40 protein-coding genes (2 of these 40 running past the window's edge) are annotated in these 57,671 nt (G+C 37.6%); 19 read left to right on the top strand and 21 right to left on the bottom strand.

Annotated features, from left to right (window positions below):
- The 6 genes from nuoL to ACSBFT_RS16405 form a co-directional block, all read left to right on the top strand.
- Positions 1–1,059: the 3' portion of an NADH-quinone oxidoreductase subunit L gene (gene nuoL, locus ACSBFT_RS16430; RefSeq protein ID WP_489601516.1), read on the top strand. The gene continues 894 nt to the left of window position 1, outside the view; only the last 1,059 of its 1,953 coding nucleotides appear in the window; its start codon lies off the left edge, out of view; the stop codon is at positions 1,057–1,059.
- On the top strand, positions 1,060–2,511 hold the full coding sequence (locus ACSBFT_RS16425) for a complex I subunit 4 family protein (protein WP_489601514.1): 1,452 nt from the start codon (positions 1,060–1,062) through the stop codon (positions 2,509–2,511). It abuts the gene before it with no gap.
- A 14-nt stretch (positions 2,512–2,525) separates the two neighbouring features.
- Complete coding sequence (locus tag ACSBFT_RS16420) at positions 2,526–3,905, top strand: NADH-quinone oxidoreductase subunit N (RefSeq protein ID WP_489601512.1); 1,380 nt, start codon at positions 2,526–2,528, stop codon at positions 3,903–3,905.
- Between the two features lie 12 nt (positions 3,906–3,917).
- A complete protein-coding gene (locus ACSBFT_RS16415; RefSeq protein WP_463047219.1) occupies positions 3,918–4,415 on the top strand; it encodes a GtrA family protein in 498 nt (165 codons plus the stop codon).
- Between the two features lie 134 nt (positions 4,416–4,549).
- Entirely contained in the window at positions 4,550–4,768 is a 219-nt protein-coding gene (locus ACSBFT_RS16410; RefSeq protein WP_463047218.1) for a hypothetical protein, read from the top strand.
- A gap of 92 nt (positions 4,769–4,860) precedes the next feature.
- Complete coding sequence (locus ACSBFT_RS16405) at positions 4,861–6,135, top strand: M16 family metallopeptidase (RefSeq protein ID WP_489601510.1); 1,275 nt, start codon at positions 4,861–4,863, stop codon at positions 6,133–6,135.
- Here the strand turns inward: ACSBFT_RS16405 and ACSBFT_RS16400 are convergent.
- Positions 6,132–6,791, bottom strand: a complete 660-nt coding sequence (locus tag ACSBFT_RS16400) for an AlbA family DNA-binding domain-containing protein (protein WP_489601508.1) — start codon at positions 6,789–6,791, stop codon at positions 6,132–6,134. The genes ACSBFT_RS16405 and ACSBFT_RS16400 overlap by 4 nt on opposite strands.
- A gap of 115 nt (positions 6,792–6,906) precedes the next feature.
- Here ACSBFT_RS16400 and ACSBFT_RS16395 point away from each other — a divergent pair, with 115 nt between their 5' ends.
- The 3 genes from ACSBFT_RS16395 (at position 6,907) to ACSBFT_RS16385 (ending at position 10,848) form a co-directional block, all read left to right on the top strand.
- The gene (locus ACSBFT_RS16395) at positions 6,907–7,911 is read left to right on the top strand and encodes an SMP-30/gluconolactonase/LRE family protein (protein ID WP_489601507.1); all 1,005 of its coding nucleotides are present in this window, start codon (positions 6,907–6,909) and stop codon (positions 7,909–7,911) included.
- Positions 7,912–8,084: 173 nt separating this feature from the next.
- Entirely contained in the window at positions 8,085–10,208 is a 2,124-nt protein-coding gene (locus tag ACSBFT_RS16390; RefSeq protein ID WP_489601506.1) for a peptidylprolyl isomerase, read from the top strand.
- A 67-nt stretch (positions 10,209–10,275) separates the two neighbouring features.
- A complete protein-coding gene (locus tag ACSBFT_RS16385) occupies positions 10,276–10,848 on the top strand; it encodes a precorrin-2 dehydrogenase/sirohydrochlorin ferrochelatase family protein (RefSeq protein WP_463047213.1) in 573 nt (190 codons plus the stop codon).
- On the opposite strand, the gene rnc is transcribed toward ACSBFT_RS16385, so the two are convergent.
- The 3 genes from rnc to ACSBFT_RS16370 form a co-directional block, all read right to left on the bottom strand.
- Complete coding sequence (rnc, locus tag ACSBFT_RS16380) at positions 10,845–11,585, bottom strand: ribonuclease III (RefSeq protein WP_489601504.1); 741 nt, start codon at positions 11,583–11,585, stop codon at positions 10,845–10,847. The two genes, ACSBFT_RS16385 and rnc, sit on opposite strands and share 4 nt — an antisense overlap.
- A 49-nt stretch (positions 11,586–11,634) precedes the next feature.
- Positions 11,635–12,888, bottom strand: a complete 1,254-nt coding sequence (gene fabF / locus ACSBFT_RS16375; RefSeq protein ID WP_463044994.1) for a beta-ketoacyl-ACP synthase II — start codon at positions 12,886–12,888, stop codon at positions 11,635–11,637.
- A gap of 82 nt (positions 12,889–12,970) precedes the next feature.
- Positions 12,971–13,207 carry an acyl carrier protein gene (locus ACSBFT_RS16370; RefSeq protein ID WP_463044995.1) on the bottom strand — a complete coding sequence of 79 codons (237 nt, stop codon included), beginning with the start codon at positions 13,205–13,207 and terminating at the stop codon, positions 12,971–12,973.
- A 137-nt stretch (positions 13,208–13,344) separates the two neighbouring features.
- On the opposite strand from ACSBFT_RS16370, the gene kdsA reads away from it, so the two are divergent.
- Positions 13,345–14,157 carry a 3-deoxy-8-phosphooctulonate synthase gene (kdsA, locus tag ACSBFT_RS16365; RefSeq protein ID WP_489601503.1) on the top strand — a complete coding sequence of 271 codons (813 nt, stop codon included), beginning with the start codon at positions 13,345–13,347 and terminating at the stop codon, positions 14,155–14,157.
- 81 nt (positions 14,158–14,238) lie between these two features.
- Here the strand turns inward: kdsA and ACSBFT_RS16360 are convergent, their stop codons facing one another.
- Positions 14,239–14,727, bottom strand: a complete 489-nt coding sequence (locus ACSBFT_RS16360) for a hypothetical protein (protein WP_489601502.1) — start codon at positions 14,725–14,727, stop codon at positions 14,239–14,241.
- Positions 14,728–15,179: 452 nt separating this feature from the next.
- Between ACSBFT_RS16360 and ACSBFT_RS16355 the strand changes: the two genes are divergently transcribed.
- From ACSBFT_RS16355 to ACSBFT_RS16340, 4 genes are all read left to right on the top strand, one after another.
- Positions 15,180–17,603 (top strand): FtsK/SpoIIIE family DNA translocase, encoded by a 2,424-nt coding sequence (locus ACSBFT_RS16355; RefSeq protein ID WP_489601500.1) that lies wholly within the window; start codon positions 15,180–15,182, stop codon positions 17,601–17,603.
- 112 nt (positions 17,604–17,715) lie between these two features.
- Positions 17,716–18,360, top strand: a complete 645-nt coding sequence (gene lolA1 / locus ACSBFT_RS16350) for an outer membrane lipoprotein periplasmic chaperone LolA1 (RefSeq protein WP_489601499.1) — start codon at positions 17,716–17,718, stop codon at positions 18,358–18,360.
- Between the two features lie 106 nt (positions 18,361–18,466).
- Positions 18,467–19,141 carry a thiamine diphosphokinase gene (locus tag ACSBFT_RS16345; protein ID WP_489601497.1) on the top strand — a complete coding sequence of 225 codons (675 nt, stop codon included), beginning with the start codon at positions 18,467–18,469 and terminating at the stop codon, positions 19,139–19,141.
- 415 nt (positions 19,142–19,556) lie between these two features.
- Positions 19,557–22,034 carry a ribonucleoside-diphosphate reductase subunit alpha gene (locus tag ACSBFT_RS16340; protein WP_463045001.1) on the top strand — a complete coding sequence of 826 codons (2,478 nt, stop codon included), beginning with the start codon at positions 19,557–19,559 and terminating at the stop codon, positions 22,032–22,034.
- A gap of 141 nt (positions 22,035–22,175) precedes the next feature.
- On the opposite strand, the gene ACSBFT_RS16335 is transcribed toward ACSBFT_RS16340, so the two are convergent.
- Positions 22,176–23,162 (bottom strand): ribonucleotide-diphosphate reductase subunit beta, encoded by a 987-nt coding sequence (locus tag ACSBFT_RS16335; protein WP_463045002.1) that lies wholly within the window; start codon positions 23,160–23,162, stop codon positions 22,176–22,178.
- Between the two features lie 237 nt (positions 23,163–23,399).
- On the opposite strand from ACSBFT_RS16335, the gene ACSBFT_RS16330 reads away from it, so the two are divergent.
- Positions 23,400–24,212 (top strand): M48 family metalloprotease, encoded by an 813-nt coding sequence (locus tag ACSBFT_RS16330; RefSeq protein WP_489601495.1) that lies wholly within the window; start codon positions 23,400–23,402, stop codon positions 24,210–24,212.
- Here the strand turns inward: ACSBFT_RS16330 and ACSBFT_RS16325 are convergent.
- The 8 genes from ACSBFT_RS16325 to ACSBFT_RS16290 all read right to left on the bottom strand — a co-directional run bounded on the left by ACSBFT_RS16325 (position 24,209) and on the right by ACSBFT_RS16290 (position 37,539).
- Entirely contained in the window at positions 24,209–25,534 is a 1,326-nt protein-coding gene (locus ACSBFT_RS16325; protein ID WP_463045004.1) for an MATE family efflux transporter, read from the bottom strand. The two genes, ACSBFT_RS16330 and ACSBFT_RS16325, sit on opposite strands and share 4 nt — an antisense overlap.
- 47 nt (positions 25,535–25,581) lie before the next feature.
- The gene (locus ACSBFT_RS16320) at positions 25,582–26,844 is read right to left on the bottom strand and encodes a metallophosphoesterase (protein WP_489601494.1); all 1,263 of its coding nucleotides are present in this window, start codon (positions 26,842–26,844) and stop codon (positions 25,582–25,584) included.
- 179 nt (positions 26,845–27,023) lie between these two features.
- Complete coding sequence (locus ACSBFT_RS16315) at positions 27,024–27,740, bottom strand: BT_2262 family domain-containing protein (RefSeq protein WP_489601492.1); 717 nt, start codon at positions 27,738–27,740, stop codon at positions 27,024–27,026.
- 11 nt (positions 27,741–27,751) lie between these two features.
- Entirely contained in the window at positions 27,752–29,200 is a 1,449-nt protein-coding gene (locus ACSBFT_RS16310) for a SusD/RagB family nutrient-binding outer membrane lipoprotein (protein WP_489601490.1), read from the bottom strand.
- A 14-nt stretch (positions 29,201–29,214) separates the two neighbouring features.
- Positions 29,215–32,430 carry a SusC/RagA family TonB-linked outer membrane protein gene (locus ACSBFT_RS16305; protein ID WP_463045008.1) on the bottom strand — a complete coding sequence of 1,072 codons (3,216 nt, stop codon included), beginning with the start codon at positions 32,428–32,430 and terminating at the stop codon, positions 29,215–29,217.
- Positions 32,431–32,594: 164 nt separating this feature from the next.
- Positions 32,595–33,392, bottom strand: coding sequence for an SDR family oxidoreductase (locus ACSBFT_RS16300; RefSeq protein ID WP_489601489.1), 798 nt, complete (start codon positions 33,390–33,392; stop codon positions 32,595–32,597).
- A 45-nt stretch (positions 33,393–33,437) separates the two neighbouring features.
- Positions 33,438–36,752: a preprotein translocase subunit SecA gene (gene secA, locus ACSBFT_RS16295; RefSeq protein ID WP_463045010.1), complete on the bottom strand. Its 3,315-nt coding sequence runs from the start codon at positions 36,750–36,752 to the stop codon at positions 33,438–33,440.
- 211 nt (positions 36,753–36,963) lie between these two features.
- The gene (locus ACSBFT_RS16290; RefSeq protein WP_489601487.1) at positions 36,964–37,539 is read right to left on the bottom strand and encodes a DUF4230 domain-containing protein; all 576 of its coding nucleotides are present in this window, start codon (positions 37,537–37,539) and stop codon (positions 36,964–36,966) included.
- A gap of 133 nt (positions 37,540–37,672) precedes the next feature.
- Here ACSBFT_RS16290 and ACSBFT_RS16285 point away from each other — a divergent pair, with 133 nt between their 5' ends.
- Both ACSBFT_RS16285 and ACSBFT_RS16280 read left to right on the top strand, forming a co-directional pair.
- Positions 37,673–38,515, top strand: a complete 843-nt coding sequence (locus tag ACSBFT_RS16285; RefSeq protein WP_463048246.1) for a cupin-like domain-containing protein — start codon at positions 37,673–37,675, stop codon at positions 38,513–38,515.
- A 411-nt stretch (positions 38,516–38,926) separates the two neighbouring features.
- On the top strand, positions 38,927–42,070 hold the full coding sequence (locus tag ACSBFT_RS16280) for a PAS domain S-box protein (protein WP_489601485.1): 3,144 nt from the start codon (positions 38,927–38,929) through the stop codon (positions 42,068–42,070).
- Here ACSBFT_RS16280 and ACSBFT_RS16275 read toward each other — a convergent pair.
- A complete protein-coding gene (locus ACSBFT_RS16275; RefSeq protein ID WP_489601483.1) occupies positions 42,059–44,053 on the bottom strand; it encodes a metallophosphoesterase in 1,995 nt (664 codons plus the stop codon). The genes ACSBFT_RS16280 and ACSBFT_RS16275 overlap by 12 nt on opposite strands.
- 10 nt (positions 44,054–44,063) lie before the next feature.
- The gene (locus ACSBFT_RS16270; protein ID WP_489601481.1) at positions 44,064–44,819 is read right to left on the bottom strand and encodes an NIPSNAP family protein; all 756 of its coding nucleotides are present in this window, start codon (positions 44,817–44,819) and stop codon (positions 44,064–44,066) included.
- A 164-nt stretch (positions 44,820–44,983) separates the two neighbouring features.
- Between ACSBFT_RS16270 and ACSBFT_RS16265 the strand changes: the two genes are divergently transcribed.
- Together ACSBFT_RS16265 and ACSBFT_RS16260 are read left to right on the top strand one after the other, a co-directional pair.
- The gene (locus ACSBFT_RS16265; protein WP_489601480.1) at positions 44,984–45,859 is read left to right on the top strand and encodes a sugar phosphate isomerase/epimerase family protein; all 876 of its coding nucleotides are present in this window, start codon (positions 44,984–44,986) and stop codon (positions 45,857–45,859) included.
- A 53-nt stretch (positions 45,860–45,912) separates the two neighbouring features.
- Entirely contained in the window at positions 45,913–47,136 is a 1,224-nt protein-coding gene (locus ACSBFT_RS16260) for an OmpA family protein (RefSeq protein WP_489601478.1), read from the top strand.
- A 61-nt stretch (positions 47,137–47,197) separates the two neighbouring features.
- Here ACSBFT_RS16260 and ACSBFT_RS16255 read toward each other — a convergent pair whose 3' ends face one another.
- The 5 genes from ACSBFT_RS16255 to ACSBFT_RS16235 form a co-directional block, all read right to left on the bottom strand.
- Positions 47,198–48,088 carry a hydroxypyruvate isomerase family protein gene (locus ACSBFT_RS16255; RefSeq protein WP_463048252.1) on the bottom strand — a complete coding sequence of 297 codons (891 nt, stop codon included), beginning with the start codon at positions 48,086–48,088 and terminating at the stop codon, positions 47,198–47,200.
- Between the two features lie 208 nt (positions 48,089–48,296).
- Positions 48,297–50,222 carry a hypothetical protein gene (locus ACSBFT_RS16250; RefSeq protein WP_489601476.1) on the bottom strand — a complete coding sequence of 642 codons (1,926 nt, stop codon included), beginning with the start codon at positions 50,220–50,222 and terminating at the stop codon, positions 48,297–48,299.
- Between the two features lie 19 nt (positions 50,223–50,241).
- Positions 50,242–52,053, bottom strand: a complete 1,812-nt coding sequence (locus ACSBFT_RS16245) for a 3-keto-alpha-glucoside-1,2-lyase-like domain-containing protein (protein ID WP_489601475.1) — start codon at positions 52,051–52,053, stop codon at positions 50,242–50,244.
- A 328-nt stretch (positions 52,054–52,381) separates the two neighbouring features.
- Positions 52,382–55,369: a PVC-type heme-binding CxxCH protein gene (locus ACSBFT_RS16240; RefSeq protein ID WP_489601473.1), complete on the bottom strand. Its 2,988-nt coding sequence runs from the start codon at positions 55,367–55,369 to the stop codon at positions 52,382–52,384.
- 14 nt (positions 55,370–55,383) lie between these two features.
- Positions 55,384–57,671 carry the 3' portion of a hypothetical protein gene (locus ACSBFT_RS16235; RefSeq protein ID WP_489601472.1) on the bottom strand. 58 nt of this gene lie beyond the right edge of the window, so only the last 2,288 of its 2,346 coding nucleotides appear in the window; its start codon lies off the right edge, out of view; its stop codon occupies positions 55,384–55,386.

Raw genomic sequence — 57,671 nt, 5'->3', positions numbered from 1 at the left:
CAAAACGACATTAAGAAAGTTTTGGCTTACTCTACCGTGAGTCAGTTGGGTTATATGTTTATTGGTTTAGGGGTAATGGCTTTTACCTCTGGTTTTTTCCATGTCATTACTCATGCCTTCTTTAAAGCATTGCTTTTTTTAGGAGCAGGTAGTGTGATTCACGCGATGGGCGATGAGCAGGACATCCGCAAAATGGGTGGTCTTTGGTCAAAAACTAAAATCACTGCCATTACCTTTTTGATAGGTACAATCGCTATATCTGGTATTCCTCCGTTTGCTGGTTTCTTTTCTAAAGATGAAATCTTGGCTCATGTGTTTGAGCATAATAAGGGTATGTGGGCTCTGGCCATGGTGGGTTCTTTCATGACGTCATTTTATATGTTCAGGCTGTTCTTCTTAACCTTTACAGGAACGTTTAGAGGGACCAAGGAACAAGAAGACCATTTACATGAATCGCCAAGCTCAATGACGTTGCCATTAATTGTACTGGCGGCATTATCTATTGTAGGAGGTTTTATTGGCTTTCCAGAGATATTCCATCTGCCTCATTTCTTAGCAAATTTCCTAAGTCCTATCTATGATAATTCGAGAGAAGCTTTGGAAGGCTTTGGTGTTGTTCATTTATCTCATTCTACGGAGTGGCTATTGATGGGTTTCTCGGTATTATTAGCTTTGTCAGCCTTAGGTTTGGCATATGTCATTTATGTGAAAAGAGGTTTTGTTCCTAAAGAAGATGGGGAAATTACGGGTATTCAGAAATTCATTTATAACAAATTTTATTTAGACGAAAACTACGATAAGGTATTTGTTAACCCTACGGAAAAGGCTTCTACGTTCTTTGGGAATGTTATTGACCCGAAAGGAATTGATGGTTTGATAAACCTTATAACGAAAGGAATCAGCTCTTTGAGCAAATTTGGAACCAAGATTCAAACAGGAACCACAGGGTTCTATTTATTAATAATGGGTTTTTCAATTGGTTTTATTCTTGTCCTTAATCTTGGGCAAGAAGTAGTGTCACACTTCATGGAAATTTTTAAAGCGATAACGAGCAAATAGATGTTGATATTAGCACTCATATTGATTCCCGTACTTGGAGCACTTTTGGTATTTGCTTTAGGAGGAGAAAATCAATCAAGAAGTAAACAACTGGCATTGGCAATAGCCGTTATAGAACTTTTAGTTTTTGGCGTTGCTTTTAATGAATTTCATAACCAAGGGGTACTGGGTTTCCAAAAAGAGTGGTTGCCAGATTTTGGCATTTCCTTTAAGTTCACCACAGATGGAATTAGTATCCTTCTTATGGGACTATCATCTCTTCTTCTTCCTTTAATTGTTCTTAGTACTTTTAAAGTGGACTATGAAAAGCCTAACCTACTTTATGCCTTAATTTTAATAACCCAAGCAAGCTTAATAGGCGTTTTTAGTGCTGGAGATTTATTCTTGTTTTACTTCTTCTTTGAAGCAGCACTTATCCCGGTATATTTTTTAGGTCTTATTTGGGGAGGTTCTGGTGCTTCTAAAGCCACTTTTAAGATGCTGGCTTATACTATTTTTGGTAGTTTATTTATGTTGGTAGGACTCATTTACCTTTATGTAAAAGGTCAAACCGCTGATATGGCTGCTCTGAGTGCAACCATTACTTTTATTCCTGCGGGCGTACAACATATTTTATTTTGGTTCTTTTTACTAGCTTTTGCTATAAAAATGCCACTCTTTCCCATGCATACATGGCAAGCCGATGCTTATTCTGAGTCTTCTACACCTGCTACCATGTTACTTTCGGGATTGTTGTCGAAAATGGGCGTATACGGTTTAATTAGAATAGCACTACCATTAAGTCCAGTAGGCTCTAAGGAATTTGCTTATTATGTGATGCTTTTTGGGGTGATAGGTTTAATTTATGGTTCTATTGTCGCCATAAAGCAGGATAACCTTAAAAGATTGGTCGCTTATTCTTCTTTTGCTCACATTGGGCTTATAGCTGCAGCTATTTTCAGTGGTACATTGGAAGGCACTCAGGGTGCTGTTTTCCAAATGATGGCACACGGTATTAATGCGGTAGGGTTGTTTTTTGTGATTAAGATAATTTATGAAAGAACAGGCGGCAGAACACTTTCTGCTTTAGGAGGTCTTTCGCAAGATGCTCCGCTACTGAGTGTTTGTTTTATGATTCTTCTATTAGGTAGTGTGGCTTTACCACTTACCAATGGTTTTGTGGGAGAGTTTTTAATGCTCAAAGGTGTTTTTGACACGAATAAATTACTGGGCATTTTAGCCGGTATAAGTATAATTCTCGGTGCTGTATATCTCTTAAGACTTTTTCAAAAAACGATGTTTGGCGAAAAGCAAAACGACGCTACTGTGATAGCAGACATTTCAGGTTCTGAAGCAGTAGTTTTAGTTGTTATGTCGGGTTTGGTAATTCTGATGGGTATTTTCCCAAATGTAATTCTCAAAATATCTGAACCTGCGTCTCAGCAACTTTTAGATTTTATGGCTCAATTTTAAAGATTTACCAGAACATGTATCCAATTATTGCACTTTCTGTTTCAGGCCTCTTGACTTTGTTCTTGGGATTCTTAGATAACAAAAAGCTCGTTTTTCCGCTGTCCATTTTGTTTTTACTAGTTGCATTGGGTGTGTCTTTTGTAGACTGGAATGCTCCTGGCTTATATTTTAGCGGAATGATGGAAGTCAATAATGAGAGTATCGTTTTTGGCTCAATCATTTTAGTGTCTGCCATTCTTATTTTATGCCTATCGGAGGGATTCGATGATTTTGAATTTTCCCAACCAGCAGAATATTATGCTTTGGTACAGTTGTCTTTAATAGGAGCATTGATGATGGTTTCTTTTGAAAACTTGCTTATGCTGTTTTTAGGGATTGAAATTCTATCTATTGGTCTTTATATTTTAACCGGAGCAGATAAAAGAAACTTGAGAGGAAATGAGGCGGCCATTAAGTATTTCTTGATGGGAGCTTTTGCTACGGGTATTTTACTTTTTGGAATAGCGATGTTTTATGGTGCCGTTGGTAGTTTTGACATACATACTGCTTTTTCAAGCGGCACCCAAATGCCGTTTTTATATATCGGTTGTACACTGATTTTAATTGGACTTACATTTAAAGTTTCAGCAGCTCCTTTTCACTTTTGGTCTCCAGACGTTTATGAAGGAGCACCTACCATATTTACGGCGTACATGGCTACTGTCGTGAAAACAGCTGGATTCGTGGCTATTTATAGAGTATTGTCCTCTGTATTTGGTGAGATTTCGGAATTTTGGGTGCCAATGCTTCTCATAATGGTTGTCATTTCATTAGTGCTAGGGAATATTTTTGCAGTCACTCAAGATAGCTTTAAGCGTCTTATGGCTTACTCTAGTATTTCGCATGCAGGTTTCATGTTATTGGCTTTAGTTGGAGGATCTGAGGATGCTATAGGAACTATCATGTTTTATTCTGTAGCCTATTCATTGGCCACTATCACTGCTTTTGGTGTTTTAATGAAAGTTTCAAAATACCGTATAGAGAAAGGAAGACCTTACGAAAACATTGACTTATTCTCTGGATTAGCGAAGGAGAACGGGTTTTTAGCAACAGTTTTAACTATTGCGATGCTTTCGCTGGCGGGAATACCACTTACTGCTGGTTTTTGGGGTAAGTTTTTCGTGTTTAGGGATGCCGCCTCATTTAATGGCGGTATTCTGGTTATTATCTTAGCGGTAGTAATGTCTGCAGTAGCGGTTTACTATTATTTTAAACCTATTGTTTTGAGCTTTAAAAGGGAAGTTGGGGTAGAGCAGGTAACTTTGACTCCGTTGGTAAAGCTAATTTTTGTTATAACTACCATTGGAACGCTGCTTTTGGGAATATTTCCGAACATTTTACGTTTCTTATTCTAAAGAATCATTTTTTTGATAAAGCTACTTAAGAATATAGATTTAAAGAAACATAAAAGTTTCTTCAACTTTTTTTTGACAGGTGTTTTCGGTGCAACCGTTAATTTCCTTTCACAAATTCCGCTTAAAGTTTGGTTTTTAGACTTGGGACTCAATCACGACGCCGCATTAGTGTGGAGTGTGTTTTGGGCTTATATGATATCTACGGCAGCTACTTTTATTCCAGCTAAGGTATTTGCATTTTCTGCTAAAGAATCTGGAAATTCCAAAAGGGAGTGGGTTAAGTTTTTCATTATTGCTTCTTTGGCATTAGTAGTGCAAGAGATTGTTACTTTTGGAAGCTTTAAGTTGGTTATTGGCCCTTATTATGAAGATTTTAGTTTGCTATGGAGAGAGAAAGCGTCTCACTTGGTAGGGATGGCCTTTAGTTTCATGGCTAACTTTTTTGGTCATAAGTTTTTCACTTTTAGAACTACAGGAATCTATGAGTTACTAAAACCTGAAAGAAATTAAACTTTTCCAAGTTTTAATTGAAGTGATTTTTGATTTTAAGTTTATTTTAAAGATTTTCTTAAAGAAAATGATTGATAACTTAAAATATTCTTAAATTTGTACTTCATTTAATTACTTTAAAAAATCAAATACCGATGAAAAAATTAATCGCTGTAATGTTGTTCGCTGGAATGGTTTCTTTCACTTCTTGTTCTTCTTCTTCTGAGTCTGCTTCAGATTCTATGGAAGCTGCTACTGAAGCTGTTGATGAGGCTGCTGATGCTACTATGGATGCTGCTGAGGCAACTGTTGATTCTGTAGGTGCTGCTATGGATGCTGCTGCTGACGCTGTTGAAGAGACTGTAGCTCACTAATTTTAGCTATATATTATTTTAAAAGCCTGTCCATTTAAAATGGACAGGCTTTTTCTTGTTTAAGAGTTTATATTTGCAAAAAAGAATTTGAAATGTTGAACAGAACTGACATCCCCGCCTTTAATCCTATTCAAGCAAGTAAATTGCCAAAAGTGGATGCAAAGGTTTTCCAAAACCAAATCCCTTTGTACAGCATGGGATTCGCTAGCCAGGATGTTATAAAGCTAGAATTGGTTTTTAACGCCGGCTCAGGATTTGAAAAGAAAAATGGTGTTTCATCATTATTCACAAAAATGATTTTGGGGGGTACCACTACTAAATCAAGCTCTGATATCATGGAGGGATTTGACCAGTATGGCGGTTTTATAGACGTAAGTTCTAGGGTAGAGCACTTACATATTACTTTGCACGGCCTTAGAAAATTTCTTGACAAGTACCTTTTACTTCTTAAAGATGTCCTTGAGAATGCTGTTTTTCCGGAGGATGAGCTAGAATTGCAAAGGAAAATAGCCTTGCAAAGTTTGAAGTTGAACATGGAAAAGTCTTCTTTTTTGGCTAGTAGAAGTGTGAAGAGGCTTATTTTTGGAGAAAATAGCCTATATGGAAGAATTCAAGAGAAAGAGGCTATCGAATCTGTAAGTAAGGATGACATTTTGTCTTTTTATGAGGATTGGGTAAAAGGAAAGGCGTTTACCATTTTTGCTTCAGGAAATATAAAGAAAGAGGAGATAGACTTATTGGAACATAACTTTGGGAAAGAGAATTATACCGTAATCGACGAGTTAAAAGTGGCTATAGAGGACTTTGTACCCAGAAATGAAATAATTCGATTGGAAGATAAAATGCAATCAACCATTAGATTAGGAAAACCTATTTTTAAGAGAACGCACCCAGATTATTTCCCATTAGCGGTGACCAATACACTTTTCGGTGGATATTTTGGCAGTAGACTTATGAAGAACATCAGGGAAGATAAAGGTTTTACTTACGGAATATCTTCTTCTGTGCACCCAATGAAAGAATTTGGCTATATGCTTATAGGTGCCGACGTAGTGAAAGAAAATACGATTGAGACGCTTACCGAAATAGAGAAGGAAATGAATGTTCTAAGGAACGAAAAGGTTGGCGAAGGCGAGTTAGAAACAGTTAAGAATTACATGTGTGGTAGTTTTTCGGGTTCCATTACTACGGCATTCGAACTTATGGATAAGCATAAAAGTATGATCTTGGCAGATCTGCCTTCAGACTATTATGACAGTTTCATTGATCATATAAGGTCTGTAGATACCAATCAGGTTTTAGAGATGGCCCAAAAATATTTGGAATATAGCTCTATGAGTGAAATAGTGGTCGGAGAAAGGATCTAGAAACTGATAAAGTAATAATCTTCCTCTTCGCGGGCCTCATATTTTAAAACATTGGTAAGGACCATGAGCACGAGTGTTCGAGACGCTTGTTTTAGGGGAACTTGAGATATTTCAGAGAACTTTTTGAGCGTTATGTGTTTATGTTCTTCTAGATAGGACATAAGAATACGTTCTTTGTCACCGTAATTAAAACGCAAGTCTCTGTTTTTTTTCTGTCCTTTTAGTATTTCCCTAACTTCTCTGCTGGCTTGAATGGTATGGTCTAAATGACGTACATACACCTTCTCGGAGGCTTTATGTGGCTTATGCTCGCTTTCTGGAATATGAAAAATTAAAACTTCCCTTTCATTTCCAATGCGAATCCTTTCAATGCTGTATTTTAAAGTGGGAGTAATAGACCTTTCAATTTCTCTTACCAATACATATTCTTCTTCGTCTGCAAACTTTACGCCTGCCACGTCTCCATAGTCGTCTATGCCAATAAGCAGCAAACCGCCACCTGTATTGGCGAAGGCCACCATTTCCCTTACTATTTTATCTGGAAACTTGGCTTTATACTTAAATTCTAGATATTGACCTTCTCCAGACTTCGTTAGTCTTTTTAAGTCTGTCAGACTTCTTCCTTTTATTCTTTCGCTGTTGTATTCAAGTTTCATGATGAAGACTAATTTTAGAAATCGCTAAAATTACATCGTGTGTTAATTAAAACAAAATGTAGGATGTTAGCCATGGTTTTCTATTTTTGAGTAAGAAACCTGTTCTTAAAATCCTATGGAAATAATTAAAACCTTAGCAATAGTTATGATAAGCTCTATTCAAATTAACGCTCAACAAAAAAGCATCAGCAAATTAGTGGCGGAAGATGCTAAATTTTATGATTTGGTGTCAGAAAATGCCACAGTAGAAATATTGGCAGAAGGCTTTAATTGGTCGGAAGGACCTGTATGGGTAAAAGATGGCAACTTTTTGCTGTTTTCTGATGTGCCTGAAAACGTAATTTATAAGTTCTCTAAAACAAATGGTCTGACTACTTTTCTTAAACCTTCTGGTTATACGGGTATTTTACCTTATAGTTTAGAGCCTGGAAGCAATGGGCTTATCATTAATAAGGATGGTGAGCTGGTAGCGTGTGAGCATGGTGATAGGAGAGTCTCTAGAATGCCTTTAGGTGGCGGTGGTGGAAAATATCCCGTTGCAGACAATTGGAACGGCAAACGCTTTAATAGTCCCAATGATCTGGTACAAGCGAGTAATGGTACCTATTATTTTACAGATCCGCCTTATGGATTGCCAGACAGAGAAAATGCCACAACGAGAGAAATTGATCTCTTTGGCGTTTACATGGTAGGGGAGTCGGGAAAAGCTGCGTTGGTTATAGACCATCTGTCAAGACCCAATGGTGTTGCTTTATCTCCAGATGAAAAAACACTTTACGTGGCACAATCAGATCCTGATGCGGCGTATATTTTGTCCTATCCTATTCTTGATGACGGCACGCTAGGAAAGGAGCATTTGCTTTTTGATGCTACTCCAATGGTGAAAAAAGGTTATAAAGGATTACCTGATGGTCTTAAAACCGATAAGGAAGGAAATATATTTAGTACGGGGCCTGGTGGGATATTGGTGTTAAACTCAAAAGGGAAATTATTAGGTAGAATAGAAATAGATGAGGCTACTTCCAACTGTGCTTGGGGCGAAGATGGCTCTGTACTATATCTAACGTGTGATATGTATCTATGTAAAATTCAAACTAAGACCATCGGAAAAGGCTTTTGATCGGCTTTGAGGCAACAATTTGGTGTTAATATTGAAAAAGTATTAAAAATATCTGTTCGCAAGGGCATATGAAAATTAGATTTCTTTGATAATCGTTTGGAATCTAACTATTTTTGCGGCTCGTTTTTTAGCACAGCTATGCGAACGAACAAAATTTTATATAAAAATTTAGAATGGCATTAATCAGTAGAATTAGAGAAAACTCAGTCCTTACTATTGGGATTTTGACTTTAGCATTGTTCGCTTTCATCATTGGCGATTATTTTTCTAGCAATTCTTTTGGCGGCGGTGGCCAAGAGAACGTAGGTGAAATAAATGGGGTTGACGTAGATTATCAACAGTTTGTGAAGCTTGTAGATGCACAGCGTCAGCAGCAGGAACTTTCTACAGGCAGAGCCGCTAGCGAAGCTGATTTAAGAAATATTAGAGAACAAGTTTGGGAGCAGTTGGTTCAAGAAAACGCTTTCCAACCAGAATATGAAAAACTGGGCATAGATGTTACTATGGATGAGTTAAAAGAAATGATTCAAGGAACTAAAAACTTGCATCCTTTCATTCGTCAGCAATTTACAGACCCAAACACTGGCGTCTTTAATGAGGCTCAGCACAGAGAGTTTATTAATGCAGCGGCAAACAAAACTTTGCCAGCGGAACAACAATACATTTGGGATTCTTTCAAGTCTAACTTGATTCAAATCCGTAAGAGTGAGAAATATCAAAACTTGGTAAGAGCGGGTGATTATATCACTACTGCAGAAGCTAAGAAAGAGTATACTTCTCAGAATAATTTGATTTCTGCGGATTATTTATTTGTGCCATTTTACAGTGTTAATGATACCACAGTAAAAGTGTCTGACAGTGAAATTGAGAAATACTATGGTTCTCACAAAAAAGAGTACGCTGGTTTTGACAGCCGCTCTTTTGATTATGTAGTTTATCAGGTTTTACCTTCTTCAGAAGATTCATCAGCTTTGCTTTTAGAAATTAATGGCTTAGCAAAAGGTTTGGCTGCAGCTCAAAACCCAGCGGCATTTGCTTCTGCAAATTCTGATGTACGTACACCTGCATTATGGAGTGCCAACGAGGTTTCTCCAGAACTTAAAGAGGCTATTTCAAATACCATAGTAGGTGGTTTGATTGGTCCTATTAAAGAGGGTCAAAACTATAGCATTTATAAATATGAAGGAACGGAATTAGATACCGTGAGTACACTTCGTGCTTCTCATATCTTAATCCGTGCTGAAGGTACTGATGATGCAGCTAAGGCCGCAGCAAAAACTAAAGCTCAGGATTTATTGACTCAAATAAAAGGTGGGGCTAGTTTTGAAACCATGGCTCGTATTAACGGAACAGATGGTACTGCCCAGCAAGGTGGAGATTTAGGTTTCTTTAGCAATAATGGCTCTATGGTTCCTGCTTTTGAGAAAGCAGTGTTCGGTCATAATGGTGCTGGATTATTACCAAACTTGGTTGAAACTGATTTTGGATATCATATTGTTAAGGTAACAGAGCCTAAATCGAATGTGAAATATAAACTGTCTGCTATTACAAAGATTCTTGAGGCTTCTGAAGTTTCATTGAACGATAGTTATCAAATGGCGGAAAGCTTAAGGGCTGATATCAGTTCTGCAAAAGAGATGAAAGAAAAGGCAGCAGAAGACCCTAATTTGGTTCTTTTGACAGCTCAGAGAGTTTTACCTGGAGCTACAGGATTCAATACCGTTCAAGATGCTAGAGAAGTAGTGCTTTGGGCTTATGGTAATGATGTTTCAGTAGGAGATGTAGCGGATAGAGTTTTTGTGGTAGGTGATAGTTATATCATCGCGGCTTTGACAGATGCTACAGACAAGGATAGCCCTAAGGCAATGGATTTCAAAGCTCAGATAGAATCTAAGGTGAAGAATCAATTGAAAGGAGAAAAGATTTTAGCCAAATTGGGTGATGTCTCTGGTGATTTTGAATCTGCTGCTAATAAATATGGTGCAGGTGCTTTAGTGGAAAGTGTTACAGACATCAATATCACAACGGGTATGTTGAACAGTGCTGGTATTGATGGTATTGCTATTGGTAAGGCTTTCGGTTTAAAATTAAACCAAGCTAGTAAGCCTTTCATGGGTCAAAATGGTGTTTTTGTAATGAAGAAAACTGCGGAGACCATTGCTCCAGAAATAGCAGATTATAACAGATACAAAGAAGACATTAAGCAGAAAGTAGGTGCTTATGCCTCTGCTTCGGCTGCAGATCAAGCGGTAAGAGAAGCTGCTGAAATTACAGATAGAAGAGCAAGAATGTTTTAAGACATTTTCTTTAGATAAGGAGAAAAGGGATACCAATGGTGTCCCTTTTTTTATGAACTTTATATTTATGAATAATTTATTTCCGATTTTCTTAAAATTAGAGCAGATGAACCTGCTTATTGTTGGTGGCGGTTATGTGGGCATTGAAAAATTAGAGGCAGTTCTAAAAAATTCGCCGGAAACAAAAATCACCATTGTTGCCCCGGAAATTTCCGACGAGATAAAAGTTTTGGCGGCATCTCATCACATTGAAATGTTTCTTGAACCGTATAAAGAAGAACACCTCAAAGGTAAAAATCTGGTGATAGTAGGCACTGGAATAATGGCCGTAAGCGAACAAGTGCAGAAAGACTGTAGGAATTATAACATTCTTGTGAATGTGGCCGACAAGCCTGCTTTATGTGACTTTTACTTGGGTTCCGTGGTGAAAAAGGGAGATTTAAAGGTGGCTATTTCTACCAATGGTAAATCACCGACCTTTGCGAAGAGGTTTAGAGAAATATTAGAGCAAGTATTGCCAGATTCTCTTCAAGAAACGCTGGACAACTTACAGTTGCTCAGAGATAGATTAAAGGGTGATTTTGAGTATAAAGTGGAGAAGTTGAACGAGATCACGAATGTGATGAAGAAAAACGATTAGGACTCAATTTTGAGATGCTCGCATGCTTTTCTTGCGGCGTCTTGTTCGGCTTTTTTCTTGTTCCAGCCGCGTCCTTCACTGATAACCTCTTCATCCACTTTTATTTGTGCTACAAATTCCTTGCTGTGGTGCTTTCCGTTTTCTTTGATAATCTCAAATTCCACGTTTTTACCCAAAGATTGAGACCAAGTTAAAAGGATACTTTTATAATTGGCATTGTTCTTTATAACCTCGTCGAGGTCAAAGTAATTGGCTAAAAGCGTCTTGACGATGAAGCTTTTGGTGAAGCGAAATCCTTTATCCAGATAAATAGCTCCAATAAGGGCCTCCATAGCGTCTCCATACATAGATGTACGCGTATGTGTAACTCTGTTGCCGTCAAAGGTAATGAGGTCGTCTAAGCCTATTTTACGGGCCACTTGATTTAAAGATTCTCTATTAACTATTCTGGACCTTATTTCGGTTAAGAAACCTTCGTCTTTAAATGGATATTTTTTGAAGAGATATTCCGCTATAATCATCCCAAGGACAGAATCTCCCAAAAACTCCAATCTTTCATTGGATTCTTTGAAGCCCTGAATGGAGGAGTTTTTCGATGCTGATGTATGCCTAAAGGCCAATTGGTACAGAGAATCGTTTTTTGGTTTTTCACCAATAATACGTTCAACAGCCTTTCTGAACTCTTTGACTTTAACGTCCGTCTTAAAATAATCTAATATTGTCTCTGTTACTGCCATTAAGTTGAAAAGCCCTATTGGTTATCTATAGAGCTGATTGCGTCGCAATTTAACCATTATATTTTTTAAATATAAGCGTTGCGTTATGTCCACCAAAACCAAAGCAGTTTGATAGTACGGTGTCAATTTTTCTCGCTTTAGCTACGTTTGGCGTTAAGTCTATACGAGAATCAATTTTTTCGTCTACGTTGTTCAGGTTAATGGTAGGAGGTACCATTTGATGTTTGATAGCTAAAATAGCTGCCACCGATTCTACCGCACCTGCACCACCCAATAAATGACCAGTCATAGACTTCGTTGAACTTATGCTCACTTTATAAGCATGGTCTTTAAATAAGTTTTCAATGGCCGTAATTTCTTGTGGATCACCTAGACCTGTAGATGTACCATGGGTATTGATATAATCAATGTCTTCCGGAACCATGTTGGCGTCATTCAGAGCGTCTTCCATAGAAAGAAATGCTCCTAAGCCTTCTGGATGCGGTGCTGTAATGTGATAAGCGTCTGACGACATTCCACCACCTACTAGTTCACAGTAAATATTTGCACCTCTGGCTTTAGCATGCTCATATTCTTCTAATATTATGCTGGCAGCACCTTCACCTAATACAAAACCATCTCGGTCTGCATCGTAAGGTCTGGATGCTGTCTTGTAATCGTCGTTTCTTGTAGATAGTGCTCTTAAGGCGTTAAATCCACCTATTCCCGCTCTTGTTACAGCAGCTTCAGAACCACCCGTTACACAGGCTATCATTCTTCCAAGTCTGATATAATTAAAAGCGTCAATGATGGCGTTATTGGTAGATGCACAGGCCGAAACGGTAACGAAGTTTGGCCCTCTGAATCCAAATTTCATGGAGATCTGCCCTGAAGCAGAATCAGCAATCATCTTTGGAATGAAGAAAGGATTAAACTTCGGTTCCATATTATTTTCAGCAAGATTCAAAACTTCCTCTTCAAAAGTCTTTAATCCTCCAATACCAGAACCCCAGATTACACCTATTTTATTTTTGTTGACTTTGTCTAAGTCAAAATTTGCATCTTTTACAGCTTGTTCTGCAGCTACTACCCCAAATTGGGTAAACAAGTCCATTTTACGAGCCTCTTGTCTAGGGATGAAGTCGGTGACTTCAAAACCCTTTAATTCACAGGCAAAAGTTGTTTTGTAGTTGGTGGCGTCAAATCTTGTGATGGGATTAGCCCCGCTAACACCATTTTTCAATCCTTCCCAGAAGGATTCTACGTCATTTCCGATAGGCGTTAAAGCCCCTAAACCTGTTACTACTACTCGTTTAAATTCCATATGGGTCTTGTTATAAATGGAAAAGTTCAATATCCAATTTAGGATAAACTGGATATTGAACCTCTAAAATGTATAAAGAAAATTACTTAGTGTTATCTTCTAAATAAGAAATAGCCTGACCTACTGTTTGGATATTTTCTGCTTGATCGTCTGGAATAGATACGTTGAATTCTTTCTCAAACTCCATGATTAGCTCAACTGTATCCAGTGAATCTGCTCCTAAATCGTTTGTGAAAGAGGCTTCGGTCGTCACTTCTGACTCTTCAACACCCAGCTTTTCAACAATAATTTTCGTTACTTTCGATGCGATATCTGACATTATGAAAATGTTTTTGGTTTAAATCACTGCAAAGAAAATTTATTTTTCTGAAACCAACAAAATACCTATTGGTTTTTTGATTCCCTTAACAATGATGACATTTGTAATCTTCAACTAAAATAGGGTATAAAAACAAGATGAAAAGCTTTTTTGCAAAAAAATATAACTCAGACAATTTCTTTTTATTGGCAGGGCCATGTGCCATTGAAGGTAGAGACTTGGCTCTTTCGATAGCAGAAAAGATTGTTAAAATTACAGACAAATTGGACATACCTCTCATATTTAAAGGGAGTTATAGAAAGGCAAATAGAACTAAAGCGGATTCCTTTACTGGAATCGGGGATGAGAAGGCTTTGAAAGTTTTAGAAGAAATTGGTAAAACTTTTAATGTTCCTACGGTCACAGATATTCATGAAACGCATGAGGCAGAATTAGCTGCGGCTTATGTAGATGTTTTACAAATTCCTGCATTTTTATGTAGACAAACTGAACTTTTGGCCGCCGCGGCCAAGACTGGGAAGGCTGTAAACATAAAAAAAGGTCAATTTATGTCTGGTGGATCCATGGGTTTTGCGGTAGAAAAAGTTTTACAAGAAAATCCTGATGCCAATGTGATGCTTACCGAACGAGGAAATTCTTTTGGTTACTCAGACTTGGTGGTCGACTATAGAAATATTGTCGATATGAAAAAGTTTGATGTTCCCGTAATAATGGATTGTACGCATTCGCTCCAAAGACCAAATCAAACATCTGGTGTTACAGGAGGAAATCCAGAATTGATAGGCACCATTGCCAAGGCTGCCATTGCAGTAGGAGCAGACGGACTCTTTATAGAAACCCACCCAGACCCAGCTAACGCAAAGTCAGATGGGGCAAACATGTTGCACCTTGATAATTTAGAAGCTTTGTTGGACCAACTGGTTAGGATTAGGCAGGTGGTGAAGGGTTAGGGTAGTTTGGCTCTTGACAAAATGATTTTTTTATTGAAAATAATTGTTTTCCAATGAGGGTTTTTCTTATCAATACTACCATCAAAGGGAAAACCTATAAGTAAGAGGGAATAACCAAACGAGATTGCCATTGCTTTCTTGAGCCCCAAGCCGCATTGATAAAACAGACTTTTTACTTAATGCTAAGCCTAATTCAATTTGGGCGGAATAACCAAAACTGGTTTTGTGCAGTTTCTCAGTATAATCAATCATATAAATTGAAATTGGGTAGGGGCTTAAATTGGGTATTGGGAAGTCAACTCTATACGTTTCGGGTGAAAGACTTGTTTCTTGAACCAAAGTCCCTCCAAATAGTACGGCCACCTTTATTTTCTTGTTAACCAAGTACAGTTTAGGTAAAACTTCTAACTGCAAAGAATTTAAACCAATGTGGAAAGGGGCTTTAGCATAAACCCCAGAACTAAAATCAGTTTCATATTCATTGTCATACTCTTTGCTTGTGGATATACTTCTAAGCGAAAACTCTATTGCGATATGCTTTTTTAGACTTTTTTCAAAACCAAAGCCCAAGTTATATCCTTTGGCTCCTCCACTTGTGTTGACTGCATATCCTGTTTGGATGTTAAATGCATTTTGGGCAAAAATTGGTTGAATGAAAAGGAGTAAGTAGGGTTGTTTTTTTTAGCATGGGGTAGTTGTTTGAAATAAGTATGTGACGGATTTTGGAAGATTAACCTTCACCGTCTGGAGTAATCGATTCGATACTAACTAGTATTAGTTGTTTCATTTTTTCGGATTTATAATATTCAAAGGTAGAAGTTTAAGTATTACATTTTAAGCCGAGTATGAAATATATTGAAGCCGATTTATCATTAATTGCTTTTACAATACGAATTTCGACTTGTTACCCCTTAATCATCTTTTGTGAGCAAAAAGCTCAATGGCTTTCTCTTGATTCTTTATACTTCATCCGAGCATTTTTTATTAGCTTTGTTTATTAATTGCTTTTCTAAAAAAATATAATGGCTAAAACGTTCCGAAAGAAAAAATCGGCCCCAAGTAATAGGGAAAGAAAACCGGTTACTAATGAGAGTAACTCCATAGGGCTTACTTCTGCTCAGATAGAATTAATCTTCGGAGTGTTATTTCTGGTTATCACTCTTTTAATGCTTATTTCCTTTGTATCTTATCTATTCACAGGTGAGGCAGATCAAGATCTTGTCCAAAAGAATTTTAGAGCTGCTATAGAAAATAGTAATAAGAAGGCAGAGAACTCGCTCGGCGTTGTTGGAGCTTTTGTCTCGCACTATTTTATTTTTAAGTGGTTCGGGCTTGCGGCATTTGGTTTAATACCCATCGTATTCTTATCTGCTTTTAGGCTAATATTTCAACAAGATTTATTTAACGTTAACATTAATAGATTTGCCAAAGGCAGTGTCTTTTATGTTTTATTCTGTTCTATTTTTCTGGGGTATTTTGTTTTCCAGTTTGGTTTAGAAGGTGGAAAAGTTAGTGGGGGCATAGGATATCAGTTAAATGAATCTCTTAATCATGTTTTAGGCTGGGGGAGCATTCTTTTAATCATTCTAGTTTTGTTTTTATGGTTGGTTTTCTTCCATGGTCTTACACAAATAGATGACTACTTCTATAAAAGTGAGCCTAGGGAAGAGAAGAATGAAAATGAAGGTGTAAAACCTTCAGTACAGCCTCAGGTAGAAGTACCCACTGAGGTGATAAGTCCCGTTGAATCTGTAACCATAGCTGAAAAACCTTTTGATGGCGGAATAGCGTTTAGTGTTGAAAACTTTCAAAAAGAGGAGGAGCCAGAAGTAAAAAAGAAGGATGAAGACCTGGCTCTTGAAGTTGCCGTGGCAGACACGAGTTTTTTACTGGAAGACGACGATAGTAATAAGGATTTGGAAGCATTTGGGCCATATGACCCTAAGCTAGATTTGTCTTCTTATATGTATCCACCTATTAATCTACTGGCAGACCACAGTGGCATGAATGGCGGAAAGGTTTCTCAAGAAGAGCTGGAAGCCAATAAGATCAACATTGTGGAGACCATGAAGAATTTCTCCATCGGAATATCTTCTATAAAAGCCACCATTGGTCCTACGGTAACGCTTTATGAAATTGTTCCCGAAGCGGGTGTAAGAATTTCTAAGATTAAGAACCTTGAAGATGACATTGCCTTAAACTTAGCTGCTTTAGGAATTAGAATTATAGCCCCTATGCCAGGGAAAGGTACTATTGGTATAGAAGTGCCAAACAAGAACCGAGAGATGGTTTCTGTCAAGTCTGTTTTTGGTGGTGAGAAGTTTCAAAACTGTAAATATGAGTTGCCTATAGTTTTAGGTAAGACCATTGCCAATGAGATTTTCATTTCAGATTTGGCAAAAATGCCTCACCTTATGATGGCAGGAGCCACAGGTCAGGGTAAGTCTGTAGGTATCAATGTTATTTTGGCTTCCTTATTATACAAGAAACATCCGTCAGAAGTGAAGTTTGTGATGGTAGATCCTAAAAAAGTGGAGCTTTCTCTTTTCAATAAAATTGAAAGGCATTTTTTGGCTACACTTCCAAATACAGAAGATGCCATTATTACAGACACCAAAAAAGTGATTTATACCCTGAATTCTCTATGTATAGAGATGGATAACAGATATAATCTCTTAAAGGATGCTGGGGTAAGAAACATTAGAGAGTATAACGCCAAGTTTACCAAAAGGAAATTGAACCCAGAAAAGGGTAACAGGTATTTGCCATACATCGTATTGGTGATAGATGAGTTGGCCGATTTGATGATGACGGCGGGTAAAGAAGTAGAGCAGCCTATCGCTCGTTTGGCCCAGTTGGCTCGAGCCATTGGTATCCATTTAATTGTGGCTACTCAGCGGCCTTCGGTCAATGTGATTACAGGTTTGATAAAAGCCAACTTTCCAGCTAGAATTTCGTTTAAAGTTACGGCTAAGGTAGATTCACGTACTATTTTAGATACTGGAGGTGCGGAACAACTGGTAGGTAACGGGGATATGCTATTATCCATGGGCTCAGATATGGTAAGATTGCAGTGTCCTTTTGTAGATACAGCGGAAGTGGAGGCGATATGTGATTATATAGGTGAGCAGCGAGGCTACGAATCTGCGTATCTTTTGCCAGAGTACTATGGTGATGATGAACCGGATATTCTAGACTTCGATCCTACCCAGCTAGATATCATGTTTGATGATGCAGCCAGAGTTTTGGTGACCTTTCAGCAAGGAAGTACTTCTTTAATTCAAAGAAAGATGAAATTGGGCTATAACAGAGCCGGTAGAATTATAGACCAATTGGAAGGGGCTGGTATAGTGGGGCCATTTGAAGGTAGCAAGGCTCGTGAAGTGTTAATAAAGGATATGACGCATTTAGAAGAAGTATTGAAGGGTCTTAAGAGAGAGAAGTGACATTAAGACCTTGTTAACAAATGGGTCTTAAACTTTTCTGTTAATTTTGCGTCCAATTTTACAAGAGCTAAATAAGGAATGGATGAATGATCCATTTTATAAAGAATATAGAATGAAAAAAATACAATTATTATTGATTTGTCTTGCTTTGATGTCTTTTGGAGCTAATGCTCAAGACGCTAAAGCTGGGGCAATTTTAGACGCTATGAGTACCAAGTATAAGGCTTTGAAGACCTTTACGGCAGACTTTACTTTTGGCGTGGTAAGCTCCAGTGGAAAGAAAGGGAAGGTTAGGAGTGGGAGTATCGCTGTTAAAGGTGTGAAATTTAAACTCAATATGGCAGGTCAGGAAATTTATAATAATGGTTCTGAGATTTATTCTTTTGTAAAAGAAACCAACGAGGTTAATGTAACCGAGTTTGATGCTAGTGAAGATTCGCAATTCTCTCCAGCCAATATTTATTCCATTTATAAAAAGGGATATAAGTATACATATAAAGGTTTGAAAACGATAGGAGGGGTTTCTTGTGAAGTGGTGGAGTTGGTTCCTTTAAAAGCTGGTGGTAACGTAAAGAAGGTGGAGATAGCGGTAAGTAAGTCTAATAAGGAAATAAGAAACTGGAAACTTACAGATGGTTCTGGAAAAGAAACTGTTTTCGATATTGCTAATTTCAAACCTAATGTGGCTTTGGCAGATAGTTATTTCACTTTTAATACTGCCAAGTATCCTGGAGTAGAGGTAGTGGATTTGAGGTAAGCATATTTTAATGTTATTTTGAATGCTCAGGTTGAAAAACTTGGGCATTTTTCTTTGTTTTAAGTCAAGATTTGTAAAGCCTTATATATCCCATTAATTTCTGTCCATGTCGTCACATCACATCGTAAAAGATAAACAAGAACCAGCTCTTCTAATAGCTAATGGAGCATCTTGTAAATTTGAACTCTTAGAGGAGCTTTTAGAGTGGTCTCCATTTGTGGTAGTGCTGGATGGTGCTATTGATAGGGTGATAGAATTAGGGATTAAAATTGACGTGTTATTAGGGGACTTTGACAGAGGAGCCATTGCGATAGAACAAATAAAACAAGACCAGTTTCCTATCGAGGTTATTCATACGCCAGATCAAGAAAAAACAGATTTGGAGAAAGGGATAGAGTTTTTAATAGAACGGGGTTTTCCGGCGGTTAATATTGTTTGGGCCACGGGAAGAAGAATGGATCATACGGCAGCCAACCTTTTTAACCTTATAAAATATAAGGAAGCTATTAAAATAGTTATGCTGGATGATTACTCTAAAATATTTCCTCTTATGCCTAAACCGGCCAAATTTGAGAAATGGTATAAGGCTGGAACAACCATTTCTCTTATTCCACTACATAAAGCCGAGAAGATCGAAACTTTAAATTTACGGTATCCGTTAAAGGGAGAGAATTTAGAAATTGGTTTTCGTCTGGGTAACAGTAATGAAGCTGAAAAAGACGGTTTGGTGAGTGTGAAATTTGAAAAAGGCAACCTTTTCCTTATGGAATGCAACGATTGATATTTATCCACATAATATTTAGATGGTTTTCTAAATGTTTTTCAGAAATTCTTGAAAGTTCTAAAAAAATATCTTTAGTTTTAGAGTGTAAAGGACAGAAAACGTGTTATTTAGACAATTGGCCTATATAATAGGTTTGAGTCTGAGTGACTGAATTTTCAAGAAAAAAAATGTGGATAACTTTAGAATAGTACTATTCTAATTTGCTTCAGTTTTTAAAAGCTTGATAATAAAGGCCTACATAAAATCAGGCTAGGAGAATTTGACAATTGGAAAAAAAACAAACAAAATGGAGACTTTTTTTTACATCTTATTCTCGCTTATTTTGTAATCCAGATAATGATAGGTTAACAGTTTCTTAACGAATTCTTAACTTCATTATCTTTCTTAATACCCCTAAAATTATTTTTGTAATATGTATGTTATCAAAAGAGACGGCCGTCGCGAATCGGTAAAATTTGACAAAGTAACAGCACGTATCGAAAGATTGTGTTACGGTTTAGACCCCAACTTTGTTCAACCTGTTGAAGTTGCGATGAAGGTTGTTTCAGGTATCTATGATGGCGTATCTACCTCACAACTGGATAGCCTAGCAGCCGAGACGGCGGCATCAATGACGACAAAGCACCCTGATTATGCTCAACTAGCAGCAAGGATTGCTATTTCAAATCTTCATAAAAATACTCTGAAATCTTTTTCAGGAACCATGAAGATGTTATATCAATACTTGGATCCTAAAACGGGAGAAAACGCTTCACTGATAGCGAAGGATACTTGGAAGGTCATTCAAAAGAATGCCGCATTATTAGACTCTACGATTATTTATGACCGTGATTATGGTTATGATTATTTCGGTTATAAAACTTTAGAGAAATCATATTTACTGAAGTTAAACGGGAAAATAGTGGAGCGTCCTCAGCACATGCTGATGAGGGTGGCTGTAGGTATTCACGGAGAGCAGATTGAAAAGGTTTTAGAAACCTACGAGTTGCTTTCTGATAGATGGTTTACCCATGCTACACCAACACTATTTAATGCAGGAACACCAAAACCTCAGTTGTCTTCATGTTTCTTGTTAACCATGAAAGATGATAGTATTGATGGAATTTATGACACCTTAAAGCAATGTGCCAAAATTTCTCAGTCGGCAGGGGGCATTGGACTTTCTATCCATAATGTTAGAGCGAAGGGTACTTATATTAAAGGAACAAATGGAACGTCAAATGGCGTGATTCCTATGTTACGTGTTTATAACGACACGGCAAGATATGTGGACCAAGGGGGTGGAAAACGTAAGGGGTCATTTGCCATTTATATGGAACCATGGCATGCAGATATAGAAGATTTTCTGGATTTGAGAAAGAATCACGGTAAGGAAGAAATGAGAGCGAGAGACTTATTCTACGCCATGTGGATTTCTGACTTATTTATGAAGCGAGTAGAGGCGGATGCAGAGTGGTCTCTATTCTGTCCACATGAGTGCCCAGGCTTGGCAGATACTTATGGAGAGGAGTTTGAGAAATTGTATGAAAAGTATGAGTCTGAAGGGAAAGGGAGAAGAAAGGTAAAAGCTCAACAGCTTTGGTTTAAGATTCTTGAATCTCAGATTGAAACAGGTACGCCTTATATTCTGTATAAGGATGCTTGTAATAAAAAATCAAATCAGAAAAATCTTGGTACTATTAAGTCTTCTAACTTATGTACTGAAATTATAGAATATACATCTCCAGACGAGGTGGCGGTTTGTAACTTGGCGTCTATTGCATTACCAAAGTATGTGGAAATGGACGACTTTGGAAATGGTGTAAAGTTTGACCATCAAAAACTTTATGAAATAACTAAAGTAGTTACGCGTAACCTTAATAAGATTATAGATGTAAACTATTATCCAGTTATAGAGGCGGAAAATAGTAATAAAAGACATAGACCTATTGGTATCGGTGTTCAAGGTTTGGCAGATACTTTTATTCAATTAAGAATGCCTTTTGATTCTGCAGAAGCTCAGCTATTGAATAAAGAGATATTTGAAACGATCTACTTTGCTTCAATGGAAACTTCAATGGAATTGGCATTAGAAGAAGGTACTTATCAAACATGGGAGGGTTCTCCTATTTCTCAAGGAATATTCCAGTTTGACATGTGGGGTGTTAAGCCAGAGTCTAACAGATGGGACTGGGAAGATCTTAGAGAGAAGGTAGTGAAGAATGGTGTTAGGAACTCCCTTTTATTAGCTCCTATGCCAACGGCCTCTACGAGTCAAATATTAGGTAATAATGAGTGTTTTGAGCCTTATACCTCTAACATTTATTCAAGAAGGGTACTTTCTGGTGAGTTTGCAATTGTAAACAAACACTTGCTAAGAGACCTTGTTAAGATTAACTTATGGAATGAGGGAATGAAAAATAAGCTTATTGCAGCCAATGGTTCAGTACAGCATATTGAAGAAATTCCTCAAGCACTTAAAGAACTATATAAAACTTCGTGGGAGATTAAGCAGAAGGTTATTATTGACATGGCAGCAGACAGAGGAGCATATATCTGTCAAAGTCAATCGATGAATATATTCATGCAAGATCCTAATTTTGGTAAACTGACTTCTATGCACTTTTATGCATGGAAGGCCGGTCTTAAAACAGGAATGTATTATCTACGTACTAAATCAGCGGTTGATGCCGTTAAGTTTACAATAGATAAGCAGGCTATGGAGCAAACCAAAGCTAGTACGGAGAAAATAGAAGAGAAACCTTTGGATTATAAAGGGTATGCAGTTCAAAATGAAGAGTTAGCTAAAGCAGCGAATTCTTTTGTTGAAATGTCTGCCGAAGAACAAAAGTATGCCGCAATGCAATGTTCTTTAGATGATCCGGAAGGCTGTGAGATGTGCGGTTCTTAATTTCTGATTCCGACTTTCGTGTGTATATAAAGAGCCTCGTCAATTTTGACGGGGCTCTCCTTTTTTTTGGTAGAATCTGAGACAAAAAAAAGAGGTGGCAAAACCACCTCACTTTTCTTTCGATCCTTAAATAAACTGTTATTAAAAGTCTTCGTCTAATGAGAAAGATTGGGAATCTTTGTCAGATGTTACACCTGCTTTTTGATACTCCCCAACGCGTTTCTCAAAGAAGTTTGTTTTTCCTTGTAATGATATTAACTCCATAAAATCGAATGGATTGGTGGCGTTATAAACCTTTTTTAGGTTTAGTTGCTCTAATAAGTGATCTGCCACAAATTCAATGTATTGACACATTAAAACAGAATTCATACCTATAAGCGATACTGGAAGAGCATCACTTACAAATTCTTTTTCTATTTCTACGGCGTCCTTAATAATAGAATATATATCTTCCTCAGGAAGTTTGTTCTTGATATGATCTGTATAAAGCAAGCAAGCAAAATCTCTGTGCATGCCTTCATCTCTTGATATCAGCTCATTAGAGAATGATAAACCTGGCATAAGACCTCTTTTCTTTAACCAAAATATAGAGCAAAAGGAGCCCGAAAAGAAAATACCTTCCACTACGGCAAATGCGATAAGTCTTTCCACAAAGTTTCCATTGTCTATCCAACGCATAGCCCAATCTGCCTTCTTTTTTACGCAAGGAATATGTTCTAGGGCATTAAGAAGTTTGTCTTTCTGAATATCGTCTTTAATGTAGGTGTCAATTAAAAGAGAGTAGACCTCGGCATGAATATTTTCAATGGCAATTTGAAATCCATAGAAGCATTTGGCTTCGGCATATTGAACGGAAGAGATGAAATCAACAGCAAGGTTTTCATTTACAATTCCATCAGAAGCGGCAAAGAACGCTAAGACATGGGAAATGAAATGTCTTTCGCCATCCTTTAGGTTTTCCCAGTCTGTTAAATCTTGAGATAAGTCTAGCTCTTCTGCTGTCCAAAATGAAGCTTCAGCATTTTTGTAAAATTGCCAAATATCATTATGCTTAATAGGGAAAATGACAAATCTTGAGGGATCATCAATTAACAAAGGTTCAGAAAGTTTTAATTCTTTATCCGTCATTTTTCGTAAAAGATTCTTTTATATTTAGTAACAAATTTCGCTTATCAAATGTAAAGAAATTATGAGTTGGCTCAAAGTATTATTGCCTTACAGTATTTAATTAATTTGATCTGTGTGCTATATTCCCAGCTTGAAATGGAAATGCGATATTTTCGTCTTTTCTGTATTAGCATCTTTTTATAGATTTACATAGGATTTGGCTTATTATAAGGTCGGTAATCAATAAATATTAGTATCATGAGAGGTTCTTCGGGTTTGAAAATGAGACTCATTTTGGGTTTTGTAATGGCGGTTATTGCATTGATAAGTTATTACGGTAAGACGCAAGAAAATCCATTAACAGGTGAAAGTCAGCAGGTAGGAATGAGTCCGGAGCAGGAAGTTTCGATGGGCTTGCAGTCTGCCCCGCAAATGGCTCAAGAGTACGGTGGCTTATATCCGGATCATAAAATTCAACAACAAATTAAGAACGTTGGGAATAAGCTTGTTGAAAATTTCAACAACACTTTAAAAGAGAGAGGAATACAAAACCCTTATCGTTTTGATTTTCATGTTCTGAGAGACGAGCAGACAGTTAATGCTTTTGCTCTACCTGGGGGACAAGTTTTTATTACCGCTGGGCTCTTAAGTAGACTGTCGTCAGAAGACCAATTGGCTGGAGTTCTAGGACATGAAATTGGTCATGTAGTTCATCGTCATTCTGCTCAGCAAATGGCACAAAGTTCGTTTTTTCAGGGTTTGGCAGGAGCGGCAACAGCTGCAAGTGGTAATTATGGTACTTCGGAAATAGCGAATTATGTGGCTCAAGTTAAAATGATGAAGTTTGGAAGAGACGACGAGCTGGAGTCTGACGAATTTGGCGTCCATTACATGATACAAAGTGGTTATGATGCTAATTCTATGGTGGAGGTCATGGAGATTTTAGCAGAAGCGGGTGGTGGTGAAATGGATAGAGATGAGTTTATGAGTTCTCACCCAAGCCCTGCAAATAGAATTCAAAAAATTAAGGAACACATAGCCACCTACGAAGGTTCTTCTTCTCAAGACTAAGAAATAACCTTATCAGGATTTTTTAAAATATTGATGAATCTTATCGTAAGAAAAACGGCAGCAAAACTTAATCCTGCTAATAAGGCGTACCAGATGCCTTTGGCTCCAAGGCTATAGTGAAATGCTAGGAAGTATCCCAATGGGAGAGAGATGACCCAATAGGCTATGAATGTGATATAGGCAGGGATATTGACATCTGAGATACCTCTTAAATTGCCTAATGCAACAGCTTGTATGCCATCAGACAACTGAAAAATAGCAGCAATGACTAAAAGCGGTTTGGCGAGTGCTAAAATCTCCAAGTCACTAATGTATATCTGGATGATAGGCTCTCTAAAAATAAGTATTAAGATCATGGTGGTAGTCATGAAAATTAATACTAAAAAATAAGAAGCTTTCGCTGCAATTTTAACTTGATTGATGTCTTTCTTTCCTACGGCTGACCCTACGCGTATTCCTCCAGCAAAAGCAATACCAGTAGCGGTCATATACGTGGTAGAGGCAATGTTCATAGCGATTTGATGGGCGGCTAAAGCGTTTTCTCCTATCCATCCCATCATCACTACTGCTATGGAAAATGCACCTATTTCAAAGAGCATTTGGAATCCACCTGGAATGCTAAGTTTTAGAATTTTTAAGGTCTGTTTGGTGATAAAGAAGGGGTGAATTTTCTTTGGGAGTAAGGTTCTGATAGCATTTTTCTTATAGATATATAGAGCAAGTGCTAAAAGCATGAATAACCTTACAATAAGTGTGGAATATGCTGCTCCATTTAATCCTAATTTGGGGAAGAAGCTAAATCCGCTTATGAGAGAATAATTCAGGATGATATTGGCAGCAAGACCAATGAAGGTTATATTCATGGCTACTTTCGGTAAGGAAAGACCATCGACAGTTTGTTTTAAAGCCAGAAAGAAAAATAGCGGTATGTTGGATAAGGTTATGATTAAAAGAAAAGGTTTGGACAGGGTAGTGATTTGTGGTGTTTGAGCCAGTAATTCAAAATAATAAACAAGAAAAGCACCGATAAGTGTAAGAACGATACTGTATAATATAGCTATTGTTATCGAGGCATTAAAAGTTCTATGTAGTTCTTTGGTGGCATGGGCAGCATAGTTCCGGGAAATAATTGTGGCTACTATGGGGAAGCCACCTATAGCTAAGGAAGAAATTAAAAGTGCTATGGAATTGGATATACCTGCGGCAGCAAGAGCTTGTGTTCCTAGAAGTCTTCCAATAATTATATTATCAGAAACGCTCATAAGAATAACCCCTAATTGGGCCACCATTATGGGGAAGGCGAGACGAAGACTGTGTTTCATCTCTGTGAGTAGGGAAGTACTTATTCGTAGCAATTGTTAAATGTAATCTAAGCTTTTCTCAATTCGAATACTGTGATTTCTGGAAGAATGCCCAATCTGCCCGGATAGCCAATATAGCCATAGCCTCTGTTTACATAAAGCTGTTGATTATTTTCTTGATATAAACCAGCCCATTCTTTATACCTTAAACTTGCTGGACTCCATTTGAAGCTTCCGATTTCTACACCGTATTGCATTCCGTGTGTATGTCCTGCAAATGCGGCGTCGATGTTTGTATGGGCTAAAACTTGTTTACGCCAGTGCGAGGGATCGTGCGAGAGTAGTAATTTCGTGGAAAATTTATCGTCTGAGTATTGCAGTGCTTTGGAAAGATCTCCATGCTGTGCAAAACCTTCTCCCCAGTTTTGGATTCCTAAAATTCCTATGGAATCGTTATCTACAGTAAGGGTACGGTTTTCGTCCATTAATATATCCCATCCCATTAACTTATGAGCATGAATGAGATCTTTGAGATTTTGATTTTTTGAGTTCAGACTATCCCATTTCACGTAGTCGCCATAGTCGTGATTTCCGAGTGTAGAATACACTCCTAATGGAGCTTGAATACGTTTGAAAATATTGAAATAGTCTTTCAGTTCTTCAGCTTTATTATTCACGATATCTCCAGTAAAGAAGACCATATCTGGTTTTTCGGCCAATAACATATCCACGCCTCCTTCCACAGCGGTTTTATTGAAAAAACTACCCGAATGTATATCCGATATTTGAATGAGTTTTAAGCCATGAAATTGTTTCGGAAGGTTGGGGAGTATAAGTGGAACACGTCTTATTCTATAATCGTGAGCTCCAGAAATAATTCCCCATGTCATAGCTCCAATATGCGTGGCTCCAACAGCTAAAGCGGCCTTGGTGATAAATTGAGAGCGACTTATGACATTTTCAAGAGGAGCATTATTAATTTCGGAAGAATCTTTTGTGCCAGGGCTGACCCAGTGGTATGCACGTTTAAATAGATTTACAATATCTCCGAGAAATAAAATAGTGACTGTAAGGATTTTGGAGAGATAGATGATTAAAATGAAGGTACCTAAAAAAGTTTTGGTTTGATGGCTAAGTTTATCCGAGAAAATATAGAAACCAAGTAGGATGGCTATAAGACTGACGAAGGGAATGCTCCAGTAAAATAAAGTTACTAGTTTTTGGTTTGAGATGGACCAAGAACGTATGAGCTGTTTAATCCCTGAAAATATATACCAGTCAATACCCAATAGAAGGAGTAGGAATAAAACTAGGATTGTGATTCTTTGCATTTTGTCGCTTTAGTTCTAAGTAGAACTGTGTTAGGTCTCTTGAAGTTCGACCATTTGAGTTTTGTTTGTAACTATTTAAGTGGAGTAGACCTTGCGACTCAGTTGTTTGTAGGAATAGGTGTATAAAAAAAGGATGCCTAACGGGTAGGCATCCTTTTAAAAACTGAAGGTCAATTAAATTACACGCTAACTTGCTTAAGCGTTACAACAAACTCATATCCAAAACTCCAAGAAGTTTCGAAAACAATCGTTTTAGTAGCTGCATCAACTTTGAAAGACTTAAGAAAAAGTTCTCCACCAAAATCACCAACTCCGATAACTTGATCAGAAGTGAATCCAGTAGCTGTCTTAGTCAGTTTAAGACCTGTAGCAGCATAATGAGAACCATATCCACTACCGAAGTCATACCAACCACCGATAGCATCTGAAAGTAAATAGGTACCGTCTGCCGCTTTCTTAATGTAAACATATTCGAAAGTTGGACGTGCTGTACCGTTTCTCTTAACCGTAGTGGTATAAACACCTGAGATGTCTCCAGCAGCTAAATCTCCATTACATGGGTAATAGTTTATGTTACGGAATGCTGAACCAGGGATGTTATCCTTGTTGATAGCACTATAAGCTACAGAATAGATATCTGGACCATCAATTGATGTTCCTCCAAAGTAAAGTCCTTCTACAGCGGTAGATAGCTCTATTTCACTTCCACCTTCAAAAGCTTTAGCACTATAATCCGCAGGATTGTATGTGTCACCACAGCCTAAGTTAACCGTTGCATCACCTTTTAATTCAATGAATGGAAGGTAAGTGATCTCCGAAGGAGTTATGTCAAACTCTTGAGTACAAGCAGCAAAAAGGAATATGCTTAATGCTGATATTATTGATATTTTTTTCATTTTTTTCATTTTTAATTGTCCCAGAAAGTTTTTTCAGTGATAACTCTTTGTGCTGGGGCATTTGGATTTAAACTTCTTTCAGTTTCTGGGTATAACCAGATAGAAGGGTAAACTCCTGCAGATAGCACAGACAATGGAGGGCTTTGGAAAATACCTTTAGTAAATAATCTGCTAGCAGGTCTGTCAAATCTTCTGGTTTCTATCCAACCTTCATCTTCTTGAGTACCGTTTAATGAAATCCATTTTTGAATGGCGATAGCATCAATTTTAGCATCCAAGCTTGTTAGAGCAGTATACTTTAAAGAAGTGATATAATCTGCTGCACCTGCTACTCCTAAGAAATTGAAGTTAGCAGTGATTGCATTAGAAAATGAAGTTGCAGCATTATCTGCTGTGCCATATCTAGCTGCAGCTTCAGCTCTTAAGAACCATACTTCCCACTCACTCATTAAGTAAACAGCGTTTGCGTTTCCGTAAGCAGCTGCAGAAGAACCACTATAGTTAGAGGCAGGAGCAGTAAATGGCTCATTATCTATGGTACCTTGATTTATACCTGCAACTCTACCTGCATTACCACCAGTAGTAGCAGGAGAATAGAATGAATTTATTCTTGGGTCATTTAGACTCTCAAGAACGTTAGTGGTAGCCTTACTTGCGAAATAGAAGTCACCAACACCAAATTCAAACCTTGCATACATCGGATTTTCGTCACCAGTAGTACCAAGGAAATTAATTTTTGCAGCATCAGCAGCCCCTTCAATGAAGTCTCCGCTAGAAATTAATGCAGAAACGGCTGAAGCATTTGGCTTTGTTTCAGAAGTTCTCATTAGAATTCTCAATTTAAGAGAATTTGCGAACTTCGTCCATTTCTTAAGATCTCCACCGTATACTAAGTCATCAGCACCAATGCTATTAGGAGCAATAGAAAGTTCTTCAATGGCTTCATCAAGCTTAACAACAAGGTCAGCATAGATAGTTGCCGCATCATCATAAGTAGGAGCTAAAATAGAACCATCTTCAATTTCACCTAATAATGCTTGAGAGTAAGGTATATTACCAAAGTGATCTACAAGACCTTGAAATATGTATACTTGAAGAATTTTACCTACACCATTGTATGCTTTGTCTTCGCTTTTAGTAAGGTACCTAAGGTCGGTTAATGCATTTGCATAAGCTCTGTTCCAATAACCATTATTATCATCAGGTTGAGATACATATCTCTCAGAATTACCTATTGAAACACCAATACCCCATGTGTAGTATTGACCCCAAAGGAAAGAGAAAGAATTTAAATCTACATCATTGATGTAACTAAGGTAACCTTGTGCACTGGTTAAAACCTGTGCATCGTTTGCAGTTGGAGATCTATCAGGATCAATGTTTAGTTCTGATAATTCCGTACATGATTCAGCGAGAATCATGAAAGGGATCAAGAATAATATTTTATATATTGATTTCATTTCTAAGTTACTATTTAAAATGTAAGTCCTAATTTAACACCAAGGCTTTGAGCTGGAGGTACACCAGTGGTTTCGATACCTACGGCATTTCCAGTTAACGAAGGGCCATTTACTTCTGGATCTCCGAAAGTGTTTTCTGCAGGAACCCAGAACTTAACGTTATTTGCGTACACTCCAAGATTTAGAGAGTTGATTTTAGCCTTCTTAAGAAGAGAAGATGGGAATCTATAGTTTAATCCTATTTCTCTCAATTTCACAAAGCTAGCATCAATCAAATAACTAGAAGCTGCAGGGTCATAGTTTGTGAAGTAATCTTGCTCTGTAATTTCAGTCTCATTAGGAACATAAGCTCCATCTACCAATACCACACTGTTCGGGTAGATATATGGTTCTCTGTTATAGGTAGCAGTATTTAAAGCTGTACCGTTAAACTCCGTAGAGAATTTAGTTAAAGAGAAGAAAGTTCCTCCTTGTTTAGCATCCAAAAGAGCGTTCAATGTAAAACCTTTGTAACCAATAGAAGTGGCTACACTAGCTGTGTATTTCGGTTGGTAAGAACCTAAAAGTTGCTCTTCTTCAGAGTATTCTGGCATACCCGTGGCACCTACTACAGTTTGACCTGCATCATTCACTAAAGGAACTAAGGCTTTGAATGTACCGAATGGAGAACCTTCACTTGCTACAATAGAAACACCTCTAAATGGTCCAAAAATAGTAAGTTCATCAATTTCATCTGTGATTTTGACAACCTTATTCTTATTAGTCGAATAGATGAAGTTCAAATCCCAAGTCAAGTCTTTAACTAAACCTTGAATAGGCTTAAAGTTAACAGATAACTCGTGACCTTTATTCTGCATTTCACCAATGTTTGATGTAGTGCTGGTAAAACCAGAAGAAGCAGGAAGATTAACGGTTACTATCTGATCCGAGTGAATAGAGTGATAGTAGGTATAATCAATGTTAATTCTGTTGCTTAGAAGAGAAACGTCAGCACCAAACTCATAAGTTGTTGTTAACTCAGGTCTTAAATTTGGATTACCGATTTGGTTACTCACTGTAAAACCAGACTGTCCATTAAGAGGGAAAGTAAGGGTGTAATCACCTAAACTAGCCAAGGTTGGATTCCCGATAAACGTAGAGTTTAATAAATATAAACCTGCATCTTTACCTGTTGTTCCAACACTTCCTCTTAGTTTGATATGGTTAAGATATGGATTGCTCTTAACTCCAAGAAGGTCAGAAACAATAATAGATGTTCCTAATGCTTGATAGAAGAAAGTATTATTAGCAACAGGAAGCGTAGAAGACCAGTCATTTCTAGCAGAATACTCTAAGAAGACCATGTCTTTGTATCCAACACTTGCGTTAGCTAAAACTCCAAAAAGTCTATACTTTGAAGAAGATTGGCTTGATTGAGAGTTTTGTACACTGTTACTTAAGTTATACCATTCTGGTACAACCAATCCACCGTTTGTAAAACCAGTTAAGCTACTACTTCTTCTGTCAAATAGGTTATAACCACCTGTTACATTAAGAGAGAAGTCGTCAGTAATTTTTGTGCTATAGTTAGCCAAAAGAGACGCATCCCAGTTCGTTCTCAAATTTTGAGAATTTGAATAGCTACCCAATGACTCATGCTTAGTATTTCTTGTACTTAAAGCTAAATCGTCACCCCATACCAATTGCTGATCTGGTGTAAATGTTGGCACATATTGATTAATACCAACGCTGACAAGGTTGGAACCTACTCTAGCAATAATATCCAAGTTTTTAATTGGCGTATATGTCAAAGACATTTTGGTGAATAGGTTGTGAATTTTACCTTGGTTACCATAGTCATTTAAGATATAGTAAGGGTTTACAGAAGAGTAAGAACCCCAGTAACCGTTTACATCATGGAATGGGCTATTATAATCTCTCAATTCGTTAATTGGAATATTTACTGGAGATTGAACCACCATGGCATAAGCATTTAAACCTTCAAATGCTCTAGAACCCTCTGTAGCAGTATTTTGATCGATGAGTGAGTAATTCACTTTAAAATCAGTTTTTAACTTGCTGTTCAACTTTGCACTTGCGTTTAAGTTGATAGAGTTTCTGTCATAGTTGGTATTTTGCATGATACCTTTTTGACTTGTATTACCATAAGAGAAATAGTACGTGAAATCTCCTTTAGCACCTGATAAATTAACACTGTTATTCAATGTGTTTCCTAAATCAAAAAAGCTTTGTAATTGGTCTTTAACAGCACTATATGGTCTTGTTAAAGCCTCTAGAGAACCATCACCATCAGAATCGATAGGAGAAGTCCATGGTCTAACTATACCGTCAAAAGCGGGGCCCCAAGACCAGTTTTCACCAGTATCTAAATGAAGATTGTCATATCCTTGACCGAATTGGTCTTGACGTTTTTGAAGCACGTATGCTTTTTCAACAGAATAAGAAGATTTTATTCCAATCTCCATTTTTCCGTTAACACCGCCACCACCTTTTTTGGTTGTAATAAGAAGTACACCAGATGCACCTCTAGAACCGTAAAGAGATGTCGCTGAAGGTCCTTTAAGAACCGTTACAGAAGCAATGTCTTCTGGGTTAATATCATTAAATCTGTTACCGAAATCGGAATACCCGTTTTCTGGAGAACCGTCACCTCCACTGCTTACACCGTTATCGATAGGAATACCATCTACTACGATTAAAGCATTGTTATTACCTGTAAGAGAACCCTCACCACGTAATACAATTCTTGTTGAAGCACCAACAGCACCAGAGTTAGTGCTTAATTTAACACCAGATACTTTACCTCTTAAGGCTTCTAGTGCGTTTTTGTTAGGTGTAGATTGTAAGTCTTCAGACTTAACAGTTTGGTTAGCATAAACCACATCTCTTGAGTTACGGCTAATACCAGTTGAAGTAACTACGATTTCTGAAAGTAGTCCAGCATCCGAAGTTAAAGCAACGTTAATTAAGCTTTGATTTCCAACAGCAATTGATGTGCTGTTCATTCCAACGAAAGAGTATACTAATGTAACTCCTTTATCAACGGCAATTTTGTAAACTCCGTCAACATCAGTTGTGGTACCACGACTTGTACCCTGAACAGTGACGGAAACACCAGGAAGTCCTATTCCGTCATCAGCCGAGGTCACCTTTCCAGAAACTTCCATGGATTGTGCATAAGTGAAAACACTTAAGCCAACCAAACACATGGTTAATAAAAATTTCTTCATACAGTTTGTTATTAAGGTTTTTAATTGTTCATAAAGTACCAAATTAAAAAATGTTAAATAAATTATGACTTGAATATTAATAAAATTCAATTTATATGGAAATAGTACAATGTTATGTTAGAAAAGTATAATAGTATGCGTGCATACTATTGAAGGAGGGGAAGTTATTTAGGAGCTTGTTTTACAACGATTTTACTTAGGATTTTAGGGAAAAAACGTTTCAAATACACTCCTAAAATCTCCTTAAGTCCACCTATGTAAATTTCGTTCTTATTGCTAGATATAGCTTTTACAATTTGTTTGGCACAATCTGATGCCGACAAACCATTTAATTGATTATTATCCATTTTCCCATATTTACTGCCATCGGCGGAAAGGGAGTTTTTCGATATATCAGTGTTGATATATCCGGGACAAACAACGGTAACCCCTATACCATTCTTGTGAATTTCGGCCCTAAGGGAGTCGTAGAATCCACGGACAGCGAACTTTGCAGCAGCATATCCAGATCTGCCTGGAGTAGCTACCAAACCCGCTATACTGGAAGTGGCGGCTATATGACCCGAGTTGCGTTCAACCATATATGGAAGAACAGACTTTGTAAGTGCAATAACACTTATAAGATCTATATCTATCAGTTTTCTGTAAACAGAAATGTCTGTTTCAAGCACGAAACTTCTTTGTGAAATTCCTGCGTTATTGAATAAAATATCTATTTGACCGAATGTGGAAATGACTTTTTTAGTCAAATCATCAAATTTTTCTATTTCTAGAACATCCATCGGTAAAACCAGAACATCTTCATCTGGAAGCCCAAGGTTATCCTTAACTCTAAGGAGTTCGTTTTCTCTTCTGGCAGAAAGTACAAGTTTACAATTCTTTTTTGCAAATTCATAAGCTGTGGCTTCTCCTATTCCGGAAGAAGCTCCTGTAATCCATACAACTTTCTGATTGAAGTCCATTTGCTTAAAAGAATATCTTTAGTCTCTTATTAATCTATTATTATATTAATCTATTATTACGGCGTTTCCTGCTATTACTTCTTCTTCTACAAACTTATACTTCACGTCTCTTTTAATAGAGCCGTCTCTAAACTGCACACTTACTTTGTCGTTTCTGTTGGCTACCTTTTGAGATTTAGCAGGAGTTACTGGTGCCGAAGAACCGCCATCTTGGTTCCCCTCTGCTCTGTTGGTAGATAGTTTTGGTGTATCTTGCTTTGGAGGAGCTATTTGTTGAAAACGCATTTCTACAATGTTCGCCTTCATTAAAAATGAAATCATTTCCGCATTAACTTTCTGCAAGAAGTTTTGGAACAACTCCACCGCCTCAAATTTGTAAATTAGTAGTGGGTCTTTTTGTTCGTAAGAAGCATTTTGTACAGATTGCTTCAGGTCGTCCATGTCTCTTAAATGCTCTTTCCACTCTTGGTCAATAACACTAAGAGAAATGGCTTTTTCCATTTCTTTGATAAGCTCTTTTCCATTAGAGTCGACCGTTTTTTGCATATCGCAGAAAACTGCAATATTTCTCGTTCCATCCCCCACCACGGCCATGAAAGGTTCATTTTTAACAGCGTTTCTGTCTTCTAAAACCCTTTTAAGAACGGGTATGGTTTTTTCGGCAATGGCTTGATTTTTAGCATTATAATGTTTGTCGGCTAGCTCATAGAAGTCATTTTCCAGACTAGACTTAGAACTGTCAAACTCTTGTCTTGTAATTGCAGGTTTGAAGCCTAGATTTTGTAGTGTTCTTAGTTCAAACTCGTCGTAATTCTTATTTGCATTGTTCAGAATAGCATGACATGTGTCGTAAAGAACATTTGCTATATCAAGAGATAATCTATCTCCAAAAAGAGCATTTTTACGCCTTTTATAGATGGTATCTCTTTGGATATTCATGATATCATCATACTCAATAAGACGCTTACGAATACCGAAGTTATTTTCTTCAACCTTCTGTTGAGCTCTTTCAATGGAGTTGGTTATCATGGAATGTTGGATGACTTCACCTTCTTCCATACCGAGTTTGTCCATCATTTTTGCGGTTCTGTCTGAGAAGAACAGTCTCATAAGACTATCTTCTAAACTGACGAAGAACTGAGAAGAGCCTGGGTCTCCTTGACGTCCTGCTCTACCTCTAAGCTGTCTGTCTACACGTCTAGATTCATGACGTTCTGTGCCCACAATGGCCAAACCTCCAGAAGCCTTACTGTCTGGGGTTAGCTTAATATCTGTACCACGACCAGCCATGTTCGTTGCAATGGTAACGGTACCTGGCTTTCCAGCTTCGGCCACGATGTCTGCCTCTCGGGAGTGTTGCTTGGCGTTAAGTACTTGATGTTTAATCTTTCTGATACTTAGCATTTTACTAAGTATTTCTGAGTTTTCTACAGAAGTGGTACCTAAAAGAACTGGTCTGCCTTTATCCACAAGCTCAACAATCTCATCTGCTACGGCGTTGTATTTTTCCCTTACGGTTTTAAAGACTTTGTCTTGCATGTCATCTCTTACAATCGGTCTGTTGGTAGGGATAGTCATGACATCTAACTTATAGATTTTCCATAACTCGCCAGCTTCTGTTTCCGCAGTACCTGTCATCCCAGCTAGTTTATGGTACATTCTAAAGTAATTTTGAAGCGTTACTGTGGCGTAAGTCTGGGTAGAGTCTTCAACTTTTACGTTTTCCTTTGCTTCTACCGCTTGGTGTAGTCCGTCGGACCATCTTCTACCATCCATTACACGGCCAGTTTGCTCATCCACAATTTTGACCTTGGAATCCATTAGAACATAATCCACATCTTTTTCAAAAAGACAATAAGATTTTAGGAGTTGGTTTACAGCGTGAATTCGTTCTGCTTTAGTAGAATAATCTCTTATTAGCTCATCCTTTTTAAGAATCTTGTCTTGCTCAGAGTCTGGGCTTTTATCGATTTCATCAATCTTTATCGACAAATCTGGCATGATAAAGAATTCTGGGTCTTCATCATGACCGGTGAGGTAGTCAATACCTTTATCGGTAAGTTCTATACCTTTATTTTTTTCATCAATGGTGAAATAAAGAGGTTCATCGGCTTGAGGCATTAATTTGTTATTCTCAGCGATATGAATGGCCTCGGTATCTAAAAGTATTTTTTTAATACCACTCTCAGAAAGGTATTTAATCAGCGGCTTGCTTTTTGGGAGTCCTCTGTAAGCTCTAAATAAAGAAAGACCACCTTCTTTAACTTCTCCATTTTTAATTAATTTTTTGGCTTCATTAAGATAGTTATTGACAATGGCTTTTTGAACTTCAACAATTTGAGAAATTCTTGGCTTTAAGGAGTTGTAAAGAGCTTCATCTCCTTTTTTTGCCATAGGTCCACTAATTATCAAAGGTGTTCTGGCGTCATCAATCAACACAGAATCAACCTCATCAATCATAGCGAAATGGTGCCTTTTTTGAACCAATTCCTTTGGGTTACTTACCATGTTATCTCTAAGGTAATCAAAACCAAACTCGTTATTAGTTCCGTAAGAAATTCCCGAAGCGTAAGCTTCTCTTCTGGCATTACTATTAGCAGGATACTTGTCAATACAGTCGCAAGTAATACCATGAAATTCAAAAATAGGAGCCATCCACTCCGAGTCACGTCGTGCTAGGTAATCATTGACTGTTACTATATGTACGCCTTTACCAGCTAAGGCATTTAGAAAGGCAGGGAAGGTAGCGACCAAGGTTTTACCTTCACCAGTTTGCATTTCGGCTACTTTACCTTTATGGAGTGCTGCTCCACCAATAATCTGAACGTCATAATGAAGCATGTTCCATCTTAAAAGATTTCCTGCTGCTTCCCATTCACTATTCCAGATGGCAGTATCGCCCTCAATGGTGATATGTTTTTTTCTCATCGCCAAAGTTCTATCAAGATGAGAGGCCTTTACCGCAATGCTGTCATTGTCTTTAAACCTTCGAGCGGTTTCTTTGACTATGGCAAAAGCCTTTGGTAATATTTCTAATAAAACATTTTCTAGCTCTTCGTTTTCTTGTTCCTTAAGTTTATCAATCTGATCGAAAGAGGCTTCTTTATCTGCAATGGAGAGCTCGTCGTTCTCGTCGATATTCTTTTGAATATTTTCTATTTGAGTATGAATAGAAGAAAGAGCATCTTTGATGTATTGCTTCAGGTCTTCGCTTTTTGCTCTAAAGTCATCATTACTAAGTTCCCTTAGCTTTTCAAATTCTTCGTTCGTAGAAATGACATAAGGCATTAATTCTTTTACATCTTTTTCAGATTTTGTTCCGAATATTTTTGAAATGCCCTTGGTTAAAAAATTTAACATTATATATAATTAAAATCGTGATGTCTCAAATAAAAAATAGAATACAAAATTACTTAATTCAAATTGTAACGTAACAAGAATGATGCGTGAAATGAATAGATGCCAAATTGACAACTTTTTTTCTTAGGGAATGGCATTTATGTCATGAAAGCAGAAACCAGTAAGTTTTTTTCTCCTAAAAATGCAAGTATTAAAAGGCTTGTCATCACATTTAAATGGCCACAACAGGTTTGCCTGAGATTTTTTCCAATAAGGGAATTAGGAACTTATTGGCATTTTCGGAGGTGGTTTTTAGTAGATCCGAAGCTTCAGCAGTTTCTAATATTTTTCTTTCTGCAGACTTATAGGCTTCTTCGAAGAGTAAATCCTCATTCATAAAGGCATACTCAGAATGATATATTTTTGATTTGGAATGGTCTACTTTGAAATGGCAAATGTATGGTTCCGGTAAATGAATATAAGTGGTGTCCGTTTCTATTCTTATATCTTTGTCCATGATTTTAGTTAAATCAATGCACCCAGAAGCACTTCCATAGACTATCAGAAGTGCTTTAGGGTCTGGTAGGAAGTCCCTTGAAAGCCTTTGCTCAACGATGTCATTAAAGAAATATGAGGCCAGTTCAAGGTTTCCCATAGTTCTAATTTCCTTCAGGATTAGGGAGTGGCTTGATTCAACTTTCTTAATTTTGAAAGGATTTGGTATAGAAGGAATTAGGAACTTCCACGCCAAAATAAGCATGCAAGCCACGAGAAAAACACCGACAATATTTTTTATGAGTTTTGTCATTACTGAATGAAAGGAAATAATATTAATTTTGTTGTGAAATACAAACGAATTTTATGGGCGGTGGTATAAGTATAAATGTACCGTGCGTTAATTATCATTATAAGCAAAACGAAACTAATTTAGATTTAGTTTTATGAATTTACAACCGATAGAAAGAAGAAGTAATTTATCTAGAGAGGAGTTTATAGAAAATTACTTGAAACCTAAAAAGCCAGTTATTTTTACTGATTTAGTGAAAGATTGGCCTGCTACTGAGAAATGGACATTTGAGTGGTTGAAAAAAAACCATGGAAACCTTGAAGTTCCATTGATTGATAAAAATTATCATGACCCTAAAAAGTATTTTCAGATAGCGAAAAGAATGAAATTTGGAGATTATTTAGATCTTATTGAGGAAGGACCTGTGGATCTGAGGATTTTCCTATTTGATATTTTCAAGAAAATACCCGAATTGACGAATGATATCCGCTATCCAAATATTATGGATGGGTTTATTAAAAGTTATAAGTTTATGTTTTTTGGTGGACAGGATTCTGTCACCAGCTTACATTATGACATGGATTGCTCTAATGTTTTTTTAACGCAATTCCAGACGCGTAAAAAGATTATTCTTTTTGGTCCCGATCAAAGTAAAAAGCTCTATAAGCATCCGTATACGGTAATGAGTCATTTTGATCCTGAAAATCCGGATTATGATAAATATCCTGCGGCTCAAAATTTAGAAGGTTTTGAAGGTGTTTTTGCACATGGAGAAACTGCTTTTATTCCTTCGCTTTGGTGGCATCATATTAGGTATGTAGAAGGTGGGTATAGTATAGCTCTTAGGGCTAACGATTCCGTCTTTACTACACTTAAAGGAGGCCTTTATTTGGCTAGACATTCCGTGGTAGACAGAGGGATGACTAAGCTTATAGGAAGTAAATGGAAGGATTGGAAAGAAGCTAAGGCCGCGGAAAATGCCCTTCAATTTGTTTAAGAATTTAGATTAGGTGTGTCTTAACTTTAAGAGAGGTTTTGCTTTTGCAAAACCTCTCTTTTTTTGTCCAGGCGAAGGTTTTTTTTAAACCCGCTATATGCATAAAAAGTCTCCCGATTTTATAGGGGCCGTAGCTAAATTGCTTCATATCAGTCCGTAACTCATTTAAACTCAATCACCAGAACGGTGCTATGCTAATTTCGTTTAAATGCCTGATTTAATACACATTAAAACTCATTTCGGTTCTCCAATGCATAAACCGGGTTAATGGTAGTTCATGTCTTTTGAGTGACAGGTCTATGTATAGATTCCTAGGATAGTGGTAAAGCTATCTTTTGGGCAATTTCTCTTATAGAATTATGTAATTTGCATGGATGCAATCAAATTTAATCTCAATTATATTTTAAAGCTTTGGAAAGTCTAAAATCTAACATTCAATACATTACCTTAACCCGTTTGCTAAAAACAGATTTTGGACAGTTTGACAATGCTTCTTTAGCTTTTGGCTTCATTTTGAAAGAGTTAAATAATGCTATCCATGTAAATCGAATAGGTGTTTGGGAGCTTCAAGATGATAAAATTATTTCAGAGAGTATCCTTCAAGATGGTGAGCTTAGCGAGCTGCAGGAAGTCTTATTGGAGAAAAACTACCCGGAATATTTCAAATGTGTAAGAAAGGGATTGCCTTTGGTTTCTAAGAACGCCCTAAGTGATAAAGAGCTTACAGAACTGGTGCATGATTACTTGAAACCTTTAAAAATAGCTTCCGTATTAAATTTTCCAATTTATGAGCGAGGGATAATTATTGGTCTTTTGTCTTTTGAGCAAATTGCTACACCTAGAGAATGGACAGAGAACGAGATTGATTTTGGCAATTCGATTACCGGATTAATGTCTTTAGTGAGGAGCCTTTTTATGGCAAGGGAGTCGGAAAGCAAGTTGTTTGATGAAAAGGATTTGCTTAGGACCGTAGTGGATCGTTTGCCATTAGGTGTTTTTGTGAAGGATAAAGAGCATAAGTTGACTTTATTAAATTATGAGGGCCTAAAGTATATTGGGGTAAAGTCTGAAGAAGAGGTTATTGGGAAAAGAAATATAGATCTTTTTCCAGAACAAGTTTCTCAGTTTTCCTTAGATCAAGATAAGGAAATTCATAGAACAGGAAAGTCAATTTTAAAACAGGAATCATTTCAAGTGAGGCCTAGTGATTTAAGTTTTAGGAGATTTGTGATTTCCAAAATCCCAATTGAGGATGAAAATAAGAAAGTAAAAGGTTTAATTGGCATTGTTCAAGACATTACAGAACCGTCGGCTAGAGAGGCAGAGCTCATGGAGCGGGAGGAGAAGTATAGGTTTATTGCCGAGAATACGACAGACGGTTTTTTAGTGTCTGAAGGAGATTACGTAACCTATGTGTCACCTTCTTGTGAGAAAATATTGGGTTATAGTATTGAAGAAACCATGAACATGCAGGGGGAAGAATTATTTAATTTAATTCATCCGGAAGATATGGTCGAGATTAAATCAATTTTAGAAAAGGCCATTGCAGAAAGGCGAAGTAATGTTATCGTAAAACATAGGGCTAGGCAGAAATCAGGCAAATATATTTGGCGTGAAAACGCGGTAAACTACTTCTATAACTCGGAAGGAACCGTATGGAGAGCTATAGTTTTAATGCGGGATATTACAGAATTTGTCTTATCTGATATAAAGTTAAAAGAGAGCGAAAGGCTTTTGGGAGATATACTTCATTCTCTTGACGAGGCGGTCTGGGCGGTAGACTTTTACAGTGGTACGCCTATTTTTATGAGTAAGTCTTTTGAGTATCTGTTTGGCTTTACTTTAGAAGACTGGAAGGCAAATCCAGACAAATGGAAAGAAGTTATTCATGAGGAAGACAAGTATATTGTAGACCGAATTTTTGAAGACGTTAAGGATAGGAAATTTGGTCCTTACACCGTTCGTGTTTTTAATAAAAGCGGGGAAGTTAAGTGGGCTGAAAATCGGGGGAAGGTTCTTTTGGATGAAGAAGGGAAACCCAAAATCCTATTGGGCATGGCTGGGGATATCACGGAGAAGGTATTGGCTTTGAAAGAGTTGGAACGTAGTGAAAAACAGCTCTCTTTAATTATGAACTCTTTGGATGAGGTTGTTTGGGCTGTAAAGCTACCTGCTAGAGAACCTCTATTTGTGAGTAATTCTTTCGAAAAAGTGTTTGGAATACCTATCGATAATTGGTACGAGGATTACGCCGTTTGGTCAAATTACGTGACGGAGGAGTTTCGAGAGAAGGAGAAAATAATGCTACAGAAGCTTTTTAGCGAAGGCTTTACCCAAGGAGTGATTCAAATAAAAGACGCTGATGGTCATTTGAAATGGTTGGAGTGCACGGGTAAGTATGTTTATAACGACAGTAATGAACTAGAGATGATGCTCGGTATCAGTGTTGATATCACCGAACAGATTAATGCCGAAGAGAGACTAAAAAGTAGTGAAAGGAATTTAAGTGACATATTAAACGCTCTGGATGAGGCAGTTTGGGCTGCTAGTATTCCAAAATATGAGCCACTATTTGTAAGTAAATCTTTTGTGGATTTTTATGGCTTTGGGCTAGAAGAATGGAAAAAAGATTGGAAGCTCTGGGAAAGGGCGGTTCATCTAGATGATGCCTATATGATAAAAGGTTTTAAGGATAACATCAGGGCCTATGAATCCATCAGCTGCGACTGTCGCATTGTGAATCTAAAGGGTGAAATTAGATGGGTGGAAAACATTGCGAAAACAATTTTTGATGATAACGGAAAACCCTATATGGTTTTAGGGATAGCGATTGATATTACCAATAGAAAACGAGGGGAACAAAAACTTAATGAAGTAAAAGAGCAGGCTCTGAAATCTGAAATGGCCAGAGCAGAGTTGGAGTTGAAAACACTTCAAATGCAAATGAATCCTCATTTCATTTTCAATTCATTAAACTCTATTCAGAGTTTTATTCTTAAAAATGACGTGGTTTCTACCAACGACTATCTGAGTAAGTTTGCTCGACTAATTCGCTCTTTTCTAGACAGTTCTAGAAGTGTAGGGATTCGGTTAGGAGATGAAATAAACCTTTTGAAGCTTTACGTAGAAATGGAACAAATGCGTTTTGAGGACAAGTTTGTTTTTAAATTGGAGATAGTGAAAGAGGTCGACAAGATGATTGAAATACCAACCATGATGTTGCAGCCTTTTGTGGAAAACGCTATAAACCATGGAATCAGATATAAAAAAGGCAAGGGTTTACTGTCTGTTTCTTTTCAAAAAGAGGGGGAATATATTTTGTGTAAAATAGAAGATGACGGCGTAGGTAGGGTTAGGTCAAAAGAAATTCTAGATAAGACCAATAAAGGATACATTTCTCAAGGGCTTAAAATAACCGCAGAGCGATTTGAGACCTATAATGCCATTAATAAAACGAACATCAACTACGAAATTTCAGACCTAAATGATAATGAACCAGATGTGGGAACTTCTGTGAAGGTTTATTTCCCAATATCTACTTTGCTAATGGACTGAGATGAGCTTACTTTTTGAATAGTTTTTTGACTCAAACTTTAAAATGTACGGCGTGTGTTTAGGCAACTCAATATGATTTATTTCAATCCTTTTATTTAAATCTTTTGTTAAGATTACTTCTTTTTCGTAAAAAAGAATTCCTGAAAGATTGAAAAGTTTAAGGTTATAATTTCCCGAAGAAGGAGCTTGAAAGTCTATTATAAACTTATTGTCAGAAGGGTTGGGATAAACCAAAAGTGTTTCGGCCTCACGCTCCTTTGAAGAAAGTATTGGGTTTATGATAATCTCAACGGCCGTCTGGCTTAAACACGAGTTGTATTCTGCTTTTAAAACATACACGCCTGCATTTTCTAATCTTGCGTTTTTTATATTGGGATTGGCTTCATTGCTGGTGAATCCGTTAGGGCCACTCCAGTTTAAGGTTCCTTTTCCTTGAAAGTTTGCCCTTAATTCTAAATCGCTGGTTTCTAAGATAGGGGAATTAGAAGTGGCCGTTATTTCTGGGAATGGGTTTACATTTATTTTGAAAGTATCTGTCAGACACTTTTTAATATCCGTTGCAAAAATCAGGGTGTCTTTTGATAAATTTGGAATTATGATTTCTGATTTATTGTCGAATAATATCTGAGGCCAGCTGCTCTTTAAATGAAGGCTTTCACCGCAATCTACCGTATACTCTTTGGATAGATTTACGTCTTTTAGAACTGTGAAATGGTCAAGTCGAATGCCCTTTGAAGAAATATATTTGACCACCATTTCATTGTTTTCAAATTCTAAAATTACGGCTCCGGTTTCGTCGGAATTTGAATAATACATGACGTCATGTGGGTATCCTTCAGACTTTCCGCCTACCCATCCAGCCGTTCCCGCTACCAAATAGATGGTTCCTTCCTCTTTATTAACATAAGGACAGGAGTTTTGTTCGCCATTATACCTGCCAGAAGACGTGCTGGTGGTATGATTGTTTATTGAAAAATCAGACTCTTTTCCAGAAAAGCCTTTTAAAGGGTAGGAGCGTTCATAATTATGCGAATGCCCGGTTAATACTAAGTCTACATGGTGCTTTTCAAATATGGGAACAAGGTTAACTCTAATGTCTATAAGTTCCGGTTCTTTATCAGAATCGTGAGAACCTTTTGAGAAAGGGGGATGATGAAAGAAAACCACTGTCCATGGTAATGTATTAGCCGATAAATCTTCTTGCAGCCATTTGGCTTGCTTACTTAACAAATCAGACATCCTTTTGTTCTCTTCCTGACCGTAAGAGTCTAAAGAGATAAAGTGCACATTTCCTGCATCAAAAGAATAATAAGCCTCTGTACCAGATGGAACTCCGCCTGATTCTCCTCGGATAGGTAATGCGAATATATTGAAGTAGTCTGGTCGTTGGCCGAAATCATTGGGCCAAGTTTTGCCAGCATAGTCGTGGTTTCCTGGCGTAGGCCAGAGTACGGTGTTCTTCAGTAAACCTTCTTGATATATGGGAAAAAAATTGGTTTGATATTCACGGTCGAAACCATAGTTGTAGGCGTTGTCTCCTAGGAGCAATAGCCCATCAATCATCTTAGTTCCGAAATACTGTTTTACTTGATTTAGCACTTCCTTTTGTGCTGGTGTTCCGGTACCGCAGTCTCCTAAAGCCACAAATTGAAGGCGTTCCTTTGAATCTTTATTAGGAAGTGTTTTGAATGAACCTTTGTACGTTTTATTATTAGTGTTTTTTATAGCATAAAAGTAAACCCTGCCTGATTGTAGATTTTCTAAATGAGCTTCAAAGTCTATAAAGCCAGTGACTTCCAAAGACTGGTCGAGGTTGTTTTCATTTAAGCCATATTTCAGCTGAAATGTTTGAACCGCGTTTGACCGCCATTTGATAAGCATACCCGTTTGGGTGGCAGATTGTAAAAAAGGCCCCCTAACTATTTCTTGTCCTGTAGAGGCAAAGAAAGAAAGGAGGCCAAAGATTAAGAAGCTCAACTTCATTGTCTTAAAGCTATCTTATTTTTGAAAAAGGCAGCGGAGACATCATCACTGAAACTACTTTTTCTACTATTTTGCCATCTTCTTCAGACGCCTTTTGAGCAGCCTTCCAGATAGGGTCTATTCTAAAAGTATCCCAAGATTTTTTCGCTTCTGCTTCGCTTTCATGAGCTATGATATAAACCAAGTGCGGCTGTGTATTGTCTTTTTCAATAGTTCCCCAATAGGCAATATTTTCCATGTTATGGTTTTTGAAGATTTTACGGGTATGGTCTCTGAAACGAGCAACAATGTTTGGGTATTTTCCAGGAAGGCAATAGTAAGAACGCAGTTCGAAAATACGCTCTGGCGATGCTGCTTTTAGTTTTAGTTTTTTAGTCAATTCTGGTTCTAACTTAAGGAATTTGGAATCTACGGAAGCTACTATTTTACCGTCTTTTTCTGAGTCGCCTGCCACTTTCTTCCATTCTGGGTCGGTAGAAAATGTCTTCCATGATGCCTGTCTCGCCTCCATAGAAGGATAAGAAAGGATGTAGATTAAATCATTTTTCATATCTGGAGATGTCGGTAGCCAGTACCCTACATTTTCCATACCGTGCTTTTCGAAGATCCTGGTGGTATGGTTTTGGAAACGGGCGATTAAAGCATCTCTTCTTCCATCATGACAGTGGTAAACTCTTAATTCATAAACTTTAGAATCCGGCTTTGAAACTTCTGCTTTAAGTCCTACGCTCATTAGTGTCATTAAAATTATCAATAGGTTTTTCATAAATGATTATTACAGGTTTTCTGTAAATTTACATGAAAACATTCCAAAAACGAGAAGGTTTTTCTTATTCCATATCTAAAGGAATCCAAAGTGCTTTTTTGGGAGCCATGACATACTTTACGAACCGATGCTAAACCATTTAATTTCTTGACCATCCTATCATTATGAATAGAAGAATATTTTTAGGAGTAGCTTTTTCTGCTGTTCCATTATTGTCTTTCAAAAAGAGACGTAAACTTTGTTTTTCAACGCTTGGTTGCCCAGAGTGGGAGTGGCATAAGATTATGGAGAAAGCAGAGGAGTATGGTTTTGCAGGCATAGAAATTAGGGGTATTAAAAATGATTTAGACATTTTGTCAAGTCCGGTATTTTCTAAATCTCATTTGAAATCTTCATTAAAGCTGGCAGAGGATGCGGGTGTTAAGATTGTCAATTTAAATCCTTCTTCTAACCTCCATGAAAGCGATCCTGAAAAGAGGAAGAAGAATATGGACGAAGTAAAAAGGTATGTAGATTTGGCAGTAGAGCTTAACACTCCTTTTGTAAGGGTTTTTCCGGATAAGTTTGCTTATAAAGAGGATAAACAAAAATCTCTGAATTTAATAAGTGATGGCCTGAGTGAACTTGGCGAATTTACGAAAGGAAGCGGCGTTAAAGTGTTGTTGGATTGCCATGGTGACTTGGTGAGGTCGGAAGATATAAAACAAGTGATGGAAGCTCAACCGGCAAAAAGTTCTGGAATTATATGGGACTACTTCAATATGCATTATCAGACGCAGGAGTCTGTTTCTACAATGGTAGACACCTTAAAGTCATTTATAGAATTTGTTCAAATAAAAGATGGAAGCTTTAGTAATAGAGAAACGCATGAATATTTCTTGCCAGGTGAGGGCGATGTGCCTATTCCAGCAATTTTGAAAGAAATAGACCGAATCAAATATAACGGCTACATAAGTCTAGAATGGGAGAAAAGGTGGCATCCAGAACTTCAAGATTTAGAACAAGTTTTGCCAGTTTTTAAGAAGGCTATGAATGGATAATCTATAACTATCATTACTTTTAAAAGAGATAGCGAAATTCAAAACGTATAAACTTGTTCAAGAGTCTCACTTTAGTTTTTCTTATAACACTTGGTTCCTTTGCTCAATGCTTAGCACAGGTTGAAAATTCCCGTTTCAGTATTATTCCGCATATAAGTTTGGGGATGCTGCTTCCTGGTTCTCAGAAAAAGATGGAGGGAGATCAGCGGATGAACTATAAGTGGCGATTTTATAATATTGGTTACACCGTAAATAATGAAGGAAAGCGGGAGTTTAATTTGAAAACAACCAATAAGATAGGCGTTAACTTAGGTTACAAACTTACTGAAAACATCCATTTAAGTCTTGGAGGCTCAAGAGCAAACTTAATTACCTCCTATAAATCATCTTTAAAATATGAATTTCAAGGTCAGGCGGTAAACGGTTTTTATGATGATTATAATTATTTGAGTTTAAACTTCGGGATAAAGTACAGAGCTTATAATCTGTACTATTTGGTTCAAGGAAATTATATTCCAAATGCGAATGGTTTTTATGAGAGAAGAGCCAAAAAGCAGTCTTCATCCTCGGCTATTCCGGGTAAGTATATCAATGACGCCGGGACAGGATTGGTTTTTAACACGATAGTTTCCAATGATTTAAAGTATGGTTTGTATTTGGGGGTTGGTCAGGAAATGCTAAATGGAGGAAGTACGGAGTTGGAGTTCGGGTTCAGTTTTGCTTTACAACCCCTGTATGTAGAACAAGTTGATTTCTATCAAAATACTGGAGTGATTGGTAGAAATAGAAGTAACCATTTAATAAACACGGTATTTGTAGGCTTAAGGCAGCCTTTTGATTTTAAAAAGAGGGAAAAGGTGCCAAAACCAGTCAAAGAAAGGATAAAAAAGAGAGCTCCTGAATCGGAAAAGGTCGAAGTTGGGGAGTTTAAAGTTTTTATTGGAGAAGGCTTAGTTTTAGGCGATATTCAGTTCGACCAGTCCTCGTCGGAGTTAAATTATTATAGTCAGCAAGGATTAAATACGGTTTATAACTTTATGCTGAAATACCCCAAAGCGACCATTGAAATTAGTGGGCACACATCTTCGGAAGGAGATAGAGGTGCCAATATTGAACTTTCAGAGGAGCGAGCGGAAGCCTGTAAAACTTATTTAGTTCAGAAGGGTATTGGATCTAGAAGAATAAGAACGCTGGGTTTTGGGCCTGATAGACCTATTTCTAATAAAGAGCAGGAGTTAAACAGAAGGGTGGAGTTGAAGGTTTTGAGTATAGATTGATACAAAAAAAACGAAGCACCTTTCGATACTTCGTTTTTTATTAATGGAGCTTTAAAGCTTATCAAACATCACAAATCTTAACGCATCTTTCTAGCGAAGCTAACATGCCAGCTTTGTCTTTAGCCTTTGGAATAAACTCTTGACCTAAATATCCTTTATAACCAGAGTCAATTAATGCTTTAACGACCGCAGGATAATAGATTTCTTGCGTTTCGTCAATCTCGTTACGGCCGGGCATTCCACCAGTGTGGTAATGGTTTATGTATTTTCCGAAACGTCTGATATTTCTGATATGATCACCGTGCATACTTTGCATATGGAAGATGTCATAAAGTAATTTGAAGTATTCCGAATCTACCATTTCACATAATGACACACCCCAGTCTATATGGTCGCACATATAATCTCTGTGACTGTCTCTAGAGCTTAATAATTCCATAGAAAGCACTACGTCATATTTTTCACACGTCGGAATTAGCTTTCTAATCACTGTGGCACAATTTATCATGCCTTCATAATCATTCATGCCATTTCTGTTTCCAGAAAAACAGATAACAGTTTTGATGCCGTTTTCAGAAGCTTGTTTCAGCAAGTCTTCATAAAAAGGAATGAGAACTTCGTGGTTTTTAGTATTGGCAAAAAAGTTAGTAAGTCCAGTTCCTTTAGGCCATGTACCCCAGCCCATGCCTGCTGTAAGTCCGTATTTTTTCAATATAGGCCATTCTTCAGGACCTGTAAGTTCTATGGATGCCATTCCAATAGCTTTTACACCTTGGCATAATTCTTCAAAATCGATAGAGCTATAGCACCATCTGCATACAGAGTGCTTGATATTATTTTTAAGTTCCACTTCTGGTTGGGTTAAAGTTTCGCTAGCAATTGCCCCTCCAGTAAATGAGGTGGCCGCTACTGTTCCTAATGTTTTGATGACATTTCGTCTAGATGTATTCATTATATTTTGATAGGGGATAATAATTTAAAATTAGGGAAAGTATTTCGTATACCGTTATTCTTTAAGGTTCTTAGACATGGAATACACGATTTGTGCAATCGTTTGACTGCTAAAAAGTTCATGAAAATGCTTGATATCCATGGCTTTGACCTAAAATAAAAAAGTCGGGTATCTCACAAGATACCCGACTTTAAGATAGAAAGAGGTATTAATTCAAGCCATTGATATAGCTTGCTATTTTCAATACGTCGGCTTTAGGAACATGTGTCATTGGAGCCATTGGCGTAGCATAGTCCGGCCAGTTTTTAGGCTGAGGGGTATAAATTAATTCCATCATTTTTTGGTCAGAATATTTACGTTTCGCAATTTCCTTGAACGATGGACCAACCACTCTTTTGTCCTGAGAGTGACAAGCCAAACAAGTATGCTTTTGTAATAATGGCTTTATTTCATCAAAAGTAGGAGGGGTGGTTGCTGTTGCGGCCGTTGGTTTACCAATTCCGTCAGGAGAAACTACTTTTTTTGCAGTTTTAGAGGCAGATGCTGGTTTAGCTTTTCCAGAATCTGTGGTCTTTAAAGTGGCCGTAGAAACTTTATCTCCAGCAGGAATATTATTCAACGTATAATAAACCGTAGGGTGAATCAAAGAATAATAAGTGCCTGCAGCTCTAATGCCATCAAGGTTTAACTCATGAACATAATACTTTCTTAGTCCGTCTAAAACGATTCTAAGTGTTTTACCGTCTGCAGAAAGTTTCACCCCTTTAATGTTTAAGTCTTCTCTGTTAATTGGCGGAGAACCATAAACAGGGTGGTGTTTGTAAATAAAGCTTGAGGCAGAGATAGAAGCCAAGTCTTCGGCAGATTTTCTGTCTACAGGAAGTGTGAATTCTACTTCGAAACCATCAGGCATAGCTTTAACTGTTAGCATCTCAAAAGGCATTTTACCATTCCAAACCAGTCTTTGAAGACCTTGGTTGGCATCACCTGCCGAACCCCAACCACGGTTGGTTTCTCCTACAAATAAAGAACCGTCTTTAGCCCAGTCCATTCTCATTACACCAGATTGGAAACCACTTCTGAAGTCCCAAGCAGCACCTTGGTATTCTCCATTTACTTTTTCCATAAACACTCGCATAATTTTAGATTGACCTTGGTCACCTATGAAAACTTGGTTAGTAAAAGGACCAAAAGCTCCTTTGCTGTCGTCTGTAATTATTTCTGAGTTAGAAATACCTAAAATACCGTGAGGTAACCATACTACTGGAGTTTGTACCTGTGGGTATTTTTCTTTCAGTTGCCAAAGCATGTCTGGCGTTTCGTTAACCACATTTTCTGGTTTTATATATGCTCCAGCTGCATTTTTTACTTTTCTATTATCTCTTTCTGCAAAGAATTGCTCCTCCGTAAGTTTGGTAGGAGACTTATCGTTAGTCCAAGCCAAGCTGGCAGGGTGACCTGTAAATGCCCCTTTTTTCAAATGCCATATTCCACCAGAACCCATCCAATCTCCTTGGTTATCAGAATAAAAAAGTTCGCCGTCAATCATTCCTAGACCTGCTGGAGAACGCATACCCGTAGCCCATTCTTCTCTGTGACCGTCTGGGAATACTTTGAATACAGAACCTCTAGTAGGTACTCTGGCTTCTCCACGCCACCACTCTTCGTTTCCAAAGGCTACGTTTCCGCTAACAAAAAAGCTACCATCGGGAGCAAATTTAGGACCGAAAGAGTACTCATGATAATGACCAGAAACAGGCCAAGCACTTACCGTTTCATAACGGTCTGCTTTTCCATCTCCGTTTTCGTCGGTTAGTTTTGTTAGCTCACCTCTCTGTACACAGTAAAAGGAGCCATCGCGGTATTCTAAACCTAATATTTCATGTAAGCCAGATGCAAATAACCTAAAATGAGGTTGTCTACTCAATGGATTGTCCAAGATCCATACGTCACCTCTTCTGGTAGAAATACCCAAAGAGCCGTTTGGTAAAGTTACCAAACCACCCACTTCTAAAAGTATACCTTCTGGTACTGGCGGAGTAACTATTCTATAAAAGTCTTCTTCTTTTGGAGATTCTTGTGCCATCACCGAAAAGCAAAACAAGCTCAAAAATAATATTTGTATTTTTTTCATTCGTCTAAGTGTTTTAATATCAGAATAATAGCTCGTAAGTTAATTTATCTATCACCAGTACCTCGAGCTGCTGTTTACCCGCTGAGTCTATCAGACGAATATCTGCTTTTGGGTCTATTTTGATATACCAACTGTTGTTGTCGATAGCATAAAGGCCATCCATTACCTTGTCAATTTTAGTGGCACTGGTAAGTTTAGCAGCCAATGGGTTTTTAGCACCGTTTAGGGTAATCGTTCTTTCAAAGTATTTGCCATCTTTTACGCTGATTTGGTCGCTAACTTTAGCTCCAAATATTTCATAAAGGAATGTCGGCATGTTGTCTGCATCTATGGTATATCCTTTAGGCTTATAACCTGTTCCGCTTGTGTCTTTTGGCCAGTTGGTCAATGAAGAATTTAGTGTTAAATCGTTATTTAGCAAAGTCACTGGACCTCTAGGTCTTGAAGAACCGTCTCCTCTGCTGTCCCACATTGGTGTAGCGTTAAGGAAATCACCTCTCCAAAATTGCAATAAAGCACCTTTGTCTAAATCATAAGTGAAATGAATATTTGCAGGAGTACCTACGCTTATGGCATGCACAATCCTCGTATTGGTTATCCCATTATTGAAGTCCATGAAACTTCTCAGATTGGTATTGGTTTTGGCGTCAATAAGAATAGGGTCTGTGGCTTTGTTGCCAAACATAGAACTTGCAGCATGTAAAGCTATCTTTCTAAAACCAGGTCCTGTTACAAAAAGACCAAGAGTTGGGTTCATCCAACCATCGTATTTGGCATTGTAAATTTCCAAGGTGTGCTTACCCGCCTTTAGCTCAATTTCACCCGTTCTCTCATCATTTGGCCCCGTATATTTATTGCTTAATATCTCTGTATTGTCAACTGTCAATGTGTTATTAGAAGAAGAGAATTGATTAAAAGTATATTTTCCATCTGCAGCAGCAATGAAATCTCCTTTGATAGTATACGAATATTCGTTAGGCTGCTTCATAAATTCCCACGAAAGCTCTTTCAGATCGCCAGAGTCGTCAATCTTAAGATTTTTAGGGTCTGCCGCGGGGTCATATGCTGCGTAAGAAACGACATATTTCAGATTTTGTAGAGAAGCACTTGGCTTGTCAAAATTGCTTATTACAATGTTTCTGAAAGCTAAAGAACCGTGGTCTCCTTGAAATCTCAATGGCCCTTTTGCAATATCTTTTGGCGTCATAGCACCCCTGGTTACACCAGAAAGCTCTACGTTTTCATGAATCAGCATCCCATTAAGTTTTATGGAAAGCATTTTAGCATTTTCAATTTTATTTCCCTTGGCATCAAATTTTGGAGCTTGAAAAGAGATGTCCATGTGCTGCCATAAACCTGGGGCTTTTGTTGCATTTATTCTTGGGGCATAGCCTTCATAGCCCTTTTTCCCATCGGGCTTGCTCTCGTCCCATCGGTGGTAAATGCCACCACAGTCACCATAAATAGGGTTTTTCTTTCCCCAGCTATCAAAAAGCTGTATTTCATAATTGCCTTGTAGGTAAATGCCAGAGTTAGAACCTTTGGCCATCATGAAATCAAAAGAAATGTCCAGATCGCCATGTTGGAAATCGGAGACTAATTCATACGAACTGCCATATTTGCCATGTTCGTGGATGTTGACCAACACGCCTGTTCCTGGGGTAGTTTGAATATCATTATCCTTAAATGGATTGGCTTTTGCTGTTCCTGCAATTTGCCAGTTTTTGGAGGCATTTGTAAAGCCAGATAAGTTTTCGGTTAGAATCTTATCTTGGGCAGAGAGCAAATTAACGCTTCCAAAAAGGAGTAGCCCGAGAGCGATTTTTTTCATTTGGTTAAATTTTTTCTGATTGAGAACATCAAATATAAGATTAGAATTAAGAAGTGGAAAGGCATTTTAGTATCATTCCTAGGTACTTACGTATTATGAAGCATGGAAATTGTACTATGGAATCTTTACATTATATTATTAAAAGAATTTAATATGTGCCAGTCGTCTTTTGATATGTTTAAGTAAGTGTTAGGGGTTGGTTAAAATTATTAAATATAGTAAGTGTCAACTAGGGATTAGCGTTGCGGGATAGTCTTAATCAAAGTCAATAAATTAATATTTCTCGTAGTCTGAATAAGAAATAGTTGCTTATCCAGACTAGCCGCCTTTATTCTCCTTTTATAAGTGCTAAAATATCCGACATTTGTTTTGGAGAAATGGCACTTTCCAGACCGTTTGGCATAGCAGATTGTTTTGCTATTTGACGAGATTTTATGGAAGTCGTCGCAATGTTTTCTGTTTGCCCACCCAATGTTTTTAGACTCAGCGAATTTTCGTTTTCAGAAACAATAATGCCTGATAAGTGATTGCCATCTTTTGTTTCAATTTCCCAGTTGCCATACTTATCGGCAATAGAATTGTTCGGGTTTATGATTTCTGTGATGATGGAATGCTTATTTCTACTTTTTAAGGTGGCTAAATCAGGGCCAAAGGCGGTGCCATTTTTGCCGTCTATTTGATGGCAAATGGCACAATTTTGTTCAAACAGTTTCTTGCCATTTTCGGCATTACCTGCTATATCTGCGGCTGGTAGATAATTTTGCAATACTGCTTTACGGTCTTCATTGATGGCGAATACGGCTCTTGCGTAGTTTCTAATATTCGTATCATAATAATTCATCAATTCCACAATCTGCGGCCATTCGATATCCGATTTGGCAATATTGCCCAATTCTACCTGCCTAATTAATTCGGATACATTGTTTTCGTTATTCAATAAGTAGGCTACCCATGCCTTTTTTGAAGAGCTTTTTAACTCGATGTATTTCTTATTGATACTTGCTAGCTCGGGTTTGCTTAAAAGACTTGGAAGAGCTTTAATGCTTGCTAATTGTAATTGCTCATTTTTTCCAGTAAGAATATTTGAAAGGATTTCATCTTTGATTTTGGGTTCGCCTAGCGACGAAAGCAAGCTCATTCCATCTATTTGAAAGTCGATGTTATTCTCTTCTTTCATTTTGGCATAGACTGAATTTGTATTCAAGGTGTTGGAAAATTTACTTACCTTAAAAGTGCCAATAATACTTTTTCGAAGTTCTGGACTTGGACTCGTTAAGAACCTATTTAATAGTAGTTCTTGTTCTAATTTAGTCAGTGGCTTTGGGGTACCATAGGCTTGCATGGAAGAAATGCCAGAAAGCATGGAGGCTTGCCACCAACTGTTATTTTCTTCCTTGTTTTCAAGGATTTTGTCTATAAGACCCAAATCTCCTTTTTTAAATATAGTGGCAGCCAGATGAGCGAAAAACTCACTTTTATTTGTTGATGGTTCGGTTCCAAAATCCCTTACAGCATTTTTAAATAGTGCTTCTTCTGAACCCGCAGAAGAGGATATGGCCGCAATGCCCACCCATTTGTCTTCCACATCGTTCTTTAGAATGGTCGACTTTAATTCTTTTATCTCGGGAAAATTAAAAAAGGCTGCGGAACAAAGCCATTGAAACCTAACTCTTTCGCTTGGGTCGTTTGCGGTTTTTAACAAGGCCGCTTTGAGTTCTTCTGTTTGAAAATCTGGATTGGACCATACTTTATCAATCAATTGCAAGGCGTTTTCTCTAACACCAGGTTCCTTGGCCGCTAAAGCAAGGGTCAAATCATCACTTGTTAATTCTTGCCAATCATGAAGAAGCCATAAAGCTGGAATTTTAGCTTCCTCTTTGTCTTCATTCAATATCTTATGCAGAGCAGTAGCGGCTGAATGATCGTCTCTTTGAAAAAGGAGTCGTTGAGCGGTTCTTCTATACCATCCATTTTTATGTGTGAGAAGTTTGGCCAGTTCTTCCGTGGAATTCTTAGATAAATTCAAAGCACCCATCCAGTCCATTTTTAGACCACTTTTTGGTGTTATTCGGTAGATTCTACCTTTATTAGTTCCTTCATACAGTGCTCCACTTTCATTGACTTCATCGCTCATCCATTCTGGGTGTTCCACTATTTGACGGTAATAATCCACCACATATAAAGCTCCGTCTGGCCCTACATAAAAGAATACAGGCCGGAACCAAGGGTCTTTGGAAGCCAGAAATTCTTTGTTTTCCAACACTCTTTTTCCAGAGAAAGTAGCTCCTTTGCTTTCTATGTGGTCTATGTGAACAAGATTATGGACAGGCTCGCCAATAAGTGTAGTGTTTTCAAATTCTTTACCGAAGGCTCCGCCATCATACCATGTTATGCCGCAACTTGAAGTTATTTGACCTACATCGGTTAGTAATTGGTGATTTGGATTTTGAGTAATTGGAAAAACTTTGGCGGCATTGCCATGGTCAGAAAATTTCTCCATGGCTTCTTCAATGGCTAAGTTTGGATTGGCTTTCACATAGCGAGCATCCATCACTTCATGGAAGAGGTGATTAGCATTATCCGTATAAAACCGATGTCCCCATGGGTCGGTTGTGTGACCATATTGCGACTCGCCAGATAAGGTTTCCAGTTCTAAGGTTTTAGGCTTAAATCGAACATTCCTTCCATCAGCATTTCTGGCTAGTTTTGGCGACTTTGGTTCATTGGGAAATTTTATTTCTGAGCCTTTATCGTGGAAGATGTGTTCATAGGCAAATGAGGTTATGGCACCAGAATGTGCCACATATATCCAATTGTCGATCCCAAACTTAGGCGTATTCATATTATGCTGCGGATTGGAAAGCGAAAACCCGGTTATCATGGCTTTTTTGATATCTGCTTTGCCATCACTGTTTTTATCTGCTAGAAAAGTTACGTCTGGTGCATCTGCGACTAACAGTCCATCTTCCCATTTCATCAAGCCCATTGGCAATGTGAGACTATCTGCAAAAACTTCGCTTTTATCGGGTAAACCGTCTCCGTCGGTATCTATTAGCTTTTTAATTTTTCCTGTTTTAGATAAATCCAATGGATATCCTGGCATCTCGGCTACGTACCAATCTCCATTTTCATCGATTTCCATGGCTACAGGGTCCGAAATAAGTGGTTCGGCGGCCACTATCTCGATGTTGAATCCATCCATGATTTCAAAATCAGCCAAAGCTTTTTGAAGTTCTGGATTTTGGTCGAAATAAGAGGCGTTTGGTTTTTCGCAGGATGCTAAAACGATTAGGGTAAAAAGGCAGAAGTATTTCATGGGGCATTGGTTATTTACCGTAATTTAAAACTAACATATGACATACATTCTTTTATGACCTGACTTTCGTAAGCGGTTTCATCATATTTATTTTTTAGCCTTTTAAAAAAGCTTTGGAATGTCGGCTTCACGCTCGTTTCCATTTTAATATTATAGTAGTCTAGCTCTTCCTGATTATAAGTTTTAGGTTGACCTGTGGTATAGGCGATGAAATATTGATTTCGTTCACATAAAGCTCCCATATAGCAAATTTTAGCTCCTAGTTCTTCCTCAGGCTTTGCGGCTAAGGCTTTCTCAAAACATTCTTTTGCGAAGCTATTGGTGAAGTAATCTTCATCGGTAGGTTTCCCATATTCTATTTCCATGGCACCCCATTCTCTGTCAGAAAAAAGCCAGCCATTTCCCCAATAGCTCATATTATAGGCGGCAAGTCCTAGTTCGTACCAAGCTCTAGCATTGCTGGGGTTCTTATTTATTTCTTTTTGGTTTTTAACCGTGTTCTCTAAAAAATATAGCGGAGAAAGAAGTGCCTCATCTATCCGTTCGCCTAGAATAAACTGTTTTGGGATAGGAGAAAAGTATTGATTAAAAGACCCCTCTGTAAAATGAGATTCCTCACATTGTTTAAAAATAGCCAATGCTTTTTCGTACTGCTGACTTCTTATTAGTTTTCTGCCATAAGCCATCATTAGCTCTCCTTTGTCTAGACTGGCTAAGGTTATGAGTTTTTCATCAGAAGAGCTAAGGCTGCTGCTGTTTAAGAAGTCAATGGTCTCTTTTAAGAGCTCTATTTCTGCGTTTTTTAATAAGATAGGTTCAGAATATCCATTCATGTAGCCATAGCTATCTGTGGAAGGTGTGGCTATATGCTCCGCTAGAAATGCTTTTATATGATTTTCTGGAATACTTTCCTTTTTGGAGTTAAAACAGGAACTCAGCCAGCCTTCTTTTTTTGTGGAAGAGATGTCATTTGCTGCGAGGTATTTATCTCGAAGCTTGTCTGCTAAAAGCACTAAAACATTATTATCTCTAAAGGAGTCTACGGTCTTAAATTCAGCAATTTTATCAAGCATTTCGTCTTCTTCAATATCTAGGGCTTGTGTATCTAGAAAATGAATGGCTTTGAAAAGGTTAATTTGTTTTTGAAGTTCTTTGCTCTCCGTTTTTGTTTCATCTAGCAAAGATTTCATCTCATCATAATCACCCTCTATATAGTTGAGATAGGCCGCTGTTGTTTGCCAGAAGGCTTTATCTTTTAATTGGTTATTTTTCAGGAGAGACTCGTTAAAGCTCAGCAGATCTAAAAAGTAGCTTTGTCCCTTGGCTTTTATGATTTGAATTTTGGCGGAGTCTAGTTTATAATCTTCATCAAAGGCATCTAAATTGTGCGAATAAAGACCTGCATTCTTTTCTGCATAAAAGTTAACCTCGTTTTTGTTTATTTCTCTAGCCATGACCAGTTCTAGTATTGGGTGGTTTGGGTTGAGGGCTACCATTTTTTTCATTAAGTCTATGCCGTCTTGGAAAGGCTGTATGGCTTGTAGAGCATACACCATTAATTTCTCGTCTTCCGTTTTCGCTAGTTTGGCGGCATGGCTATAATGAGGATTGCTCAATCTTCTTACGCTTAAATCAGCCTGATTTCGTCTGGTAGGCGATTTTTCAAAAACCTTTGCAAACTCTAAAACGGCTTGTGCCGTATCCCCTTTATGCAATAGAGCCCCAGCATATCTACTCTGCGACCATTCAGAGATATAGGTTTTGCTTTTAACTTCCTTTTGAAACTTTTCGTAGTCTTTAAGTAGCGATTTCCAATCATTCACTTTTGCATCGATTTTCATGAGTTGAAAACCGTATCGCTCTTTTATAAAATCACTTTTTGATTTTTCAGCGTTTATCAGCACCATATCTCTGTAATCTGCCAGTTGCTGTTCGTTTACAGGTTCAGAGGGCTCCCAGTAGGTTCCAAATTTTTCAGTTTCTTTATCTATGTCCTGAGCTAAAATGACATAGTCTGCCGCCTCCTGTTTTCCAACTTTTCTTAGCTTGTTGGCAAGGATTTCTCCAGAAACATTTGCATATAATCCTTCTTTTAGCTCCTTTTTGCTCAGTTTTTCATTTGTGTAGGTATACCAGCTTTCCATATTCAGGGAATCGGCCAGATAGGCAGATGAAATCATGGAATATTGCTGATTTAGAAAATCGTTGGTGTAGAAATAAGATTGTGTAGCTACCGGATTTTCTGCAGACTCGGGATAAAAAATGCTGAAATATTCCGTGAAGTCTAGTGGCCCAGGACCAC

The organism is Arcticibacterium sp. SM2516 (assembly GCF_057914865.1).
The sequence above is the reverse complement of the archived record's forward strand: the minus strand, read 5'-3'. Positions and strand labels throughout refer to the sequence as shown.

Coding starts and splice junctions, on each gene's coding strand:
- kdsA (WP_489601503.1), top strand. CDS start 13,345: ATGAAAAGCTTTTTTGCAAAAAAATATAACTCAGACAATTTCTTTTTA.
- ACSBFT_RS16425 (WP_489601514.1), top strand. CDS start 1,060: ATGTTGATATTAGCACTCATATTGATTCCCGTACTTGGAGCACTTTTG.
- ACSBFT_RS16270 (WP_489601481.1), bottom strand. CDS start 44,819: ATGAAAAACCTATTGATAATTTTAATGACACTAATGAGCGTAGGACTT.
- ACSBFT_RS16300 (WP_489601489.1), bottom strand. CDS start 33,392: ATGGACTTCAATCAGAAAGTTGTATGGATTACAGGAGCTTCTTCCGGA.
- ACSBFT_RS16255 (WP_463048252.1), bottom strand. CDS start 48,088: ATGAATACATCTAGACGAAATGTCATCAAAACATTAGGAACAGTAGCG.
- ACSBFT_RS16320 (WP_489601494.1), bottom strand. CDS start 26,844: ATGCAAAGAATCACAATCCTAGTTTTATTCCTACTCCTTCTATTGGGT.
- ACSBFT_RS16315 (WP_489601492.1), bottom strand. CDS start 27,740: ATGAAAAAAATATCAATAATATCAGCATTAAGCATATTCCTTTTTGCT.
- ACSBFT_RS16330 (WP_489601495.1), top strand. CDS start 23,400: ATGAGAGGTTCTTCGGGTTTGAAAATGAGACTCATTTTGGGTTTTGTA.
- ACSBFT_RS16285 (WP_463048246.1), top strand. CDS start 37,673: ATGAATTTACAACCGATAGAAAGAAGAAGTAATTTATCTAGAGAGGAG.
- ACSBFT_RS16405 (WP_489601510.1), top strand. CDS start 4,861: ATGTTGAACAGAACTGACATCCCCGCCTTTAATCCTATTCAAGCAAGT.
- ACSBFT_RS16395 (WP_489601507.1), top strand. CDS start 6,907: ATGGAAATAATTAAAACCTTAGCAATAGTTATGATAAGCTCTATTCAA.
- ACSBFT_RS16385 (WP_463047213.1), top strand. CDS start 10,276: ATGAATAATTTATTTCCGATTTTCTTAAAATTAGAGCAGATGAACCTG.
- secA (WP_463045010.1), bottom strand. CDS start 36,752: ATGTTAAATTTTTTAACCAAGGGCATTTCAAAAATATTCGGAACAAAA.
- ACSBFT_RS16345 (WP_489601497.1), top strand. CDS start 18,467: ATGTCGTCACATCACATCGTAAAAGATAAACAAGAACCAGCTCTTCTA.
- ACSBFT_RS16310 (WP_489601490.1), bottom strand. CDS start 29,200: ATGAAATCAATATATAAAATATTATTCTTGATCCCTTTCATGATTCTC.
- fabF (WP_463044994.1), bottom strand. CDS start 12,888: ATGGAATTTAAACGAGTAGTAGTAACAGGTTTAGGGGCTTTAACGCCT.
- ACSBFT_RS16335 (WP_463045002.1), bottom strand. CDS start 23,162: ATGACGGATAAAGAATTAAAACTTTCTGAACCTTTGTTAATTGATGAT.
- ACSBFT_RS16290 (WP_489601487.1), bottom strand. CDS start 37,539: ATGACAAAACTCATAAAAAATATTGTCGGTGTTTTTCTCGTGGCTTGC.
- ACSBFT_RS16305 (WP_463045008.1), bottom strand. CDS start 32,430: ATGAAGAAATTTTTATTAACCATGTGTTTGGTTGGCTTAAGTGTTTTC.
- rnc (WP_489601504.1), bottom strand. CDS start 11,585: ATGGCAGTAACAGAGACAATATTAGATTATTTTAAGACGGACGTTAAA.
- ACSBFT_RS16265 (WP_489601480.1), top strand. CDS start 44,984: ATGAATAGAAGAATATTTTTAGGAGTAGCTTTTTCTGCTGTTCCATTA.
- ACSBFT_RS16400 (WP_489601508.1), bottom strand. CDS start 6,791: ATGAAACTTGAATACAACAGCGAAAGAATAAAAGGAAGAAGTCTGACA.
- ACSBFT_RS16390 (WP_489601506.1), top strand. CDS start 8,085: ATGGCATTAATCAGTAGAATTAGAGAAAACTCAGTCCTTACTATTGGG.
- ACSBFT_RS16250 (WP_489601476.1), bottom strand. CDS start 50,222: ATGAAAAAAATACAAATATTATTTTTGAGCTTGTTTTGCTTTTCGGTG.
- lolA1 (WP_489601499.1), top strand. CDS start 17,716: ATGAAAAAAATACAATTATTATTGATTTGTCTTGCTTTGATGTCTTTT.
- ACSBFT_RS16370 (WP_463044995.1), bottom strand. CDS start 13,207: ATGTCAGATATCGCATCGAAAGTAACGAAAATTATTGTTGAAAAGCTG.
- ACSBFT_RS16410 (WP_463047218.1), top strand. CDS start 4,550: ATGAAAAAATTAATCGCTGTAATGTTGTTCGCTGGAATGGTTTCTTTC.
- ACSBFT_RS16325 (WP_463045004.1), bottom strand. CDS start 25,534: ATGAAACACAGTCTTCGTCTCGCCTTCCCCATAATGGTGGCCCAATTA.
- ACSBFT_RS16275 (WP_489601483.1), bottom strand. CDS start 44,053: ATGAAGTTGAGCTTCTTAATCTTTGGCCTCCTTTCTTTCTTTGCCTCT.
- ACSBFT_RS16355 (WP_489601500.1), top strand. CDS start 15,180: ATGGCTAAAACGTTCCGAAAGAAAAAATCGGCCCCAAGTAATAGGGAA.
- ACSBFT_RS16245 (WP_489601475.1), bottom strand. CDS start 52,053: ATGAAAAAAATCGCTCTCGGGCTACTCCTTTTTGGAAGCGTTAATTTG.
- ACSBFT_RS16420 (WP_489601512.1), top strand. CDS start 2,526: ATGTATCCAATTATTGCACTTTCTGTTTCAGGCCTCTTGACTTTGTTC.
- ACSBFT_RS16240 (WP_489601473.1), bottom strand. CDS start 55,369: ATGAAATACTTCTGCCTTTTTACCCTAATCGTTTTAGCATCCTGCGAA.
- ACSBFT_RS16340 (WP_463045001.1), top strand. CDS start 19,557: ATGTATGTTATCAAAAGAGACGGCCGTCGCGAATCGGTAAAATTTGAC.